51 protein-coding genes and 4 tRNA genes (2 of these 55 running past the window's edge) are annotated in these 56,979 nt (G+C 68.1%); 35 read left to right on the top strand and 20 right to left on the bottom strand.

The genetic code is table 11. The features are described 5' to 3' along the window. Positions 1-16 carry the 5' end (the start) of an ROK family protein gene (locus AC5RVG_RS00810; RefSeq protein ID WP_494012363.1) on the bottom strand. The gene continues 1,205 nt to the left of window position 1, outside the view, so 16 of the gene's 1,221 nt are visible here — the first part of the coding sequence; its start codon is at positions 14-16; its stop codon lies beyond the left edge, outside the window. A 129-nt stretch (positions 17-145) separates the two neighbouring features. On the opposite strand from AC5RVG_RS00810, the gene AC5RVG_RS00805 reads away from it, so the two are divergent. Beyond that, the gene (locus AC5RVG_RS00805; protein ID WP_494012362.1) at positions 146-1,213 is read left to right on the top strand and encodes a Gfo/Idh/MocA family protein; all 1,068 of its coding nucleotides are present in this window, start codon (positions 146-148) and stop codon (positions 1,211-1,213) included. A gap of 106 nt (positions 1,214-1,319) precedes the next feature. Here AC5RVG_RS00805 and AC5RVG_RS00800 read toward each other — a convergent pair. The 5 genes from AC5RVG_RS00800 to AC5RVG_RS00780 form a co-directional block, all read right to left on the bottom strand. Then, positions 1,320-1,392: transfer RNA gene (locus tag AC5RVG_RS00800), tRNA-Lys, on the bottom strand. Positions 1,393-1,503: 111 nt separating this feature from the next. Further along, positions 1,504-2,583: a PQQ-dependent sugar dehydrogenase gene (locus AC5RVG_RS00795; RefSeq protein WP_494012361.1), complete on the bottom strand. Its 1,080-nt coding sequence runs from the start codon at positions 2,581-2,583 to the stop codon at positions 1,504-1,506. Positions 2,584-2,586: 3 nt separating this feature from the next. Beyond that, positions 2,587-3,156, bottom strand: a complete 570-nt coding sequence (locus tag AC5RVG_RS00790) for a hypothetical protein (RefSeq protein WP_494012360.1) — start codon at positions 3,154-3,156, stop codon at positions 2,587-2,589. A gap of 156 nt (positions 3,157-3,312) precedes the next feature. Beyond that, positions 3,313-3,738: a hypothetical protein gene (locus AC5RVG_RS00785; RefSeq protein ID WP_494012359.1), complete on the bottom strand. Its 426-nt coding sequence runs from the start codon at positions 3,736-3,738 to the stop codon at positions 3,313-3,315. Between the two features lie 148 nt (positions 3,739-3,886). Next, entirely contained in the window at positions 3,887-4,042 is a 156-nt protein-coding gene (locus AC5RVG_RS00780) for a hypothetical protein (protein WP_494000036.1), read from the bottom strand. Between the two features lie 72 nt (positions 4,043-4,114). On the opposite strand from AC5RVG_RS00780, the gene AC5RVG_RS00775 reads away from it, so the two are divergent. The 8 genes from AC5RVG_RS00775 (at position 4,115) to AC5RVG_RS00740 (ending at position 16,282) form a co-directional block, all read left to right on the top strand. Continuing rightward, entirely contained in the window at positions 4,115-5,032 is a 918-nt protein-coding gene (locus AC5RVG_RS00775) for a LysR family transcriptional regulator (protein ID WP_494012358.1), read from the top strand. A 141-nt stretch (positions 5,033-5,173) separates the two neighbouring features. Then, on the top strand, positions 5,174-6,877 hold the full coding sequence (ilvD, locus tag AC5RVG_RS00770) for a dihydroxy-acid dehydratase (RefSeq protein WP_494000034.1): 1,704 nt from the start codon (positions 5,174-5,176) through the stop codon (positions 6,875-6,877). Positions 6,878-7,230: 353 nt separating this feature from the next. After that, complete coding sequence (locus AC5RVG_RS00765) at positions 7,231-9,132, top strand: acetolactate synthase large subunit (protein ID WP_494012357.1); 1,902 nt, start codon at positions 7,231-7,233, stop codon at positions 9,130-9,132. A 2-nt stretch (positions 9,133-9,134) separates the two neighbouring features. Continuing rightward, positions 9,135-9,647 carry an acetolactate synthase small subunit gene (ilvN, locus tag AC5RVG_RS00760; RefSeq protein WP_493979937.1) on the top strand — a complete coding sequence of 171 codons (513 nt, stop codon included), beginning with the start codon at positions 9,135-9,137 and terminating at the stop codon, positions 9,645-9,647. 35 nt (positions 9,648-9,682) lie between these two features. Further along, complete coding sequence (gene ilvC / locus AC5RVG_RS00755) at positions 9,683-10,708, top strand: ketol-acid reductoisomerase (protein ID WP_493941723.1); 1,026 nt, start codon at positions 9,683-9,685, stop codon at positions 10,706-10,708. A 307-nt stretch (positions 10,709-11,015) separates the two neighbouring features. After that, positions 11,016-12,605, top strand: a complete 1,590-nt coding sequence (gene serA, locus AC5RVG_RS00750) for a phosphoglycerate dehydrogenase (RefSeq protein WP_494000032.1) — start codon at positions 11,016-11,018, stop codon at positions 12,603-12,605. A 165-nt stretch (positions 12,606-12,770) separates the two neighbouring features. Next, positions 12,771-15,584 (top strand): ABC transporter permease, encoded by a 2,814-nt coding sequence (locus AC5RVG_RS00745; RefSeq protein WP_494012356.1) that lies wholly within the window; start codon positions 12,771-12,773, stop codon positions 15,582-15,584. Beyond that, positions 15,581-16,282, top strand: coding sequence for an ABC transporter ATP-binding protein (locus AC5RVG_RS00740; RefSeq protein ID WP_494000030.1), 702 nt, complete (start codon positions 15,581-15,583; stop codon positions 16,280-16,282). Before AC5RVG_RS00745 ends, AC5RVG_RS00740 begins: the two co-directional genes overlap by 4 nt. Before the next feature lie 171 nt (positions 16,283-16,453). Here the strand turns inward: AC5RVG_RS00740 and AC5RVG_RS00735 are convergent, their stop codons facing one another. Beyond that, the gene (locus AC5RVG_RS00735; RefSeq protein ID WP_494012355.1) at positions 16,454-17,410 is read right to left on the bottom strand and encodes a type IV toxin-antitoxin system AbiEi family antitoxin domain-containing protein; all 957 of its coding nucleotides are present in this window, start codon (positions 17,408-17,410) and stop codon (positions 16,454-16,456) included. A gap of 296 nt (positions 17,411-17,706) precedes the next feature. Here AC5RVG_RS00735 and metG point away from each other — a divergent pair, with 296 nt between their 5' ends. Next, positions 17,707-19,266, top strand: coding sequence for a methionine--tRNA ligase (gene metG, locus AC5RVG_RS00730; RefSeq protein ID WP_494012354.1), 1,560 nt, complete (start codon positions 17,707-17,709; stop codon positions 19,264-19,266). 207 nt (positions 19,267-19,473) lie between these two features. On the opposite strand, the gene AC5RVG_RS00725 is transcribed toward metG, so the two are convergent. After that, positions 19,474-19,992 (bottom strand): hypothetical protein, encoded by a 519-nt coding sequence (locus AC5RVG_RS00725; RefSeq protein ID WP_494012353.1) that lies wholly within the window; start codon positions 19,990-19,992, stop codon positions 19,474-19,476. A gap of 207 nt (positions 19,993-20,199) precedes the next feature. Then, entirely contained in the window at positions 20,200-21,606 is a 1,407-nt protein-coding gene (locus AC5RVG_RS00720) for an APC family permease (protein ID WP_494012352.1), read from the bottom strand. A gap of 184 nt (positions 21,607-21,790) precedes the next feature. On the opposite strand from AC5RVG_RS00720, the gene AC5RVG_RS00715 reads away from it, so the two are divergent. After that, positions 21,791-22,117 (top strand): cupin domain-containing protein, encoded by a 327-nt coding sequence (locus AC5RVG_RS00715; protein WP_494012351.1) that lies wholly within the window; start codon positions 21,791-21,793, stop codon positions 22,115-22,117. Positions 22,118-22,121: 4 nt separating this feature from the next. On the opposite strand, the gene AC5RVG_RS00710 is transcribed toward AC5RVG_RS00715, so the two are convergent. Continuing rightward, on the bottom strand, positions 22,122-24,638 hold the full coding sequence (locus AC5RVG_RS00710; protein WP_494012350.1) for an ABC transporter permease: 2,517 nt from the start codon (positions 24,636-24,638) through the stop codon (positions 22,122-22,124). A 2-nt stretch (positions 24,639-24,640) separates the two neighbouring features. Next, on the bottom strand, positions 24,641-25,414 hold the full coding sequence (locus tag AC5RVG_RS00705; RefSeq protein WP_494012349.1) for an ABC transporter ATP-binding protein: 774 nt from the start codon (positions 25,412-25,414) through the stop codon (positions 24,641-24,643). 181 nt (positions 25,415-25,595) lie between these two features. On the opposite strand from AC5RVG_RS00705, the gene AC5RVG_RS00700 reads away from it, so the two are divergent. Then, entirely contained in the window at positions 25,596-26,717 is a 1,122-nt protein-coding gene (locus tag AC5RVG_RS00700) for an LCP family protein (protein ID WP_494012348.1), read from the top strand. A gap of 116 nt (positions 26,718-26,833) precedes the next feature. Here the strand turns inward: AC5RVG_RS00700 and AC5RVG_RS00695 are convergent, their stop codons facing one another. The 3 genes from AC5RVG_RS00695 to AC5RVG_RS00685 form a co-directional block, all read right to left on the bottom strand. Further along, the gene (locus tag AC5RVG_RS00695; protein WP_494012347.1) at positions 26,834-27,697 is read right to left on the bottom strand and encodes a DUF2382 domain-containing protein; all 864 of its coding nucleotides are present in this window, start codon (positions 27,695-27,697) and stop codon (positions 26,834-26,836) included. Between the two features lie 229 nt (positions 27,698-27,926). After that, positions 27,927-28,628 (bottom strand): response regulator, encoded by a 702-nt coding sequence (locus AC5RVG_RS00690; RefSeq protein WP_494012346.1) that lies wholly within the window; start codon positions 28,626-28,628, stop codon positions 27,927-27,929. Between the two features lie 83 nt (positions 28,629-28,711). Then, a complete protein-coding gene (locus AC5RVG_RS00685) occupies positions 28,712-29,893 on the bottom strand; it encodes a sensor histidine kinase (RefSeq protein ID WP_494012345.1) in 1,182 nt (393 codons plus the stop codon). A 126-nt stretch (positions 29,894-30,019) separates the two neighbouring features. Here AC5RVG_RS00685 and AC5RVG_RS00680 point away from each other — a divergent pair, with 126 nt between their 5' ends. The 3 genes from AC5RVG_RS00680 (at position 30,020) to AC5RVG_RS00670 (ending at position 32,726) form a co-directional block, all read left to right on the top strand. Continuing rightward, positions 30,020-31,084, top strand: a complete 1,065-nt coding sequence (locus tag AC5RVG_RS00680) for a 3-isopropylmalate dehydrogenase (protein ID WP_494012344.1) — start codon at positions 30,020-30,022, stop codon at positions 31,082-31,084. 64 nt (positions 31,085-31,148) lie between these two features. Continuing rightward, positions 31,149-32,252 carry a branched-chain amino acid aminotransferase gene (locus AC5RVG_RS00675; protein ID WP_494012343.1) on the top strand — a complete coding sequence of 368 codons (1,104 nt, stop codon included), beginning with the start codon at positions 31,149-31,151 and terminating at the stop codon, positions 32,250-32,252. A gap of 99 nt (positions 32,253-32,351) precedes the next feature. After that, the gene (locus tag AC5RVG_RS00670; protein ID WP_494000020.1) at positions 32,352-32,726 is read left to right on the top strand and encodes a DUF1304 family protein; all 375 of its coding nucleotides are present in this window, start codon (positions 32,352-32,354) and stop codon (positions 32,724-32,726) included. Positions 32,727-32,831: 105 nt separating this feature from the next. On the opposite strand, the gene AC5RVG_RS00665 is transcribed toward AC5RVG_RS00670, so the two are convergent. Further along, a complete protein-coding gene (locus AC5RVG_RS00665; RefSeq protein WP_494000019.1) occupies positions 32,832-33,452 on the bottom strand; it encodes a hypothetical protein in 621 nt (206 codons plus the stop codon). Between the two features lie 63 nt (positions 33,453-33,515). Further along, the gene (locus AC5RVG_RS00660) at positions 33,516-33,914 is read right to left on the bottom strand and encodes a DUF7793 family protein (protein WP_494000018.1); all 399 of its coding nucleotides are present in this window, start codon (positions 33,912-33,914) and stop codon (positions 33,516-33,518) included. Positions 33,915-34,155: 241 nt separating this feature from the next. Here AC5RVG_RS00660 and AC5RVG_RS00655 point away from each other — a divergent pair, with 241 nt between their 5' ends. From AC5RVG_RS00655 to AC5RVG_RS00610, 10 genes are all read left to right on the top strand, one after another. Beyond that, on the top strand, positions 34,156-34,947 hold the full coding sequence (locus AC5RVG_RS00655; RefSeq protein ID WP_494000017.1) for an MBL fold metallo-hydrolase: 792 nt from the start codon (positions 34,156-34,158) through the stop codon (positions 34,945-34,947). Positions 34,948-35,010: 63 nt separating this feature from the next. Continuing rightward, positions 35,011-35,784 (top strand): fumarylacetoacetate hydrolase family protein, encoded by a 774-nt coding sequence (locus AC5RVG_RS00650; RefSeq protein ID WP_494000016.1) that lies wholly within the window; start codon positions 35,011-35,013, stop codon positions 35,782-35,784. 4 nt (positions 35,785-35,788) lie between these two features. Continuing rightward, positions 35,789-35,989, top strand: a complete 201-nt coding sequence (locus tag AC5RVG_RS00645) for a hypothetical protein (RefSeq protein WP_494000015.1) — start codon at positions 35,789-35,791, stop codon at positions 35,987-35,989. Between the two features lie 56 nt (positions 35,990-36,045). Further along, the gene (gene gltX, locus AC5RVG_RS00640) at positions 36,046-37,545 is read left to right on the top strand and encodes a glutamate--tRNA ligase (protein WP_494012342.1); all 1,500 of its coding nucleotides are present in this window, start codon (positions 36,046-36,048) and stop codon (positions 37,543-37,545) included. Positions 37,546-37,687: 142 nt separating this feature from the next. Next, positions 37,688-37,759 (top strand) — tRNA-Gln (locus AC5RVG_RS00635). A gap of 63 nt (positions 37,760-37,822) precedes the next feature. Next, positions 37,823-37,895: transfer RNA gene (locus AC5RVG_RS00630), tRNA-Glu, on the top strand. A 49-nt stretch (positions 37,896-37,944) separates the two neighbouring features. Next, a tRNA-Glu gene (locus tag AC5RVG_RS00625) sits at positions 37,945-38,020 on the top strand. Between the two features lie 99 nt (positions 38,021-38,119). Then, a complete protein-coding gene (locus AC5RVG_RS00620) occupies positions 38,120-39,910 on the top strand; it encodes a dynamin family protein (RefSeq protein ID WP_494000013.1) in 1,791 nt (596 codons plus the stop codon). Further along, on the top strand, positions 39,907-41,517 hold the full coding sequence (locus tag AC5RVG_RS00615) for a GTPase (RefSeq protein ID WP_494012341.1): 1,611 nt from the start codon (positions 39,907-39,909) through the stop codon (positions 41,515-41,517). Before AC5RVG_RS00620 ends, AC5RVG_RS00615 begins: the two co-directional genes overlap by 4 nt. Before the next feature lie 62 nt (positions 41,518-41,579). Further along, the gene (locus AC5RVG_RS00610; RefSeq protein ID WP_494012340.1) at positions 41,580-42,575 is read left to right on the top strand and encodes a thiamine-phosphate kinase; all 996 of its coding nucleotides are present in this window, start codon (positions 41,580-41,582) and stop codon (positions 42,573-42,575) included. A gap of 6 nt (positions 42,576-42,581) precedes the next feature. Here AC5RVG_RS00610 and AC5RVG_RS00605 read toward each other — a convergent pair whose 3' ends face one another. Then, the gene (locus AC5RVG_RS00605) at positions 42,582-43,301 is read right to left on the bottom strand and encodes an IclR family transcriptional regulator (protein ID WP_494000010.1); all 720 of its coding nucleotides are present in this window, start codon (positions 43,299-43,301) and stop codon (positions 42,582-42,584) included. Positions 43,302-43,449: 148 nt separating this feature from the next. On the opposite strand from AC5RVG_RS00605, the gene leuC reads away from it, so the two are divergent. From leuC to AC5RVG_RS00575, 6 genes are all read left to right on the top strand, one after another. Continuing rightward, the gene (gene leuC / locus AC5RVG_RS00600; RefSeq protein WP_493986902.1) at positions 43,450-44,916 is read left to right on the top strand and encodes a 3-isopropylmalate dehydratase large subunit; all 1,467 of its coding nucleotides are present in this window, start codon (positions 43,450-43,452) and stop codon (positions 44,914-44,916) included. 15 nt (positions 44,917-44,931) lie between these two features. Next, positions 44,932-45,531 carry a 3-isopropylmalate dehydratase small subunit gene (leuD, locus tag AC5RVG_RS00595; RefSeq protein WP_494000009.1) on the top strand — a complete coding sequence of 200 codons (600 nt, stop codon included), beginning with the start codon at positions 44,932-44,934 and terminating at the stop codon, positions 45,529-45,531. 224 nt (positions 45,532-45,755) lie between these two features. Next, positions 45,756-47,072 carry a UDP-N-acetylglucosamine 1-carboxyvinyltransferase gene (murA, locus tag AC5RVG_RS00590; protein ID WP_494000008.1) on the top strand — a complete coding sequence of 439 codons (1,317 nt, stop codon included), beginning with the start codon at positions 45,756-45,758 and terminating at the stop codon, positions 47,070-47,072. Between the two features lie 6 nt (positions 47,073-47,078). Continuing rightward, positions 47,079-47,864: a lysophospholipid acyltransferase family protein gene (locus AC5RVG_RS00585; protein WP_494012339.1), complete on the top strand. Its 786-nt coding sequence runs from the start codon at positions 47,079-47,081 to the stop codon at positions 47,862-47,864. Then, a complete protein-coding gene (locus AC5RVG_RS00580) occupies positions 47,861-48,895 on the top strand; it encodes an NAD(P)H-dependent glycerol-3-phosphate dehydrogenase (RefSeq protein ID WP_494012338.1) in 1,035 nt (344 codons plus the stop codon). Before AC5RVG_RS00585 ends, AC5RVG_RS00580 begins: the two co-directional genes overlap by 4 nt. 11 nt (positions 48,896-48,906) lie before the next feature. Beyond that, a complete protein-coding gene (locus tag AC5RVG_RS00575; protein WP_494012985.1) occupies positions 48,907-50,043 on the top strand; it encodes a D-alanine--D-alanine ligase family protein in 1,137 nt (378 codons plus the stop codon). Between the two features lie 36 nt (positions 50,044-50,079). Here AC5RVG_RS00575 and AC5RVG_RS00570 read toward each other — a convergent pair whose 3' ends face one another. Then, positions 50,080-50,559: a DUF3515 domain-containing protein gene (locus tag AC5RVG_RS00570; protein ID WP_494000005.1), complete on the bottom strand. Its 480-nt coding sequence runs from the start codon at positions 50,557-50,559 to the stop codon at positions 50,080-50,082. A 125-nt stretch (positions 50,560-50,684) separates the two neighbouring features. On the opposite strand from AC5RVG_RS00570, the gene AC5RVG_RS00565 reads away from it, so the two are divergent. The 4 genes from AC5RVG_RS00565 (at position 50,685) to rsmD (ending at position 55,594) form a co-directional block, all read left to right on the top strand. Next, positions 50,685-51,728: an LCP family protein gene (locus AC5RVG_RS00565; RefSeq protein WP_494012337.1), complete on the top strand. Its 1,044-nt coding sequence runs from the start codon at positions 50,685-50,687 to the stop codon at positions 51,726-51,728. A 148-nt stretch (positions 51,729-51,876) separates the two neighbouring features. Beyond that, the gene (locus tag AC5RVG_RS00560; RefSeq protein WP_494012984.1) at positions 51,877-52,815 is read left to right on the top strand and encodes a DAK2 domain-containing protein; all 939 of its coding nucleotides are present in this window, start codon (positions 51,877-51,879) and stop codon (positions 52,813-52,815) included. Then, complete coding sequence (locus AC5RVG_RS00555; RefSeq protein WP_494012336.1) at positions 52,805-55,000, top strand: ATP-dependent DNA helicase RecG; 2,196 nt, start codon at positions 52,805-52,807, stop codon at positions 54,998-55,000. Before AC5RVG_RS00560 ends, AC5RVG_RS00555 begins: the two co-directional genes overlap by 11 nt. Positions 55,001-55,003: 3 nt before the next feature. Further along, positions 55,004-55,594, top strand: a complete 591-nt coding sequence (gene rsmD / locus AC5RVG_RS00550; protein WP_494012335.1) for a 16S rRNA (guanine(966)-N(2))-methyltransferase RsmD — start codon at positions 55,004-55,006, stop codon at positions 55,592-55,594. Here the strand turns inward: rsmD and AC5RVG_RS00545 are convergent. Both AC5RVG_RS00545 and AC5RVG_RS00540 read right to left on the bottom strand, forming a co-directional pair. Then, entirely contained in the window at positions 55,577-56,347 is a 771-nt protein-coding gene (locus tag AC5RVG_RS00545; protein WP_494012334.1) for a spermidine synthase, read from the bottom strand. The genes rsmD and AC5RVG_RS00545 overlap by 18 nt on opposite strands. 3 nt (positions 56,348-56,350) lie before the next feature. Beyond that, positions 56,351-56,979: the 3' portion of an aminotransferase class I/II-fold pyridoxal phosphate-dependent enzyme gene (locus AC5RVG_RS00540; RefSeq protein WP_494012333.1), read on the bottom strand. The gene runs 613 nt beyond the window's last position; 629 of the gene's 1,242 nt are visible here — the last part of the coding sequence; the start codon falls outside the window, past its right edge; it ends in the stop codon at positions 56,351-56,353.

Genomic DNA, 56,979 nt, shown 5'->3' with positions numbered 1-56,979 from the left:
CGTCTGATGAATTCAACCAAGCCTCCCTGGATTGTGGACAAGAAACAACTGCGTAACTTATCGTTCAACCGCAGGCTACTCCATCCCCGTTGCTCTCAATTGTTAATTCCTTGAACAAATTATGGCACAAGAGTAATCTTCCGGTATGTTGAACGCCCAAGGCCCTCCGCGGCCTGTCCGCACCGGGTTGGTGGGCTACGGGCTGGCCGGCAAAGTCTTTCATGGGCCCTTCCTCGGCGCCCTTCCGGAGTTCTCCCTGGACGTCATCGCGACGGCCCACCGGGAACGGAGGCTGCAGGCCGCCAAGGACCATCCCGCTGCAGAGATTGTTGCAGACGCCAACGAAATGCTGGCGGGGGGTCTGGATCTGGAATTGGTGGTGCTAGCCGGCCCTCCCCACACCCATGTGGATCAAGCGCTGGCAGCACTGGACGCGGGCTTGGCGGTGATCGTGGACAAGCCCTTCGTGCCAACGGTCGGCGATGGCGAGCAACTGATAGAACGGGCAGAACGCGTCGGGAAACCCCTGATCGTGTTCCAGAACCGGAGGTGGGACGGGGACTTCCGAACGGTGAGGAAGATGCTGGCCGAGGGGCACCTGGGACGGGTCTATCAGTTTGAATCGAACTTTGAGCACTGGGCGCCCAAAGTCGTTGACCGCTGGCAGGATACGACGCCTCCGCACCTGGCCGGCGGGATCACGTTTGATCTGGGCAGCCACCTCATAGACCAGGCCCTGGTGCTGTTCGGTCCGGTTGAAGAGGTCCGTGCCGACGTGCGCACCGTTCGTGATGGCGGCGGCAACGACGACGTCAGCCTCATTGAGCTATTCCACTCGAACGGCGTGCATTCGCGGCTCTGGATGAGCCGGGTGGCGGCGCAAGCCGGACCCCGCTTCCGCGTTCTGGGGACCGAAAGCGCCTATGTCAGCTATGGTCTGGACGGCCAGGAACCGGCCTTGGCGGCGGGGGCAGTCCCAACTGATCCAGGGTTCGGCGCCGAGCCCGAAAGCACGTGGGGCACGCTCGGCATCCGGGCGCCGGGCCATCCCGCCCCCATTGCGGTGCCGACCGAACGAGGCGACTACCTTGGGTTTTACCGGGCTGCGGCTCTGGCGGTCCGGGGAAGCGGGCCCATCCCGGTTGATCCCCGGGAGGCTTTGGAGGTCGTCCGGGTGATCGAACGAATCCATCAGTTGGCGAAGCCCGGCTAGGGATTCTGCAGGCGCCTGTGTCTTCTCCGGAGACCTTGTCCCGTCGCCGGAACAACAAAAAACCCCGCCTGTCCGGGCTTGCGCCGGTCAGACGGGGTTTTGCTTGTGCACCCCCCGGGACTCGAACCCGGAACCCATTGATTAAGAGTCAATTGCTCTGCCAGTTGAGCTAGAGGTGCAGCTGTCGGTGAGGGGCCGGCGCCGGTTTCCCGGGCGCTTTCTCCCTCGCAACGACATGTAACTCTAGCAGGACTTTTCCGCGAATGTGAAATTGAGGCGGCCTTTGTCGCCTACTTCACAGAAACCGCCAGCATCCGGTCCTCGTCGGTGCCGTTGGTGAGTACCCAGAGCCGGCCGTCCGGGGCAGCGGCCACGTCGCGCAGCCGGCCGTATTCTCCTTCGTAAAAGGCCTTGGGCTCTCCGGCCTCGGTGCCGTCGAGCTCCACCCGCCAGAGCCGCTGGCCGCGCAACGCGGCGATCCACGCCGTCCCGTCCACCAGGGCCATGCCGCTGGGGGAGGCCTCGGCCGTGGACGGCCAGACCACCTTGGCGTCGATGAACCGCTCGTCGCCGGGGGCTCCGGTAACGTCCGGCCAGCCGTAGTTGCCGCCGGGCTCGATCAGGTTCAGTTCGTCGTCCCGGTCGGGGCCGAACTCCGTAATCCAGAGCCTGCCGTCGGCGTCCCACGCCAGCCCCTGCACATTGCGGTGGCCGAAGCTGTAGACCGGGCTGTCGCCGAAGGGGTTGCCGGGGGCAGGGTCGCCGTCGGGCGTGACCCGTAGGATCTTGCCGCCCAGGGAGGAGAGATCCTGGGAGCGGGAGGAATCGGCGGCGTCGCCGGTGGCGATGTACAAGTAGCCGTCCGGGCCGAACTTGAGCCGCCCGCCGTTGTGGATCCCGGCTTTGGGAATGCCCGTGACGATTTCCTGCCCGTCGCTGAGCCGGCCGTCGTCCCAGCGGTAGCTGAGAACCCTGTTGTCCTCCGGCGAGGTGAGGTAGACGTAGAGCCGGGCGTCGGCGTCGAAATCGGGGCTGGGCTCCAGCCCCAGCAGGCCGGCCTCGCCGGTGGTTTCCAGCGCGGAGTCCACGGGCACGGCGGCAACCGTTTCGCCGTCGACCACGTGTTTGATCAGGCCGGTGTCGTTCTCGGAAATGAGGGCACTGCCGTCGGGCAGTACGGCTATGGACCACGGTTCGGCCAGGCCCGAGGCTGCCGCTTCCACGTCCGGGCTGGTAGCGGCGCCGCCGCTACTGTCCGGCCGGCCGCTGCCGCCGACGCTGCAACCGGCCAGGACGGCCGCCAGCGCCACGGCCAGGGCCAAGGGGGCAAACCGAAGCGGCAGGATGCGCCGATCCGCTTGGTCGTCCATCCGTCAGCCTCGTTTCCGGTCCGCTCCGTTCCCATCCTCGGCCTCCACGGACGGTTCGATGACCGCCTCGCCCGCGTAACCGAGCCATTCGGTCTCATCGTAGAGCGGTTTGTCCGTGACCGCCGCCTGCTCCGCTGCCGCGTCCTCGACATCGGCCGGCACCGGCTCGTCCGCGCCGAAGCCGCCGGCAGCCGACGTGCCGGTGTCGCCCGGGGACTCCGGCATGGTCTCCTCCACCATCAGGTCCTCGTCGAATGCCCGCGGCGTGCGGCCGGTCGTTGGGTTCCCGCTGGCAGTGCCGGAGGGGGCGTGCATCAGGTTCGACGGCGTGGGGGCGGCCTCGGAGGGGGCGTGCGCCAGGTTCGACGGCGTGGGGGCGGCCTCGGAGGGCGCGTGCGCCAGGTTCGACGGCGTGGGGGCGGGTCCGGAGGGGGCGTGCGCCGGATTCGCCGGCGCGGGGGCGGCCGGGGATCCGGCCTCCGTGGAGCGGGACTTGCGGCTGAACAACCGGCACAGCAGGGCGGTCGCGATGGTGGCTGCGATGGCGGTCCTGATTCCCCATCTCCGGTCCATGGCCTTCACCTTCGGTTGATGGTTGTGCTGCATCCGGTCCCGACGTTACGTGCGGGACACGGCAGTGTCCATAGCCTCCCGTGGCCGGTTCCGTCTCCGAAAACGTGAGGTGGACCGGCAGGTTGAGGCGATGCTTTGCAGGCCCGGGGCGGGCCGCTAGGCCCGGAAGATCAGCTCCGCCATGAAGCTGTGGAAGTCGGGCTGGTCTTCGGACTGGTCGATCGTGTGGCCCTCGGCGGGCAGCCTGCCTTCGGCCTGGACGCCGAACCGGAACGTCCTGCCGGTGCTGGTGCCCACTTCGTATTCCCCGCCGCCGAGCTGGACTGCGTGGGACATGTTGGTCATGTTGATCGCGACGGGGGTGCCGCCGGCCGTCAGCGCGGAGCCGTCGAACGGCGCGATGACCAGTTCCTGCGGCCGCCAGCGGTAACCGATCACGTAAAAGTCTTCGGTCCCGCCCTGCGTCCGGTGCGCATCGTCCTGGCGGCCGCTGGCGAAGACGAGGTTGTAGTCGCCGTAGTTGGGAATCTGGGAGTCAAAGATGGCGCTAAGCGCGTCCTTGAGTTCGTCGCTGGTGGGCATGTGGCCTTCGGAAGGTGCGTAATCGGGCGGGAGTGCTGGGCGCCTGCGGCGCCGGAAGCGCGGGGCGCTGCCGTCAGCCTAAGGAACCGGACCCACAAAAAAGCGCCTGGCCCATGTGGTGCCCGGCGCTTGATTGTAAAGGTGGAAGTCAGACGGCGTCGACCGCTTTCACCGGCATGGCCGAATGGTCGGTCTCCCACGTGTGGCTGCGGGGAACCGGGCCATGGTCGCGGCGGACAACGACGGCGAGGCGCGCCAAGACGGCCGCCATCCCTACTGCGGTCAGGGCAACTGAGACTGTCATGCCGCTATTGTCAACCGGGGCAACCGTCAAGTTCAAGCTAACGTTACTTACCTCACTATGTAGTATCTCTTTATGGACATGAGGCGGCTGCAGATTCTGCGGGAACTGGGCGACCGCGGATCCGTCGTCGCCACCGCCGCTGCGATGAAGATCACAGCCTCGGCCGTCTCCCAGCAGCTGAAGGCGCTGCAGCGGGAGGTGGGCGTCACGCTGGTGGAGAAAGCCGGCAGGGGAGTGCGGCTGACCGAGGCCGGGCTGGCCATGGCAGCAGCCGCCGCGGACGTCTCCGCGGCGATGGAGCGGGCGCAGGCCACCGTGGACGGCTACCGCAGCGGCTGGCAAAACCAAATCCGTGCCGCGTTCTTTCCCAGTGCGGCGGAAATGTTCCTGCCGGGCCTGATGTACCGGCTGCAGGACATCGAGGGGCTGCACTTCGACCCCTGCCTGGAAGACCCGTCCGTCGAGGGGTTCCTGCCGCTGGCGGCCGACTACGACCTGGTGCTGGCCCACAGCCAGCAGGGCGTCGAGGCCTTCGCCCGCAACGGCATCACCGTGCTGCCGTTGCTGGACGAACCACTGGACGTGGCCATGCCCGCCGGCCATCCGCTGGCGGCACTGGACGTCCTCCGGCCCGAGGACGTGGTGGACCACCCGTGGATCGGCGTCCCGCAGGGCTTTCCCTTCGAGCAGGTGCTGCGCCAGATCGAAGCGCGCACCGGCAGGCTGGCCAAGCGCACCACACGCTACGCCGACCTGCGCGTAATGGAGGCCATGGTGGCCGCCGGGCACGGGCTCGCCGTGGTGCCGCGGTTTACCTCCCGGAAGGCGCAGTCCACGCGCGGCTTCGTGATGCGCCCGCTGGAGGGGATCCGCGCCCGCCGGACCATCGTGGTGCTGGCCCGCAGCGACGTGGCCGAGCGCAGCAGCGTGCACCGCGTGATCGGAATGCTGCAGCAGGAGGCGGCGGCGATCGCCAGCCAGCAGGGCTGAGGGCGGCCGGATCCGGGCAGCCCCGGCGCGCGGCAGTGCGGCCGGATCCGGGCGGCCCGGGCCCGGGGGCGCCGGGCCAGCCGAGGCACCGCCGTCGTAATATGGCCCTGCCACGGCGGCGCGGGTCATAGAATCGATGCCATGAGTGCGGACGCAACCCCAGACATCAAGCCCCGTAGCCGGGTAGTAACCGATGGCATCCACGCCGCTCCGGCGCGCGGCATGCTCCGAGCCGTAGGGATGGGCGACGAGGACTTCGCCAAGCCGCAGATCGGCATCGCGAGCTCCTGGAACGAAATCACCCCTTGCAACCTGTCGCTGAACCGGCTGGCCCAGGGCGCCAAGGAAGGCGTCCACGCCGGCGGCGGTTTCCCGATGCAGTTCGGCACCATCTCCGTCTCCGACGGCATTTCCATGGGGCACGAGGGCATGCACTTCTCGCTGGTCTCCCGCGAGGTCATCGCCGACTCGGTGGAAACGGTCATGATGGCCGAGCGCCTCGACGGTTCCGTGCTGCTGGCCGGCTGCGACAAGTCGCTGCCGGGCATGCTGATGGCCGCCGCCCGCCTGAACCTCTCCTCGGTGTTCCTCTACGCCGGCACGATCATGCCGGGCTTCGCGAAGATGGAGGACGGTTCGGAGAAGGAAGTCACGCTGATCGACGCCTTCGAAGCCGTGGGGGCCTGCGCCGCCGGCAAGATGAGCCGCAAGGACCTGGACTCGATCGAACGCGCCATCTGCCCGGGCGAAGGCGCCTGCGGCGGCATGTACACGGCCAACACCATGGCCTCCATCGGCGAGGCGATGGGCATGTCGCTGCCGGGTTCGGCCGCGCCGCCGTCCGCGGACCGCCGCCGCGACAACTTCGCGCACAAGTCCGGCGAGGCCGTGGTGAACCTGCTGCGCAAGGGCATCCGCGCCCGCGACATCATGACCAAGAAGGCCTTCGAGAACGCCATCGCGGTGACCATGGCCTTCGGCGGCTCCACCAACGCCGTGCTGCACCTGCTGGCGATCGCCCGCGAGGCGGAGGTGGACCTGACGCTGGACGACTTCAACCGGATCGGCGACAAGGTCCCGCACCTGGCCGACATGAAGCCCTTCGGCCGCCACGTGATGTTCGACCTGGACAAGATCGGCGGCGTCCCGGTGGTCATGAAGGCGCTGCTGGATGCGGGCCTGCTGCACGGCGACTGCCTGACCGTGACCGGCAAGACCGTGGCCGAGAACCTGGCGGCCATCAACCCGCCGGACCCGGACGGCAAGATCCTGCGCGCCCTGGACAACCCCATCCACAAGACCGGCGGCGTGACCATCCTGCACGGTTCGCTGGCTCCCGAGGGCGCCGTGGTCAAGTCCGCGGGCTTCGACGCCGACGTCTTCGAGGGCACCGCCCGCGTGTTCGAACGCGAGCAGGGCGCCCTGGACGCGCTGGACAACGGGCAGATCAAGGCCGGCGACGTGGTGGTCATCCGCTACGAGGGCCCCAAGGGCGGCCCGGGCATGCGCGAGATGCTGGCCATCACGGGCGCCATCAAGGGCGCCGGGCTCGGCAAGGACGTGCTGCTGCTCACCGACGGCCGGTTCTCCGGCGGCACCACCGGCCTGTGCATCGGACACGTGGCGCCGGAAGCGGTCGACGGCGGCCCGATCGCGTTCGTGCGCGACGGCGACCTGATCCGCGTGGACATCGCGGCCCGCAGCTTCGACCTGCTGGTCGACGAGGCCGAACTGGAAGCGCGCCGGGTGGGCTGGGAACCGCTGGCGCCGAAGTTCACCACCGGCGTGCTGGCCAAGTACGTCAAGCTCGTGAACTCCGCCTCCACCGGCGCGTACTGCAGCTGAATCACGACGGCGGGCGCTCCCTCCGCGAGGCGGGCGCCCGCCGTCGTGCCCCTCCCCGGGTGAAGGGTCCATCTTATGGACTCAAGTGCCCAAATAATGAGACGGCGATGTCTCAGGTTGACACTGATATCCGCGTGGCACGAGACTGAAGCCATGCAAAGCGTATCCGTGGTCGTCCTTACCAAGCGCGTGGCGTAAACGCCCGTCTGGCACGACCACGTCACGCGCGAAACCCCATCGGAGCCAACCGGCTCGACGGGGTTTTTTTATTTGCAGAAGAGAACAGGGCCGTTCCCCGCTCGCGGAGGACGGCAAGCACATCAGAGAACATCAAGATCCGCAAAGGAAATCCGATGACTAAGGGATCGCCAATCAGCCCCTCGCTGATGGCCAATAAGGCGCCGGCCTCGCCCGACGCTGTCAAAACCAAAGATGTAGCTGCCTCTGTCTCTTCCGTCGTGGACGGCCTCAGCCCGGTAGTCGGGCCGAACAACATCGTGCCGCCCACGGAAATGACCGGCTCACAAGCCGTTGTCCGTTCGCTGGAAGAACTGGGCGTCGATGACGTCTTCGGGTTGCCGGGCGGGGCCATCCTCCCCACCTACGACCCGCTCATGGATTCGGCCAAGATCAACCACGTCTTGGTCCGTCATGAACAGGGTGCAGGCCACGCCGCACAGGGTTATGCCATGGTCACCGGCCGCCCCGGTGTCTGCATTGTCACCTCCGGCCCGGGGGCCACCAACCTGGTCACCGCCATTGCCGACGCGCACATGGACTCGGTGCCGATGGTGGCGATCACCGGGCAGGTCTCCTCGGCCGTGATCGGCTCGGACGCGTTCCAGGAAGCGGACATCGTCGGCATCACCATGCCGATCACCAAGCACTCCTACCTGGTCACCAAGGCGCAGGACATTCCCCGCGCCCTGGCCGAGGCGTTCCATATCGCCACCACCGGCCGCCCCGGCCCGGTGCTGGTGGACATCACCAAGGACGCCCAGCAGTCCACGATGAGCTTTTCGTGGCCGCCGAAGATCGACATCCCCGGCTACCGCACCGTGGTCCGCGGGCACTCCAAGCAGGTCCGCGAGGCCGCCAAGCTGATCGCCGCGGCGGAGCGCCCGGCCTTCTACGTGGGCGGCGGCGTGATCAAGGCCCACGCGTCGCAGGAGCTGCGCGAGCTGGCCGAGCTGGTGGGCGCCCCGGTGGCCACCACGCTGATGGCCCGCGGCGTGTTCCCGGACTCGCACCCGCAGCACGTGGGGATGCCGGGCATGCACGGCTCCGTCTCGGCGGTGACTGCGCTGCAGCAGGCCGACCTGCTGATCACGCTCGGCGCCCGCTTCGACGACCGCGTCACCGGCGTGCTGAGCAGCTTCGCCCCGGGTGCCAAGGTGATCCACGCGGACATCGACCCGGCGGAGATCTCCAAGAACCGCACCGCCGACGTGCCGATCGTCGGTTCGGTCAAGGAGATCATTCCGGAACTGGCCGAGGCCTGCCGCGAGCGGTTCGCCGCCGAGGGAACCCCGGACCTCTCCGCCTGGTGGGCCACGCTGGAGCGGCTGCGCGAGACCTACCCGCTGGGCTTCGCCGAGCCCGACGACGGCCTGATGGCCCCGCAGCAGGTGATCCAGCGGATCGGCGAGCTGACCGGGCCGGAAGGCGTCTACGTCGCCGGGGTGGGCCAGCACCAGATGTGGAGCGCGCAGTTCATCAAGTACGAGCGCCCGCACGCCTGGCTGAACTCCGGCGGCCTGGGCACCATGGGCTACTCGGTGCCGGCCGCCATGGGCGCCAAGGTGGGCAACCCGGACCGCGTGGTCTGGGCCATCGACGGCGACGGCTGCTTCCAGATGACCAACCAGGAACTGGCCACCTGCCGGCTGAACAACATCCCCATCAAGGTCGCGGTGATCAACAACTCCTCGCTGGGCATGGTCCGCCAGTGGCAGACCCTGTTCTACGACGGCCGGTACTCCAACACCGACCTGAACACCGGCCACGACACCGTGCGGGTGCCGGACTTCGTGAAGATGGCCGACGCCTACGACTGCGTGGGCCTGCGCTGCGAACGTCCGGAGGACATCGACGCCACGATCCAGCAGGCGCTGGCGATCAACGACCGCCCCGTGGTGATCGACTTCGTGGTCAGCCCCAACGCCATGGTGTGGCCGATGGTCCCCTCCGGCGTGAGCAACGACCTGATCCAGATTGCCCGCGACATGACCCCCGAGTGGGAAGAGGAGGACTAGGAATGTCCCGCCATACCCTTTCAGTGCTGGTGGAGGACGTCCCGGGTGTGTTGACCCGCGTCGCCAGCCTCTTCGCCCGCCGGGCGTTCAACATCCATTCTCTGGCCGTCGGCCCCACGGAAGCAGACGGGTTCTCCCGCATTACCGTGGTGGTCGAGGCCGAGGGCGACCTGCTGGAGCAGGTCACCAAACAACTGAACAAGCTCATCAACGTCATCAAGATTGTTGAGCTGGTTCCCGAAACTTCCGTGCAACGCGACCACATCCTGGTCAAGGTCCGCGCGGATGCCGCAACACGGCTGCAGGTAACCCAGGCAGCAGACTTGTTCCGCGCCTCCGTGGTCGACGTGTCCACCGACTCGTTGGTCCTGGAGGCCACCGGCACCGCCGATAAGCTCGAGGCCCTGCTTGCAGTGCTGGAGCCGTTTGGCATCCGCGAAATAGTCCAATCCGGAACGCTGGCCATTGGCCGCGGCTCCCGCTCCATGAGCGACCGCGCGCTGCGTTCCGCCTGATTCCTTTCCACGCAATCCCAACAGGAGAAACCTAAGTGACTGAGCTGTATTACGACGACGACGCCGACCTTTCGATCATCCAGGGCCGCAAGGTCGCTGTCATTGGCTACGGCAGCCAGGGCCATGCCCATGCCCTGAGCCTGCGCGACTCCGGCGTCGACGTCCGCGTCGGCCTGGCCGAGGGCTCCAAGTCCCGCGCCAAGGCCGAGGCCGAGGGCCTGAAGGTCCTCTCCGTCGCCGACGCTGCCGCCGAGGCCGACGTCATCATGATCCTGACCCCGGACCAGGTCCAGGCGAAGGTCTACGCCGAGTCCATCGCCGACAAGCTCGAAGAGGGCAACGCCCTGTTCTTCGGCCACGGCTTCAACATCCGCTACGGCTTCATCCAGCCGCCGGCCAACGTCGACGTCGCCCTGGTCGCCCCGAAGGGCCCGGGCCACATCGTGCGCCGCGAGTTCGAGGCCGGCCGCGGTGTCCCGGACCTGATCGCCATCGAGCAGGACTTCACCGGCAACGCCAAGGCCCTGGCGCTCTCCTACGCCAAGGGCATCGGCGGCACCCGCGCCGGCGTCATCGAGACCACCTTCACCGAAGAGACCGAGACCGACCTGTTCGGCGAGCAGGCAGTGCTCTGCGGCGGCGCCTCGCAGCTGGTGCAGTACGGCTTCGAGACCCTGACCGAGGCCGGCTACAAGCCGGAGATCGCCTACTTCGAGGTGCTGCACGAGCTCAAGCTGATCGTTGACCTGATGGTCGAAGGCGGCATCGCCAAGCAGCGCTGGTCGGTCTCCGACACCGCCGAGTTCGGCGACTATGTCTCCGGCCCGCGCGTGATCACCCCGGAGGTGAAGGAGAACATGAAGGCAGTCCTGGCCGACATCCAGAACGGCTCCTTCGCCAAGCGCTTCATGGACGACCAGGCCAACGGCGCCAAGGAGTTCCTGGAGCTGCGCCAGAAGGGCGAAGACCACCCGATCGAGGCCACCGGCCGCGAACTGCGCAAGCTGTTCTCCTGGATCAAGTCCGACGACGACTACACCGAGGGCGTAGCAGCCCGCTAGGTCAGTCCGACGGCCGGCGCCCACTGCGGGCGCCGGCCGTCGCGTTTTCCGGAAGGCCCCGCCGTCGTCGTCACGGCTCCCGAGGCGCGCCGCCGTCGTCGTGGCTCCCGAGGCGCGCCGCCGTCGTCATGTTTCCGTGGCACCCGCCGTCGTCGTCACGATTCCCATGGCCCGCCGTTTCACCGGGCCGGTGCCGGCCGGCCGGTCCCGGTAACAACTGGGGGACAGGGCCGCAGCCGTTCTAGACTGGAGTCACCCCCATCTATACGCACGGCCATCACCATGCTTGCAGCGAAGGAACACCCCTGTGGAAAAACCAGTAGTCCTGCTGGCGGAGGAACTCTCCCCGGCGACCATCGAAGCCCTCGGGCCCGACTTCGAGATCCGGCAGACCGATGGAGCCGACAGGTCCCAGCTGCTGGCCGCGATTGCCGACGTCGACGCCATCCTGGTCCGCTCCGCCACCAAGGTGGACGCCGAGGCCATTGCCGCGGCCAAGAACCTGAAGGTCATCGCCCGCGCCGGCGTGGGCCTGGACAACGTGGACATCAAGGCTGCCACCCAGGCCGGCGTCATGGTCGTGAACGCCCCGACCTCCAACATCGTCTCCGCCGCCGAACTGACCGTCGGCCACATCCTGGCCCTGGCCCGCCACATCCCCGCCGCGAACGCCTCGCTCAAGGGCGGCGAGTGGAAGCGCTCCAAGTACACCGGCACCGAGATCTACGAGAAGAAGATCGGCATCATCGGCCTGGGCCGCATCGGCGCCCTGATCGCCGCGCGCATGCAGGCGTTCGAGACCCAGATCCTGGCCTACGACCCGTACGTGACCAGCGCCCGCGCCGCCCAGCTGGGCGTGCAGCTGGTCAGCCTGGACGAGCTGCTGGAGCAGTCCGACTTCATCACCATCCACATGCCGAAGACCCCGGAGACGGTGGGCATGATCGGTGCCGCCGCCTTCGAAAAGATGAAGCCCACAGCCTGCGTGGTCAACGTGGCCCGCGGCGGCCTGATCGACGAAGCCGCGCTCTACGACGCGCTGAAGGAAGGCAAGATCGCCGGCGCCGCCATCGACGTCTTCGTCACCGAGCCGAGCACCGACCTGCCGTTCTTCGAACTGGAGAACGTGGTGGTCACCCCGCACCTGGGCGCCTCCACCGAGGAAGCGCAGGAGAAGGCCGGCATCTCCGTGGCCAAGTCCGTGCGCCTGGCGCTGGCCGGGGAACTGGTGCCCGACGCCGTGAACGTGGCCGGCGGCGTGATCGCCCCGGACGTCCGCCCGGGCATCCCGCTGATCGAAAAGCTCGGCCGGATCTTCACCGCGCTGACCCACGATTCGGTGACCCAGATCGACGTCGAAGTGGCCGGCGAGATCGCCGAGCTGGACGTGAAGGCGCTGGAACTGGCCGCGCTCAAGGGCGTCTTCCGGGACGTCGTCTCCGAGCAGGTCTCCTACGTCAACGCCCCCGTGCTGGCCGAGCAGCGCGGCATCAACACCCGCCTGATCACCACCACGGAGTCCGAAGAGTACCGCAACGTGCTCACCATCCGCGGCGCCCTGTCGGACGGTTCGCAGATCTCCGTCTCCGGCACGCTGACCGGCCCCAAGCAGATCCAGAAGATCGTGGCCATCAACGGCTACGAGGTGGAAATGCCGATCAGCGAACACGTGATCGTCTTCCTCTACGAGGACCGTCCGGGCGTCATCGGCACCCTGGGCCGGCTGCTGGGCGAGCAGGACATCAACATCGCCGGCATGCAGGTGGCCCGCAACGACGCCAGCAAGCAGGCGTTGGCCGTGCTGACCGTGGACAGCGCCCTGCCGCAGGACCTGCTGGAAAGGCTCAGCGCGGAGATCGGCGCCGTCGTGGCCCGCGAAGTCGACCTGCAGGACTGACTCTCGCCGCGCGGTAAAGCGCGCCCGGTCCCTGCTGTTCCCCCGGGGCCGGGCGGGCTTTACGCAGACCCGCGGGTCGATTCCTCGCCTGCGCTCACCTCGTGAGAACCTTAATGCCGGGTCAATTCGACCTCTGGCCTTTTTGCTGCCGTATGGAGTGATTCTGTGGAAATCCGGTTCAACGCTGCGTCACGCTTCATGCGCAGCCGTTCGCTCGTGGTGACGGTCGCCGTCCTGATCGCGGCAATGGTCCTTTCCATTTTCGTCCAGGGCCGGGCACAGGCATCGCTGACCCGGATCGTCGACGCCAACACCCGCGGTGTGTACGACATCCTGGTCCTGCCCGAGGGCACCTCGGGCGACGAACTGCGCCAGCCGGACTTCCTCAGCGGCAACGGCGGCATCGCCGCGTCGGATCTGGAGCAGGTCCGGGGGATCGACGGCGTCTCCGTCGCGGCCCCGATTTCGCTCGTGTCCAAGGTGGTCCAGGACATCGAGTTCCCGCAGCTGAAGGCCACCGATTATGTCGGCTACAACCCGAACATCGAGCAGTACCTCAAGGGCCAGGGCATCAAGGACGCCGTGCCGAAGGAAGAGTGGCCGGCGCCGGATTCCGTCTTCAACGAAGAACCGACGAACTACCGGATCACCGCCAAGGCCGTCAGCTCCGACGGCCTGACGGACACCGTCCTCTTTGAAACAGCCGCCGAGGGTTCCCTGGGCCAGGCGAAGCTGGAGGAGCTGAAAGTACCCGGTGGCACCAGCCTGCGCACCGTGGCACCCAAGGGCGAAACCGGCATCAAGTTCCCGGACCCGGCCGGCGGCAGCATGCACGGCGATTTCGACACCACCATCGCGCTGCCCATGCTGCCGCAGATCACCGAGACGGTGGTTGCCGTGGACCCGGCGGCCGAATCCGCGCTGCTCGGCGAGGCCGGCGACTTCCTGGCCCCGCTCAAGCAGGCACCGGAACCGACCGACCGCAACGCCCAGGAACTGGGCCAGCACTTCTCCTCGCAGTTCGGCATGGGCATGTTCTCCGAGGGCGGCGAAGGCGCCGCCATCGACGGGCACCCGTTCGAGTTCTGGAGCCCGTTCTTCGTCCAGTACCAGAACGCGGTGGAAGCCGGCACGCTGGACGAGGAATCCCAGGTCATCCCCATGGTGGTCCGCTCCGGCACCGACCTCGACCTGACCTACTCGGTCACCATCGAAGAACTGGACGACGCCGGCAACACCGTTTCGGAGGTCGGCACCGTCAGCAAGGAGCTGGGGGAGGGCTACCTGCCCTTCGCCTCCAGCAAGCCCTTCCAGCTGCGCTGGCCCGGCGGAGAGGACTACAACTACCTGCTGGGCTCCGGCGGCGTCCAGATGGTCGCCGGCCTGCACCAGCCGCCGGTGTGGACCACGGACTTCATGTCCAACCCGGAGTTCACCGCCGGGGACGCCGCCAGCGACGGGAGCGCGGAGCAGACCGCCACGCCGCAGGGTTGGATCCAGGTCAACAAGCTGCCGGAGAAGACCCTCCAGTGGCAGCTGGAACCGGACCAGAGCCAGCGGGAACCGGTGGAAGAGCAGTCCTACCGCAGCACCGTGGATTCCGGCGGCGAATCCGCCACTCCGCTGCCCTTCGTCTACGGCACCTTCGACGCGTCCGCCGTGCGCGAGGCCGCCGGCGACGTGAACTACCTGCCGTTGGGCGGGTACGACCCGACGCCGGTGACCATCACCAAAGACGCCGAGGGCAACAACGTCGACGACACCGTGATGAAGCCGGGCCTCAGCGGCGCCGGCCTGTCCGTGCAGTCCGCGGGCGCGATCACCGACTTCGCGGGACTGGCCGCCGTCCGCGGCACGAGCGCCGAGGAGCCGGTCATCGACGCGGTCCGCGTCCGCGTCGACGCCGCCGGCTCGTGGGCCGACGCCGAAGACCAGATCAACGCCGTGGCCGCCGCGATCGAGGACCTCGGCCTGCAGACCCAGGTGGTGGCCGGCTCGGCCCGCGAAGACGTGTCCATCTACGTGCCGGACTACCACAAGGACGCCTCCGGCACGGTCAGCGACCTCGGCACCGTGCAGCAGTCCTGGGTCCGCCAGGGCGCGGCCGGCGAGGTGCAGGGCGCCCTGAGTGCCTCCAGCGCGGCGCTGCTGGCCCTGACCGTCGGCGGCGCGGCCCTGTTGACCGCCGCCAGCGCCGTCGCCTTCACCCGCTCCCGCCGGACCGAAGCGGTGACGCTGCGGGCGATGGGCTGGAACCGGCGGCGCATCCGCTCCTGGTTCCTGAACGAGCTGCTGGTCGGCGGCGTCGCCGTGCTGGTGGTGGCCGTCGTGGCCAGCGCCATCAGCCGCAGCGCCGTGACGCTGTGGGTGTCGCTGATCGCGCTGGTCGTCTACGGTGCCTCCGCCTTCATCTCCGCCGCCATGCTCAAGCCGCATCCGGCGAAGGACGTCGAACCGTCCGGGGCGGCCGGCGTGCCGTCGGTGAAGACCCCGCTGCAGTTCGCCGCCCGCCAGCTGAGCACCAACCGGTTCAACACCGTGGCCATCGCGTTGGGCGTCGCGGTGCTCGGCGCCGCGGCCGGAGCCCTGATGGCGGTGCTGGCCGACATTCCGCGGGCGGCCGGCAGCACGGCGCTCGGTTCGCTGGCCGCCGCACAGCTGAGCGGCCTGAACATCGCGCTGGCGCTGCTCGGCGTGGTCACGGCGCTGCTGCTGGCGCTGATGACCACCCGGTTCGAGGCGCGCCGCAAGCGCGAACAGTTTGCCATCCTCGGCGCCATGGGCTGGACGCCCACGCTGCTGCTGCAGGCCCGCCGCGGCGAGGCCGGCATCACCGCCGCCGTCGCCCTGCCGCTGGCGGTCATCGGCGCCGTCGTGACCGCCCTGTTTATTGCACCGCATACCGCGGTGTGGGCCGCTGCCGCTGGCATCGCGGCCGTGCTCCTCTGGTTTGTTTTGATGACAAGGACCCGGAAATGATCGAAGAACCCCTGACCCGCGCCGCCACCAAGGAGCGCACCGCCGACCATGCCATGCCGGTGGAGCTGCGGGGCATCACCATCCGGTACGACGGCGGTGCCGAGCCGCTCGTGATTGCCGACGACTTCGACCTCGGCCTGGAAGCCGGCACCATGCACTGTCTGGCCGGCCGCAGCGGCTCCGGCAAGACCAGCATCCTCACCGTGGCCGCCGGACTGCAGCAGCCCACGGCCGGCGAGGTGTTCTGGCAGGGCGACGCCCTCAGCGCCATGGACGACGACGAGATCTCCGACCGCCGCCGGGCCCTGATCGGCTACGTGGACCAGGGCGGCGCGCTGATCGACGGAATGAGCGCGCTGGAGAACGTCCTGCTGCCCGCCGTGCCCGACGGCAAGGTGGAAGAGCGCACCGAGATGGCCAAGGACCTGCTGGACCTGGTCGGGCTGGGCCGCCGCATGCGCCACCGTCCGGGCCAGCTCTCCGGCGGTGAACGCCAGCGGGTGGCCATCGCCCGGGCGCTGATCCTGGGCACCAAGGTCCTGGTCGTGGACGAGCCCACCGCCAACCTGGACCGCGAACAGGCCAACAAGATCATCCACATCCTGAAGGACACCACCAAGGACGGCATTGCCGTGCTCGTGGCGTCCCACGACCAGGAACTCATCAAGGCCGCGGACAGCAGCACCCGGATGAACTAGGCGCCCGGGCAACGTCGCACGGCCCCTGATCTGGAGACGAGGTCAGGGGTCAGCGTCCAGGTCACCGCTCATGGCCCCTGATCTGGAGACGAGGTCAGGGGTCAGCGTCCAGATCACCGGTTATAGCCCCTGATCTGGCAGCCAAAGGGGGATCTGGTGGATGGCGTCCGCTCACGCCGTCAGGCCTGAGGCCTTGCGAAACGCCTCGTTGTACTTCCGGACCAAACGCTGCCTGAGCGCATCATCGTCGTCGAGATGGCTCCATCGGACACGGACGATCGTCCAGCCGTCTTCCATCAAACGAGTCTCCCGCTTCCGCTCGTCCAGAATCACTTGGTCCGTGGGGTGATAGGCGCGGTACTTGCTTTCGCCGTCGAACTCGAAGATGAGCTTCAGTCCCGGCCAAGCGAAGTCAGCGCGGTAAGTGCCCTCCGCCGTCCTGATCTCGTGTTGAAGTACCGGCGGCGGGAAGTTCCAACTGCGCAGTTTCAGCCGCAATCTGGTCTCACCCGCCGATTCGGACCGCCCATCGACGGTGTCGAGCACTTGCCGGACGCGTGTCAGGAAGCGTGATCTGGGGGCGGCGTCTGCCAATTCATGCATCCGTTCGAGGCTCGCACCGAGCTGGAGGGCCGAATCGGCGATGACCACGGCCGGTTCGAATGGCAGCGCCCGCGCGCAGTCCAGTACCGTCCGCTCACGGGATGTTACGCGGATGCCCCCGTCCAGAATCCGCACGTCTCGGTCCGGCACCTGATGGGTGTGCCGCACCACCCCGGTGCCAGCGGACTTCTCGCCACGGCGGCCGCGCTGGATCACATGGATTTCAGGCGGCGCGTTCCAGATGTGCAGGCCCCACAGCCGTGCGGCCGAAGCATGGCTGTAAACAAGGTTGCCGTCGGAAGCCGCGTGGTGGGCTTTAATCATCAGCACCTGCTGGTCCCACGGTTTCTGCGCCCGCCAGTATTCCTCCGAGACGTAGATGCCGCGCCGCAGGCGGCGCAGGATCCTGCGGCGCACGGCGGCAGTGATCTGGCGTTCCTCGATCCCGAGTTCGCGCAGTTCCCGGTAGGTGACGATTCGGTCAATGCGGCATGTCTGCCCGAGACTGCCGATGAGTTCGTCCATCGAACCAACGTGCCCCACGTCCCGTCCGCCGTCGATCCCGCCGGCACATCTGTGGATGAAGCCCGACGTCGGCGCTCCTCGACTGGCGGCACGCCCGTCCCACGCCACGGCCCGTGCTGCCTGCCTGCCGACACCACCGCTCCAGGGCCCCGCCCCGCGCTGCTTGCGTGCTTACGGCACCGCTCCAGGCCAAGGCCGCCTAGCCCCGCGCCTCACCCGCGGCTACCAACCGACCACACGCCACCGAGCGCGTCGCACATTTCGACACCGCCGAACGCAGAGGGTAATTTCATAGGGTGACCGCATCCGAGCCCAAGCCCCCGTTCTACATCACCACGGCCATCACGTACCCCAACGGCGTGCCGCATATCGGCCATGCCTACGAGTACATTGCGACCGACGCGATGGCCCGCTTCAAGCGACTGGACGGCTACGACGTCATGTTTCTGACGGGCACGGACGAGCACGGCATGAAGATCGCCCAGACCGCCGCCAAGGAGGGCATGACCCCGAAGGAATTGGTGGACCGGAACACCGCGGCCTACAAGTCGGCCCATCAGGTCCTGGAGATCTCCTACGACCGGTTCATCCGCACCACCGATGCCGACCACTACGCTGCCTCTCAGGCCATCTGGAAGAAGATGGAAGAGGCCGGGGACATCTACCTGGGCAAGTACGAGGGCTGGTACTCGATCCGCGACGAGGCCTACTACGCCGAGGACGAGACCGAGCTCCGCGAAGACGGCAAGCGCTACTCCGTCCAGACCGACACCGAACTGACCTGGACCGAGGAGGAGAGCTACTTCTTCCGGCTCTCCAACTACCAGGACAAGCTGCTCAAGCTCTACGAAGACCACCCCGATTTCGGCGCCCCGCGCAGCCGCTTCAACGAGGTCATCAGCTTCGTCAAGGGCGGCCTGGAGGACCTGTCAATCTCCCGGACCACCTTCGACTGGGGCGTGCCCGTGCCGGGCAACGACAAGCACGTCATGTACGTCTGGGTCGACGCCCTGACCAACTACCTTACCGGCGTCGGCTACCCGGACACGGAGTCGGAGTCGTTCAAGAAGTTCTGGCCGGCCGACGTCCACGTGATCGGCAAGGACATCTCCCGCTTCCACGCCGTCTACTGGCCCGCCTTCCTGATGTCGGCCGGTCTGGAACTGCCCAAGCGCGTCATGATCCACGGCTTCCTGAACAACAACGGCGTGAAGATGTCCAAGTCGCTGGGCAACGTGGTCGCTCCCGCCGAATGGGTGGCGCAGTACGGCCTGGACCAGGTGCGCTTCTTCCTGCTGCGCGAAGTTCCCTTCGGCGCCGACGGCTCCTACAATCACGACGCCGTGGTCGGCCGGATGAACGCGGACCTGGCCAACAATCTGGGCAACCTCGCCCAACGGTCGCTGTCCATGGTGGCGAAGAACTGCGAGGGCAAGGTCCCGCAGCCCGCGACGCTTGCCGCCGAGGACCACGAACTGCTGGCCCGCGCCGAGCGCCTCCTCGAGAAGTCCCGGGCGGCCTACGAGGTCCAGGATTTCCACGGGTCGCTCGAAGCCATCTGGACCGTGCTCGGCGACACCAACGCGTACTTCGCGGAACAGGCTCCCTGGGTGCTGCGCAAGACGGACGTGGAACGGATGAACACCGTGCTCTACGTGACGCTCGAGGTGCTGCGCATAGTCTCCATCCTGGTCCAGCCGGTCATGCCCGCCGCGGCCGGCAAGCTGCTGGACGTCCTGGGACAGGACGACGGCGGCGCCCGCGACTTCGCTGCCATCGGCACGGCTTTGGTGCCGGGCACCCTGTTGCCGGCGCCCACGCCGATCTTCCCGAAGTACGAAGAACCGGCCGGCTAGCTGATCGTCGTGCGGCAGGAAGCGCCTGCCGGGTAGCCCTGCCCGTGCGGCAGGAAGCGCCTGCCGGGTAGCCCTACCCGCCCGGCAAGAAGCGCCGGCTGTCTGGCCCCCGGCCGGTTGGCCCTACCCGGCCGGCAGGAAGCGCCTGCCGGGTAGCCCTACCCGCGCGGCTGGAAGCGCCGGCGGGATAACCCCGGCTGGTTGGCCCTACCCGCCCGGCTGAAAGCGCCGAGCCGCGGTCGCGGCCATGATCCGCTCCACCCGTCTCTGCTGGTCCGCGGCCTGGGCCTCGAGTTCCTGGAAGCGGGTGGCGTCCAGCCGGCGGTCCCTGGGCGCCAGAACGGTCAGGACCTGCCACATGCACTGCTTGCCGCGCAGGGCGGACATCAGTGATTCGAGTTCCAGTTGGGCGCCCACCCCGCCCGAAGCCCGCGTGGGGTTGAGCGGGTTCACTTTGCTGGCGATGGCGCCGGCCATCGAGCCGAGCTGCTTGAGCTTGTTCCGCCGGTAACCGAAGCTCCGGTGCAGGGCCTTCAATTCCTTGCGCTCTGCGGACACCTCGTCGCGCAGCTTCCGGAACTCGGCCTCCTCCGGGGTTCCCGCCCACGACTGGCGGACGGCGTCGAACAGTTGCACGCCAGCAGCCGAACCCAGCAGATGGTAGTCCAGATAGGCGGCGAGGTTCTCCTGGTCCAGGGTCCCGGTCCGGTGTTTCTTGGCGGCCATGGCCTTCCTTCCTGCTGGCTCTCATTCGCCCGCGGCCGGTCTCAGAAGGCCGCCGGCGTCGTCGTCACGCGGACGGCCTCCGCCGTCGTTGTTTCACTGTCCTTACCCACCCATGCCCCGGGTCAATCGCCCGGGCTCCGTCAATCGGCCGCTTCGGATAATCGCGGGTGCGATCGATTACCCGTTCGCTCCGTACGCCCGGTCCCGTCAACCGCCCAGTTCCTCCGGGCTGCGGAACCTCGTCTTCCTGCCGTACGCGCCGCGGTTCCAGAGCCACGTAAGCAGCCACAGCACCAGGCCGAGGCCGAGCAGCAGGCCGGCAATCTGGTACTCGATCGGATCCTGCGCCCACGGGCCCACCAGGAAGAGGCAGGTGGCCATCCCGAGGTAGGGCAGCACGGTGGGGGTTCGGAAATGTTTGCGGTCGACCGGTTTGCGGCGCAGGACCAGCACAGCCAGGTTCACGATCGTGAAGACGCCCAGCAGCAGCAGGGCAGTGGTGCCGCCCAACGCGGCGACGGTGTCGGTGCCCATCACGTTGGTGACCACGAAGATCAAGACGAACGCAATGAGCGTGGTGAAGATGATGGAGGCCCAGGGGGAGCGGCGGTTGGGGTGGACCTTGCCCAGGAACCGCGGCAGCACGTCCTGGCGGGCCATGCCGTAGAGCAGGCGGCTGGCCATCAGCATGTTGATCAGTGCCGTATTGGCCACGGCGAACATGGACAGGAACGGATAGATGACGTCCACCGGGAACCCCGGCGCGCCGACCGACACGACTTCCAGCAGCGGCGTCGGGCTTTCCGACAGCTGCCCGATCGGCACGATGGCTACCGCGGTGATGGACACCAGCACGTACACGATCACGGTGATGCCCAAGCCAGTGAGCATGACCTTGGGAAAGGTGGTGACCGGGTCCTTGGTCTCTTCGGCCATGTTCACCGAGTCCTCGAAGCCCACGAAGGAGAAGAACGCCAGGGAGGTGGCGGCGGTGATGGCCAGGAAGACGCCCTTGTCCTCCGAGGTTTCGAACACCATGACCCGGCTGAAGTCGACATTGCCCTGGCTCATGGCCCAGAAGCCGATGAAGATCACGATTAGCAGCCCGGTGAACTCCACTACCGTCAGGACCACGTTGAACTTCACCGACTCGCTGACGCCGCGGAAGTTGATTCCCGCCAGGACCGCCATGAAGACGATCGCCACCCAGGTCACGCCGGTCTGGTTCCAGTCCAGGTTGAACCCGGCGATGAAGTTCTCACCCAGGAACTTGGCGGCGGTGGAGGCAGAGGTGATGCCGGAACTGAGCACGGCGAACGTCACCAGGAAGGTGAGGAAATGGACGCCGAAGGCCTTGTGCGTGTACAGCGCGGCCCCGGCGGCCTGCGGGTACTTGGTGACGAGCTCCAGGTAGGAGAACGCGGTGATGGTGGCCACGACGAACGCGAGCAGCAGCGGGGCCCACGCCGCGCCGCCCACCTCGCCGGCCACCTGTCCCGTCAGCGCGTAGACGCCCGTGCCCAGGATGTCACCCACAATGAACAGGAGCAGGAGTTTGGGTCCTATGGCCCGTTTCAGCTCCGGTTGTTTTTCGGTTGTGGTGGAACCGCTCATGCCTTTCCTCCGTCCGCACGGCGCTCTGCACTGGTCTGTCCCGCCAACGTAGCATCAGGCCCTGCCGATGTCTCCGCCGTGGCGGCCGCCGAGGGAAGCGAACGGCTGGATCCTCGTTCCCCTGGGACCGCCGGCGCCGCAGTCGGTAGAGTGTCGGCTACCCGCCCAACGGAAGGCCGCTCCGATGACCTACAAGGCCCTGTCCCTCGCCAGCCTGCGTCCCGCCTCGGGAGCCGCCGTCTTCCGTGGCAGCGAACACGGCGCCCACGCGTCCTTCTTCGTGAACTCGCGCGGTGCCGAACGCCATCGCCATCCCTACGAGGAGATCTTCGTACTGCTCGACGGCGAGATCGACTTCACGATCGACGGCCAGTCCGGCCATGCGGGCGCGGAAACGGTGATCGTCATCCCGGCGTACGCCTGGCACGAGTTCACGGCCACCACCGGGGACGGCGTCAGGAGGGTGAACATCCACCCCGTCGCGGAAATGCAGACCGAATGGGCCAGGTAGGCGGTCAGGCGGTCGCCAGGCCTTCCACGGGGGAGAGGCGGGCTGCCCGGCGGGCCGGCAGCACGGAGGCGAGCAGGCCGGCGACCACGGCCACGGCCAGCACCCCGAGCAGCTGCAGCCACGGCACGTCCGGAACCACGGTGGCGAACGCCCCAAGCGCCGACTGCGCGCCGAGCCAGCCGTAGACCGCGCCGAGCACCGATCCGATCAGCGCGGCGACCCCGGCGATGAGCACGGCCTCCAGCGCCAGCATTGCGCGCAACTGCGACGTGGTCAGCCCGAGCGCCCGCAGCAGCGACGACTCCTGCGTACGCTCCAACACGGAGAGCGAGAGCGTGTTGGCCACACCCACCAGCGCGATCAGCACCGCCACGCCCAACAACCCGGTGACCACCAGCAGCAGCACATCGATCACCTGATTGAACGCGGCACGTTCCACGGCGGCACCGGACACCTGGTACTCGTCCACGTCGAGCCCGGCGGCCAGTTCGGTCCGCAGGTCCAGGAGCGCCCCGGCATCCAGGTCCCGGTCCACGGACACCCACAGCTGCGGCAGGGCTGAGTAGTAGTCCGGGGAGTCGGCGGCGGGCAGCTCCGGCACGCCGATCTCGTCGGCCACCGCGGCGGAGATCAGCGGCGGCAGGGTGCGGCTGTCGGCCTCCACCACGCGCAGTTCCTTGGCCCCCCGGCTGCCGGTCACGGTCAGCTTCTCCAGTCCCGAGCCCTGCGGCATCAGCACCGTGCTCGCGTCCAGCTCCAGCGAGCCGTCCTGCAGCAGGCCCAGCTGCTCCGGCGCCAGCTGGTAGACCCCGGTCCGCTGGCCGTGCAGGTCGGCGAAGCCGCCGTTGGTGACCAGGCCGGCGGCGGCAACGCCGTCGTATGTGACGGCGGTGGCCGCGGCCGAGGCGTCCAGCGGTTCCCCGCCGAGCGTGAGGTGCCCGACCGCCAGGTCCACCGGATACTCCGCGCCCAACTGGGCGTCGAACGCGGTGCGGGCGGTTTGCGCGCCGGTCATCATCATCGCCACCAGCGTGACGCCGATCAGCAAGGCGGTGGCGGTGGCGGAGGTACGCCCCGGGTTGCGCACCGCGTTCACCGCGGCCAGCTTGCCCGGCACTCCCGCGGGCCTCGCGAGCGCGCCGACGGCGGTGACCAGCGGCGGCACGAACAAGGTGGCGCAGAGCAGCAGGCCGATGAAGGAGAGCATGCCGCCGGGCAGGGCGATCAGCAGGTTCGCCGACAGCGCTCCGAGTGCCAGCAGGACGGCGCCGACCGCCGTGAGCGCGCCGCCGATCGCGAGCCGGACCTTGCCTTTGCGGTTGCCGGTGCGCGCCTCGTCGGCCGGGCGCAGGGCGGCCAGCGGTGCCACCCGGGTGGCGGCACGGGCCGGGGCGAGGGCGGCCAGCACGGTCATCAGGATGCCCGCCGCGAGTCCGACGGCGACGGCCGACGGCGGCACGGCCAGGGCGGCGAACTCGGTCTCCGGCTGCCCCTGCAGCACGGCGATCACGCCGGCCATCAGGGCCACCGCCCCTAGCACGCCCAGCACGGAGGCACCGACGCCGACCAGCAGGGCCTCCGCCAACACGGAGTTCCGGATCTGCCCGCGGTCCGCGCCGATGCAGCGCAGCAGCGCCAGCTCGCGGGTCCGCTGGGCGATCAGCACCGAGAAGGTGTTGGTTACCACCAGCGCCGAAACCAGCAGGGCCACCAGCGCGAACGCCAGCAGCACAATGGTCAGCTGGTCGCTGCCGCCGGTGAGGCCGGCCACCACGGCCTTCGTCTGCTCCGCGGCCGTGTTCACGGTGGCGTCGCCGAAGCCTGCCTCCGCCAGTGCCGCGGCCACAGAGTCCTGCACCGTGCCGGCAGCGGCGCCCGGGGCCAGATCCAGCTGGATGTTGTGCAGCTGCGGCCCGGCCTCGCCGGCCAGCTGCCGCACCAGGGTGCCACCGGCGAAGAACTGCGGCTGGCCCATCATGAACGGGTCCTTGGACGGCTTCACGATCCCCGAAACCGTTAGTCCGGTCCCTGCGGCGGCGATGTCCTCGGCGGCCACCTTCCCGGCGGCCGGCGCCAGCTCCAGGGTGTCGCCGACCGCCAGATCCTGCTTCCCGGCAGTTCCGGCGTCCAGCGCCACCTCACCCTCCGCGGGCAGGGCGCCTTCCACCAGCTCCAGGTGGTTCAGTCCGTCGGGGGCGGTGTTCTGCAGAACCGCGTAGCCGGGGTCGGCCCGGGACCGGAACGCGACGGGCGCCGTCTCCTGTGCGTACACCTCGCCGGCGCCCTCGGCGGCGGCCACGGCATCGACGGCCAAGGCGTCCAGCGGCCGGTCCGGAGGGCCGGACACCACCAGGTCGGCGTTCCGGAAACCGGCGCCGATGCTGTTGCCCAGCGAGGCTTCGGTGGATGCGTTGACCATCAGTGTGGCGGTCAGGAACCCCACCGCCATCACCACGGCCAGCCCGACGGCGATGAACCGCCGCGCGTGCTGCCGCACCTGTGCAAGCGCTACCTGCAGCATGTTCAGGCCCCCAGCTTGGCCAGGGCGGCCAGGATCGCGTCGGTGTCGGGCCGGTTCAGTTCGCCCACCAGCGCGCCGTCGTTCATCAGCACCACCCGGTCCGCGTAGGAAGCGGCCACCGGGTCGTGCGTGACCATGATGATGGACTGGCCTATCTCCTGGCAGGACCGGCGCAGCAGCGAGAGCACCTCCGCGCCGGACTTCGAGTCGAGGTTGCCGGTGGGTTCGTCGCCGAAGACGACGTCGGGGCGGGTCAGCAGCGCCCGCGCCACGGCGACGCGCTGCTGCTGGCCGCCGGACAGCTCGTGGGGCCGGTGCGCGAGCCGGTCGGTCAGGCCGAGCGTTGCGGTGACAGAGCGGAACCACTCCCGGTCCACGGAGCCGTCCGCCAGGGAAATCGGCAGCGTAATGTTCTGCTCCGCGGTCAGGGTGGGCACCAGGTTGAAGGCCTGGAACACGAAGCCCACGCGCTCGCGGCGCAGCTTGGTCAACTGGGAGTCGTTCAGCGAGGAGATTTCGGTTCCGCCGATCCAGATGTTGCCCGCATCGGCGGTGTCCAGCCCGGCCAGACAGTGCATCAGCGTGGACTTGCCCGAGCCGGACGGGCCCATGATCGCGGTGAACGTGCCGGCCTCGAAGCTGGCGTCCACCTCTTTCAGGGCGTGCACGCGGGTGTCGCCGGTTCCGTAGGTCTTGTTCAGGCCGCGGGCAGCGGCGGCCGGGGTGGCGCCGCCAGGGGCAGCGCCGGCGCGTAGTTGCTCAGTACTGGTAGTCATACCCTTACGCTATGGAAACGCTGCCTTGTGCGGATCAGCCGCAGGTCTGGTCTCCGCAGCCCGCCGGCTCATACCCAGGGTGGAGAGCGCGGGCCCGACGGGACGGGCTGATCCGGCGGGGACACGGCCGTCATGCGGTGAAACCTTTGCACGGCGGCCGGGTACGCGGGAACATAAAGCCATGAAACTTGCCCGCCTCGCCGCGCTCCCGCTCGTATCCCTTCTCCTGCTGACCGGCTGCGCGCCGAAGGCCGAGCAGCCCCGTCCGCTGCATTCGGCAACTCCCAGCCCCAGCATGGTGGAGACCGGCGAGATGCCCGAACCCCTGGCGGAGTTGGCGACGGCCATCTACGAGGGCGGCGACGTTGCGGCCAACAAGCTGGCTGCCGGAGCGCTCGCCGGCCGGACTCCTGTCGAAGCCAAAACCACGGTCAAGGCCGCGACCGGTAAATGGAACGGGCAGCACATGGCCGTCCTGACCTCCGGCGACGACGTGACCCTTGCCGTAGACAAGGACGGAACGTGGACGGCGGTGGGAGGCTGGTGGCCCTCGCTCGACGTGAACAAGACGGTTCTGGGCGGCAAGCGCCACGTCCTGCTCATAGGCTCGGACGCCCAGAAGAGCAAGGGCGAGAAGGTTCGTGAAGCCCGCGCCGACGCCCTCCAGGTAATCGGTGTGGACGGCAAGGGCGGAGGCGGCATCCTGGGCATTCCGCGGGATCTCTGGGTGGACATGCCAGGCGGCGGCCAGGCGAAGATCAACGCGGCCATGATGCGGGGCGGACCCAAGGCGCAGCAGAAGGTCGTGGCGGACGTGACCGGCCTGAAGGTGGAGGGCTACATCCTCACCGGTTTCAGGCAGTTCGAGGACCTGGTGGATGAAATCGGCGGCGTCACCATTGACGCCCCAATCCCGGTGCTGGACGTCAAGGCGGGAAAGAGCAAGCTCGACGGTGAGACGGCGCTGGACTACGCCCGGGAGCGGAAAACCCTGCGCAATGGAGACTTCGGCCGCTCAACGCACCAGGGGGTACTGTTGCTCGGATTCGCCGCCATGGCCAAGATGAGCGGGCCGGCCGGGCTGGTCGACCTGCTCACCGCCGCCGATCCGCTGGTCGAGACCAACCTGAGCGCGGAGCAGGCGCTGACGCTCGGCGCCTGGGTCTACAAGACAAAGCCGGCGAAGGTCGGGCACCAAGTCCCCGAGCCCGGCTTCGGCTACAGCACGGACGGCCAGTACATGCTGCCCATGGATGCCAAGACCCGCAAGATCTTCAATTCCTTCGCCGACGGCAATTTGTAAGCACTTTATCGAACCGCGGGCACGCCGCGAACGCAGTTTCTCGGACTGTCCGGACGAGCGAAAGGCCGGGGCGGGAGTGCTCCCGCCCCGGCCTTTCGCGTCGGCCTTGCCCCCGGCTAGCGGCGACGGGTGTCGTCGTCGGTGCCGTCGGTCTCGATGCGTTCCTTACGCACCTCTTCGTCGACCCTGACTTCGTCGGTGACCGTGTCCTTTTCCAGCCGGACACGTTCCACGGGGACGGTCTCCTTCTCCACGACGGGCCGTTCCTCGTGGAGCGTGACCTCGTGTTCCTCGTCGCTCAGATCCGGGCCGGACATGGCGTCGCCGCGGTTGGCGTCGGTGATCGGTTCGCGCTCGATGCGGACTTCCTCGCGCTGGACCGGAACGGTCTGGGTAACATTTTCCGTGGTGACGTACTTGCGCAGCCTGGCCCGGCCCGTCGCCTGCTTCTCGGTACCGACATGCAGGCGCTCCTCGGAGCGGGTCATGGCGTCGTCGGTAGTGGGACCGGAGGTGTCCCGGCCTACCGTGCCCGGGGCGTCCTCGGTGTACGTGCCGCGGGCGTCGTCGGTGCCGTACTGCCCGGTAGTGCCGGTGCCCGTGCCGGCAGCGGTGTAGTCGGTATCCCGGCCGGTTGTGGCGTCGGTGTAAGTCCGTCCGCCGCCGCCCAGCTGATAGTGCGCGTAGAGCCGGTCCTCCTCTGCGGGCTCCAGGTAGCCGTCCACGTCAACCCGCGGGGCGTCCTTGATCTGGTCCTTCGTGTAGGGGACCACAATGTCGTCACCCTCCACCCGGGCCGCTTCAAGCGGGACGAAAGTTTCGGAGGAGCCGAACAGGCCGGTCTTGGCCGTCACCCACGTGGGGCGGCCGCTGTCATCATCGGCGTAGACCTGGCCGATGGAGCCGATTTTGTCTCCGTCAGTCGAAACGACATTTCCGCCGCGGCTGAGCAGGTTGTTGAGTTGTTCTTGGGCGAGCATGGTATCTCCTTCTCGATCGATGTCTTTTGGAGGGTACGGACGCCCGTGTTGAGCGTGATCCGTGCGGCCCTTAACGATTTAACCTAAGCATGCTTATTAATCTTTGGCAAGGCCCCCGAAGCGTGCAGCCGCAGGCGGGGCGGGTGCTTTTCCGTGCCGGTTTTGGCGGTGGGCTGCGGCCGGCCCCGCCGCACGGCCCGCAGCTCCGTGCGAGGAGTGCGGGCGAGTCCTACGGGGTCACCACTCCGGTTTCGTAGGCGATCAGCACGGCCTGCACCCGGTCGCGGGCGTTCAGCTTGGCGAGGATGTGCCCCACGTGGGTCTTCACCGTGGCCTCAGACAGGAACAGCCGGGCGGCGATCTCCGGGTTCGACAACCCGCGGGCGATCAGCGTGAACACCTCGCGTTCCCGCGGGGTCAGCGACTCGACCGCCTGATGGTTCCGGCTGAGGGACGGGCCGGGGGTGCGCAGCAGCGGTGCCACGTGGCCCAGCAGCCGCCGCGTGGTCGATGGGGCGATGACGGCGTCTCCCCGGTAGACGGTGCGGATGGCCTCCAGCAGCTCCTCCGGCGGCGCGTCCTTGAGCAAAAACCCGCTGGCCCCGGCCTGAATGGCGGCCAGCGCGTATTCGTCCAGGTCGAACGTGGTCAATACCACCACCTTCAGTTCCGCCCGGTCCGAGCCGTTCGGCTGCGCGGCGGCGGTCTCGAGCAGCCTCGCGGTCGCCTCAATCCCGTCCATGCCCGGCATCCGCACATCCATGAGTACGACGTCGGCGCGCACCTTCGCGAGCGCGCTCACCGCTTCGCGTCCGTCGCCTGCCTCTGCCACCACGTCGAGGTCGGGTTGGGAGTTGATCAGCATTTTGAAGCCGCCGCGGACCAGCTGCTGGTCGTCCACCAGGGCAACGCGGATAGGGGAGTCGGTCATGTGGATCTTTCTGGTTCGGGGGTCCAGCGGACGGCGAAGGTTCCGCCCGCAACGGCGGCCCGCCCCGGCGGACGTGCCGGGGCTCAGGCTTCGGTGTAGGGGATGAAGGCGCGGACGCGGTATCCGCCGCCCGTGAGCGGGGCGGCCTCCACGGTTCCATCGTAGAGCGCCAGCCGTTCGGCCATCCCCGTCAGGCCCTGCCGGCTGCCGGCCGTGGCGGGATCGGCGGCGGCGCCCCGGCCGTCGTCGTCAATCTGCAGGCCAAGTCCGCGGGCGCTCCAGTGCAGGCGGACCCGGGCGGAGGCCTCCGGACCGGCGTGCTTGAGCACGTTGGTCAGGCCCTCCTGCACCACCCGGTAGGCGGTCAGCTCGGCGCCGGCCGGCATCGGGCGCCGTGGCCCGCCTGACTGTTCCAGCTGCACCGTAAGCCCGGAGCGCCGGACGGTTTCCACGAGGGTTTCCACATCGGCCAGCGTCGGCAGCGGCCGGGTAGACGCGACCTCGTCCCCGCGCAGCACACCCAGCAGCCGGCGCATGTCCCGCAGCGAGGTCCGCCCGGTCTCCGCGATGGTCGCCAGGGTATCCGTGGCCACCGCGGGGTTCTGTGCGCTGGCGTACCTGGCGCCGTCGGCCTGCGTGATGATCACCGAGAGCGAGTGCGCCACAATATCGTGCATCTCGCGGGCTATGTGGCTCCGTTCGTCGGCAGCGGCCAGGTCCCGCTCCTGCTGCCGCTCCACCTCCAGCCGGCGGGCCCGGTCCTCGAGCGCCTGCACGGTGAGCCGGCGGTTCCGCACCAGGTCGCCGAAGGTCCAGCAGACCAGCACCACGGCATCAATCGCCACGAGTGCGATCAGGTAAAACGGGGCCGCGCCCGCGTTGAACGGATCGGTGATCAGGTACCGCACCACGTACAGGGCACCGCCCAGCAGCGCCAGCACCAGTCCGCCCAAGCTCGCCCAGCGCGGTCCGTAGGCTGCCAGCGAGTACACCGTCGTCAGGACAAAAATGTGGGCCGGAACCGGCTCGGCCAGCAGCGCGACGTTGAGCAGCGCGGCTACGGCCATGGCCACGCCCGATTGCCACGGGCGGGTCCGGCGCCAGGCGAGGGGGATGACCAGGAGGGCAGAGAGGAAGAACGGCGCCATGCTGCCCATCGCCACGTAGGACAGCGGCAGCACGGCGAACGCCGCCAGCATCAGGATCAGGTCGACCTTGCCGGTGTTGGCCTGGAGCCAGCGGTAGAGGTTGTGGTGCATGCCCATGACGAGAAACTCTAGGCGCTGGCGCCCGCGGTCCGCGTCATGCCCAGGTCTGAGGCTGACGTCCGAAGTGTTCACATTTTGGGACGGTTTGCCCAGAATGTGGAATGGTTTCCTAAACTTGAAGCCATGAGCGCAGCAGCGAAGGCATTCTCCCTGGCAGTCATTCCCGGCGACGGCATCGGCCCCGAGGTCGTGGCGGAGGCGGTGAAGGTCCTCGCGGCGGCCACAGCCGACGGCGGCGCCACCTTCGACCTGACCGAGTACCCGCTGGGCGCCGAGCACTGGCTGGCCACCGGCGAGACCCTGCCCGAGGAGACGCTGGAGCGGCTCCGCAAGCACGACGCGATCCTCTTCGGCGCCGTCGGCGCCGCCCCCGGCGACACCCGGATTCCGTCCGGCGTCATCGAGCGGGAGATGCTGCTCAAGCTGCGCTTCTCCCTCGACCACTACGTGAACCTGCGCCCGGCGAAGCTGCTGCCCGGCGTCCCCAGCCCGCTGGCAAACCCGGGCGAGGTGGACTTCGTCGTCGTCCGCGAAGGAACCGAAGGGCCCTACGTGGGCAACGGCGGCGCGCTGCGCGTGGGCACTCCGCATGAAATCGCCACCGAGGTCTCGGTCAACACCGCCCACGGCGTGGAGCGCGTGGTCCGCGATGCCTTCCGCCGCGCGTCCGGCCGCCGCAAGAAGCTCACCCTGGTGCACAAGCACAACGTGCTGGTCCACGCCGGGCACCTGTGGCGGCGCACCGTGGAGACGGTCGGCGCCGAGTTCCCGGACGTTGCCGTCGACTACCTGCACATCGACGCGGCCACCATCTTCATGGTCACGGACCCGGCCCGCTTCGACGTGATCGTCACCGACAACCTGTTCGGCGACATCATCACCGACCTGGCCGCCGCCATCACCGGCGGCATCGGCCTGGCGGCGTCCGGGAATATCAACATGGACCGCACCGCTCCGTCCATGTTCGAGCCGGTTCACGGCTCCGCGCCGGACATCGCCGGCCAGCAGAAGGCCGACCCCACGGCGGCCATCCTGTCCGTGGCCCTGCTGCTGGAGCACCTGGGCCTCGCCGACGCGGCCGCCCGCGTGCAGCAGGCGGTGGAGCACGACGTCGCAACCCGGGGAAGTGCCTCCCGCACCACTGCGGAAATCGGCGATGCGATCACCGCCGCTTTGGCAGTAGGGTAGTTAACGGTTACTAACCAGAATCATTATTTGACGCACAAGGGCGTGCCCTCACCGCGGAGGAACCATGACTGAACCCCTCGAATTCACCCAGCAGCTCTCGGAGCGTCCGAAGAGCGCCGAGGAGCGCGCCGCCATCTTGGCGAACCCGGGCTTCGGCAAGCACTTCACGGACCACACGGCCGTCGTCGACTACAAGGTCGACGCCGACGGCAAGGGCAGCTGGTCGAATGCGCGGATCGAGCCGTACGGACCCATCATGATGGATCCTGCCGCCGCGGTGCTGCACTACGGCCAGGAGATCTTCGAGGGCCTGAAGGCCTACCAGCACGACGACGGGTCCGTCTGGACCTTCCGGGCCGAGGCCAACGCCGCACGCCTGAACACCTCGGCGCGCCGGCTGGCCCTTCCGGAGCTGCCGGAGGAAACCTTCATCGAGTCCCTGCGCCAGCTGGTCACCACCGACAAGGCGTGGGTGCCCTCCGGCGACGGCGAAGCGCTGTACCTGCGTCCGTTCATGATCGCCACCGAGGCGTTCCTGGGCGTCCGCCCCGCTCACGAGGTGTCCTACCGCGTGATCGCCTCGCCGGCCGGCAACTACTTCGGCGGCGAGCTCAAGCCGGTGTCCATCTGGCTCTCCGAGCGCTACTCCCGCGCGGGCGAGGGCGGTACCGGCGAGGCCAAGTGCGGCGGCAACTACGCCGCGTCCCTGGCCGCGCAGCTGGAAGCCGAAGCCAACGGCTGCCAGCAGGTGCTGTTCCTGGACAAGTTCAACGACAACGCCATCGAAGAACTCGGCGGGATGAACGTGTTCTTCGTGTTCAAGGACGGCAGCCTGGTCACTCCGGAGCTGAACGGCCACATCCTGCACGGCGTCACCCGTTCCTCGGTGATCGAGCTGGCCAAGGACCGCGGCCTGGACGTGCGGGAGCGCAAGATCACCATCGACGAATGGCGCGACGGCGTGGCGGCGGGAGACATCACCGAAGCCTTCGCCTGCGGCACCGCCGCGGTGATCACCCCGATCGGCGAATTGAAGGCCGACGGCTGGAGCATCGCCTCGCCGAGCGCCGGGTCCGGCGACGTGTCCATGTCCATCCGCCAGGAGTTGCTGGGCATCCAGACAGGCGCCGTGGAGGACTCGCGGGGCTGGCTCACCCGCCTGGCCTGACCTGACCGCCTGGCCTGACCTGACCGCCGGCCTGGCCTGACCGCCGGCCTGGCCTGACCGCCGCTTCCGTTCGGGTCCCGGCCGGGCCACACTGGGTCCATGACGGTGGCGGCGTACGTCCTGGCGGCGCTCTTCGGAGTGATGCTGATTGCCGTTGGCGCGGCGGAGGCCTTCTTCTACCGCGACCAGCGCTTCCACCGGTTGTTCCTCATCCGACCGGAGGACGTGGGCGCCGTGCGGCTGTGGACCATTAACGTGGGCTTCTACAACATGGTCTGGGGGCTGGGCGCCCTCGCGGGCGTGATCATCGCCGCCGGCGGCCGCCCGGCCACCGGCGAGACCATCATCGTCTTCACCTGCATCGCCCACGTGATCCTCGGGGCCGTGCTCTGGTTTTCGGAACGCCGCCTGTGGCAGAGTGCGCTGGCCCAGTCGGTCCTGCCGCTGGTGGTCCTGATCCTGTTGTTCCTCTGACGCAGGACCACGACGGCGGGGCACACCTTCGACGCCCGCCCACCTTCCGACGCCCGCCCACCTTCCTTCCGGCGTACCCCCGGGGAGCGCCGGAAGGTGCTGCGGCTAACCCTTCCGGGCGGCTGCCTTGCGCTCTGCGGCCTTTCGAGCCTTCTTGGAGACGGGCTTGAGCGCTTTGCGCTCGGCCTCTTCGGCGGCGATCCGGTTCTTGCGGGCATCCACCAGGTCGTTCCACAGGGCGGTGGCGAAGCTGCCGCCCTCCCGCGCGTAGACCTCGTACGGGAACGAAGCGAAAATGCCGGCCGGCGCCGCCGTCCCCGGGAGTTTCTTCCCGCTCTTCAGCGCGTAGGCGTCGCCGAGGGCCCAGGTCTCCGACAGGAAGCGGGCCAGGTTCTCGCGGATAAACACATTGGCGTCCGGGGCCTCGGCAGCCTGTTCCAGCAGGGCCTGCAGCCGGGAGGACGCCAGGGCCGCTGCGGCTTCGGCGGCATCCGCGCCGCCCGCGGCGGCGGCCTCGAGCTCGGCGGAGAACTCTTGCACGGCGGTTTCCCAGTCGGTCGTCTCGCGGTTTTTCTGCCAGGTGGGGAACCACACGATGTCCCCGTTGGCGTGGTTATGAATGTGCTGCATCCCGCTGTTGCGCTCGGCCACCGCATGGTCGTGCTCGGCCACGTCATACTCGGCCAGCAAATCGGCCAGGGACGTGGTGTTCTGGGTATCCGCCATGGGGTTTTCCTATCCTGCAGTTGCAAATGGTTCCATCAAGGGCAACCCAGCCTCAGCCCGGACTTATTCCGTCTCCACCCCGGCAAGGCGTCCGGCATGCGTCGCCAGCCACTGACGCGCCGCGGCCTCGTCGTCGAAATATCCCGTCGGGAAGTCGTCCTTGGCGAAGATCCGCACGAAGAAGCTGGCGAGCACCCGGTCGACGGCCCCGTTGCCGAGCACCGCGAGGGCGACGCACGGCGTGAAGGTATCTGCGATCAGCCGTGCCTCCGGAGTCACCCAGCGCACGCCGGCCATTTTCAGCAGCACCGCCACCCGCCGGTCCCCGGCGACGTCGAAGAGGTGGTCGACGACGTGCTGCGCGAGCTCGGCACCGACGCTGAGGCCGCGCCGGACAGTCAACACCAGGAGGCCATCCCGGCCCAGCTGCACGTCGTACGGTGAGTGGACTTCCGTCAGCACTGATCCTCCATCCGGCCGGGAAGATGCGCGCATCGCCCAGCCCTCGTCCGGCCGCCGTTGGCGGGACTGCAGGTGCCCAGCGTAGCGAACATGGTCAAGCCACCGGTACGGGCCCGGCAAGTATGACGGATGCCGTCCGGCCCGGGGGATGATGAGGGCCGCGGCAACCTCCCGGGGCGCCGGCCACCAACGGCCGCCTCCCCGGGGCGCCGGCCTGCGGCGCCGGGCGGGGAGTGCGAGGATGAATCCTGTGACCGCTGAACTGAATCCCTCCCTTGTCCGCAGCAGTGAACTGACCCGGTACCGGTTGGCCCCCAACCCGGGGCCGATGAGCCTGGACGGCACCCAGTCCTACCTGATCGCCGCCCCGGGGAACGGGGGAGTGGCAGTTGTCGATCCCGGGCCGCTGGACGAGGAGCACTTGGCTGAGCTGGCGGCAGTGGGGAAGGTGGAACTGGTCCTGATTACCCACCACCACATCGATCACATCGAAGCGAGCGAACGCTTCCACGAACTGACCGGCGCTCCCGTGCGTGCCTTGGACGAAGCACTCTGTTACGCCGCCGAACCGCTGCGGGACGGCGAGGTGGTTCGGGCGGCCGGCGTCGACATCCGCGTGCTGGCCACACCGGGCCACACGGCGGACTCGGTGAGCTTCCATCTTCCCGACGACGGACCCCACGGCTCAGTGCTCACCGGCGACACCATCCTGGGCCGCGGCACCACCATCATCGCCTACCCGGACGGCAGGCTCGGCCCGTACCTGGCTTCGCTGGCCCGGCTGGAACTCCTCGGTCCGGCGAAGGTCTTGCCCGCGCACGGCGGCACGCTTCCGGACCTGTCGGCCATCTGCCGCGAGTACGCCGACCACCGCCGGCTCCGCCTGGACCAGATTCGCGCCGCCCTGGAGCACCTCGGCGCCGACGCGACCGTCGACGCGGTGACCGACCATGTCTACGCCGACGTCGATCCCGCGGTCCGCTTCGCCGCCGAATCCTCCGTCGCCGCTCAGCTCGAATACCTGCGCGGTTGAGAGGTGCAGGTTCGGGCCCGTCCCATTTGAAATCCGCGGGCGGGAAACCAGTAGGCTAAACCCATGCGCATAGCCCGGTTTGTCTTTGAATCCGACCCCCAGTACGGCATCGTCGAAGGCGAGGAGGGGAGTGAGCAGATTACCGTCATCGCCGGCGACCCGTTCTTCAACGGCATCCAGCCCACCGGTGCCCAACACAAGCTCGAGGACGTGCGGTTGCTCGCCCCGATCATTCCGCGCAGCAAGGTGATCGGCATCGGCCGCAACTACGCCGACCACATCCGGGAAATGGGCAACGAGACGCCGGCCGCCCCGCTGATGTTCCTCAAGCCCAACACCTCGGTGATCGGCCCGAACGAGCCGCTGGTCCTGCCTGAGTTCTCTGACGAAGTCTCCTACGAGGCCGAGCTCTGCGTGATCATCGGCCGGATCTGCAAGGACGTCCCGGTGGAGCGCGTGGACGAGGTCATCTTCGGCTACACCTGCGGCAACGACCTGACCGCCCGGGACGCGCAGCGCACCGACAACCAGTGGGCCCGCGCCAAGGGATTCGACGGCTCGGCCCCGCTCGGCCCGTGGATCGAGACCGAACTGGACACCGAAGACCTGGCCATCCGCGGCCGGCTCGACGGCGAGCTGAAGCAGGAGGGCAATACCTCGCAGATGATCTGGGGCGTCAAGGAACTGGTCTCCTACGCCTCCCAGGCCTTCACCCTGCTCCCCGGCGACGTCATCATGACCGGCACCCCCTCCGGCGTCGGCACCATCGAATCCGGCCAGCGCTACGAGGTCGAGATCGAGGGCATCGGCACCCTGTCCAACACCGCCCGCCGCTGATCCCATGCCGGCACGCCGCCGCTCCTTCGGAGTCTTTGCGCTCGGATCGCTGGCCACGTTTTCCGTGGCGGCCCGGGCCACCCACTACTGGGGCGGCCCGGACTGGCTGGCGGGGACGTTCCTGGCGGTCGGCATCCTGCTGGCGCTCTATTACCTCTACCGATACACCGCCGGCTCGCGCCGGAAGAAGCCGCGCAAGAAGTAGCCGGGCCTCCGGCCCGGCCAGCGGCAGTGGCTTGGCAGACTAAACTGGAGCACATCATGACTACTGCTGCTGCCATCCCCACTGTTGACGACGAAACTCCCGTCCGTGTGCGCTTCTGCCCGTCTCCCACGGGCACGCCGCACGTCGGACTGATCCGCACCGCCCTGTTCAACTGGGCCTACGCCCGGCACACGGGCGGCACCATGGTGTTCCGGATCGAGGACACGGACGCCGCCCGCGACAGCGAGGAAAGCTACCAGCAGTTGCTGGAAGCGCTGAAGTGGCTGGGCATCACGTGGGACGAGGGCGTGGAGGTCGGCGGGCCGCATGAGCCGTACCGCCAGTCCCAGCGCGGCGACATCTACCGGGACGTCATCGCGAAGCTGAAGGAGGCCGGCCACCTCTACGAGTCCTATTCCACCCCGGAAGAAGTCGAGGCCCGGCACAAGGCCGCCGGACGCGACGTCAAGCTGGGCTACGACAACTTTGACCGGGACCTGACACAGGACCAGATTGCCGCGTTCAAGGCCGAGGGCCGCGAACCGGTGCTGCGCGTGCGGATGCCGGACGAGGACATCACCTTCACGGACCTGGTGCGCGGGGAGATCACCTTCAAGGCCGGCAGCGTGCCGGACTTCGCCGTCGTCCGCGCCAACGGCAAGCCGCTCTACACCTTGGTCAACCCCGTGGACGACGCACTGATGGGCATCACCCACGTTCTGCGCGGCGAGGACCTGCTGTCCTCGACTCCTCGCCAGATCGCGCTCTACCGGGCCTTGGTGGACATCGGCGTGGCCCGCTACATGCCGTTGTTCGGCCATCTCCCGTACGTGATGGGCCAGGGCAACAAGAAGCTTTCCAAGCGCGATCCCGAGTCCAACCTGTTCCTGCACCGGGAGCGCGGTTTCATCCGGGAGGGCCTGCTCAACTACCTCTCGCTGCTGGGCTGGTCGCTGTCCGCCGACGAGGACATCTTCACCATCGACCAGATGGTGGAGGCCTTCGACATCCACGACGTGCTGGCGAACCCGGCGCGCTTCGACCTGAAGAAGGCCGAGGCCATCAACGGGACCCATGTGCGCCTGCTTGAACCCGGCGACTTCAAGCTCCGGCTGATCCCTTACCTGCAGCATGCCGGCCTGGTCGGGGAGTCGTTGACGGAACGCGAGCAGATGATCCTGGCCGACGCCGCGCCGCTGATCCAGGAGCGCATCACCCTGCTGGGGGAGGCGCCGGAGATGGTGGCATTCCTCTTCAAGAACGACGACGAGATCGAGATCGCCGACGACGCGCGCAAGGGCCTGCCCGAGAACCTGGCGGAAGCCCTGGACGCCGCGCTGGCCGCGCTGGAGCCGCTCGAGGAGTGGACGGCAGAGAACATCCAGGCGGCCCTGCGGTCGGCCCTGGTCGAGGGCCTGGGGCTGAAGCCGCGGCTGGCCTTCGGGCCGGTGCGCACCGCGGTCTCCGGGCGTCGGATTTCGCCGCCGCTTTTCGAGTCCATGGTGATCCTGGGCAAGGACTCCTCCCTGGCGCGGATCAAGGCCTTCCGCGGCTGAGCGCGCCCCGGGCGACGCGCGGCCCGGCTGCCGCGCGTTGCTCGTTTTGCACTTTCGAGCAGGCATCCGGTAAAGTAATTACTCGTGCTGAGGCGCCAGGGAATGGGTAAAAGCCCGTTTCCACCGGCTCCGAAAGTGCCAGTGGGATATGGTGTAATTGGCAACACAACGGTTTCTGGTACCGTCATTCTAGGTTCGAGTCCTGGTATCCCAGCGCTACAGTCTCCGCTCCGGCGGGGACTGGATTGTGTGGAGCGAAAACTCCGCGCAAACCTACGGCCCCATCGTATAGCGGCCTAGTACGCCGCCCTCTCACGGCGGTAACGCGGGTTCGAATCCCGCTGGGGTCACGGTCCGCAAGGACAAGGCAGTGCAGGCCTTCAACTGTGCAAGCTATGCGGCCCCATCGTATAGCGGCCTAGTACGCCGCCCTCTCACGGCGGTAACGCGGGTTCGAATCCCGCTGGGGTCACCAACAGCCGGTCCCGGACATCCCGTCCCGGACCGGCTTTTTGTATGCCCCGAAGAACCAGGCCTACGGCCCGCCGTGGCAGGGTTGGCGGCTCCTGCTGGCATGATAGGAACCGTGACAAGCAGGTTGCCCGAGGGCCAGGACAGGGGAGCGGCGGACGCCGTCGTGCTCCTGGAACAAAGCCGGGGCGCGCTTGAAGCGGTCCAGTTGCCGCTAAACGTTCCCGGTGCCGCCGCAGCCCGCGGAGCCGTCGCTGCCGCCATTGCCCAGTTGAACGACTACATCCTGCCCCGCTACCGCACGCTGGAAGCCCCGCTGCTGGCCGTCGTGGGGGGATCCACCGGCGCCGGGAAATCGACGCTCGTGAACGCGGTGGCGGGCTTTCCGGCCACCCGTGCCGGGGCGATCCGGCCCACCACACGCCAACCCGTCCTGCTGCATCATCCGGGCGACGCGGCATGGTTTTCGGATCGGCGGATCCTGCCCGGCCTCGGCCGAATCACCGGAACGCCGGCGCCGGCCACCGCCGACAGGCAGGCCCACAATCCGGAACCGGCCGGCGAACCTGCCGGAACCTCGCTGGTGTTGCTCGCCCACACCAGCATTCCCGCGGGCATAGCGCTGCTCGATGCACCGGATATCGATTCGATTGCCGACGAGAACCGGCGGCTGGCGGGACAACTGCTGGCCGCCGCCGACCTGTGGATTTTCGTGACCACCGCCAACCGGTACGCCGACGCCGTGCCGTGGGCGCTGCTCCTGGACGCCGCACAGCGGGACATCGAAGTGGCGGTCGTGCTGGACCGGGTGCCGGAAGAAGTTGAGCGTGAAGTCCGCGCCGACCTGGCCGGTCTGCTGCAGCGGCAGGGTCTCGCCGCGGCCCGCCTGTTTGTCATCCTCGAGTCCCGGCTGGACGAACGGGGCATGCTCCCGGCCGGCGCCGTCGATCCCCTCCGGGAGTGGCTCCAGGAACTCGCCGCCGACGCCTCCGGCCGGGCAGACATCGCCCGGCGCACCCTCGGCGGGGCAGTGCGCTCACTGGCCGCGACGGTCGGCTCAGTCGCCGATGCCGCCGATGACCAACATGCCGCCGGCCAGCGACTGCGCACCGTCGTGGAAGACGCCTACGAGGCGGCGACCACGCGGGCTCTCGCGGCCACGGAGGACGGAACGCTCCTCCGGGGCGAGGTGTTGGCGCGCTGGCAGGACTTTGTCGGCACCGGAGAATTCTTCCGGGGTATCGAGAGCGGCATAGGCCTGCTGCGGGACCGGATCGGCGCGTTCTTTTCCGGCAAACCCGCTCCCTCCGTCGAAGTCGAGGAAGCCATCGAGTCCGGGCTGCAGGCCGTCGTCGTCGAGGCGGCGGCCGCCGGCGCGGAGGAGGCCGACGCGCGCTGGCGGACAGACCCGGCCGGGCAGGGCCTGCTCGGACACGAAGACCTGTCGACTCCCAGCGCGGGCTTTGCGGACGAGGTAGCCCGCGAAATCCGGGCGTGGCAGGCAGACCTGCTGGACCTGATCCGCAGCGAGGGTGAGAGCAAGCGCTTCACCGCGCGCATGCTCTCCTTCGGAGTCAACGGCCTAGGGGTAGCGCTGATGGTGGTGATATTCGCGGCCACCGGAGGGCTGACCGGCTTGGAAATCGGCGTGGCGGGCGGAACGGCCGTGGTGGGACAGAAGCTGCTGGAAGCGGTCTTCGGCGAGGACGCCGTACGCAGGCTGGCGCGCAAGGCCCGCGCCGAGCTGCAGGAGCGAACGCGCAGGCTCATGCGCGCCGAAGCGGAGCGCTTCCTGGCGCGGATCCCTGAGGTGGAGGACGCAGCGACCATGCGCGCACTGGAAGGGCGGCTGCACGCGCTGGGGGCAAAGACGGACACGGGAGCCCCGGATTGAGCCGCCACCGGGGCCAGCCCGAGACCTCGCTGCTGCAGACACGGCTGGATGCCTTGAACACGGCCGCCGAGCTCGCCGCCGGGGTGCTGCCGGAAGCGGAACTCGCACCCGTCACCGAAGTCCTGGAACGGGCCAGCACCCGCCGCTCCCTGTCCGCCGAGCACACCGTGGTTGGCTTTTTCGGTGCGACCGGCAGCGGAAAGTCCTCCCTCTTCAACGCCGTATCCGGCACCCGCCACGCCACCGTGGCGGCACGCCGCCCCACCACGTCCGAAGCAATGGCGGGAATTTGGGGAACGGCCGGCAGCGAACCGCTGCTGGACTGGCTGCAGGTAGCCAATCGGCACGTGGTGGACGACGGATCCTTCGCCGGGCACGGCGGCCTGATCCTGCTGGACCTGCCGGACTTTGATTCCACCGCGGTCGAGCATCGCGCCATCGTGCAACGGTTCGCCGGCCAGGTCGACGTACTGGTTTGGGTGCTGGATCCGCAGAAGTACGCCGATGCCGCCGTGCACCAGGGATTTTTGCGCCCGTTGGCCTCGCACGATGCGGTGACGCTGGTGGTGCTGAACCAGGTGGACCGGCTGGCCGAGGGACAGCTGCAACCGGTCCTGGGGTCGCTGAGGGAGATTTTGCTGCGGGACGGGCTCGCCCGGGTGGATGTCTACCCCGTCTCCGCGACGACGGGGACCGGCCTTGCCGAGCTGACGGCAGCCATCACGGCCTTTGCCGACAAGCGGCAGGCCGCGGCCGAGCGGCTGCTCGCCGACGTCAGGAAGGCAGCCCAGGCGCTGGCCGTTGAACCCGGGGCAGAGCCGGCAGGCGTCAGCAAGGCGGCCAGGAACACGTTGGCCGAGCAGTTGGCGCAGGCGGCAGGCGTGGAAGCGATCAGCGACGCCGTGGGGGCCTCCTACCGGCGGCGGGCGCATGCCCGGACCGGATGGCCGGCGGTCCGCTGGCTCGGAAAGCTGCGCCGAGACCCGCTCAAGCGGCTCAAGCTGGACCGCAAGGACGTGAATCCGCTGCTGAACCGCTCGTCCATGCCGGCTCCGGGCCCCGCCCAGCGGGCGCAGGCCGACAAGGCCATCCGTCAGTTCGCCGACCGCGCCGGTGAAGGCGCGGCCGCACCCTGGCGCGCGGCCATCCGCCGGGCGGCACGATCCGCGGAGGAAACGCTTCCGGACGACTTGGACCAGGCCCTGGTGGGCACGGACCTGCGCTCCGACCGTGCGTCGTGGTGGTGGCCGGTTTTCGGCCTGCTCCAGTGGCTCGCCCTCGCAGCCGCCTTGGCCGGAGCGCTCTGGCTCCTTGGCATCGCCGCGCTGGGCTACCTGCAGTTTGCGGTCCCTGAGACACCAACGGTCGAAGGCTTCCCGGTGCCGACCTTGTTGCTGGCCGCCGGGATCCTCGCCGGGGTGGTGCTGGCGCTTGCATCGGGCGTGATCGCGCGGTTCGTGGCCCGTGCCCGGGCCGCAAATGCGCGGCGGCGGCTCCGGGACGCTGTTGCGCGGGTCGCGGAAGAGCGGGTGGTGCGGCCGGTCGAAGAGGCGGTGGCCCGGCACCGGGCATTCAGGCAGGCAGTGCTGAGGGCGTCCGGCGAATGACGTCCCGGGGGAGCCGCGGGGCCAGGGACCCGGCAGACGAGATACAAGGAGAACGCAAAAGATTGGCCGCTGAACTGACTGTCAACGATCTGGACGAAGGCTCGCTTCTGGAAAGGATTTTCCCGCGCCTCGGCCCCGCCCGCGTCCCGGTCGGGCCGGGCGATGACGCTGCCGTGATCGAGGCACCCGATGCCCGCACCGTCATCTCGATCGATACGTTGGTCCAGGATCAGGACTTCCGGCTTGAGTGGCCCTCCGGGTACCGGACGACGGGTTACGACGTCGGATGGAAGTCCGTGGCGCAGAACCTCTCGGACATCAATGCCATGGGAGCCGTGCCGACGTCACTGGTCATCAGCCTGACCCTGCCCGGTGCGACGCCGGTGGCATGGGTCGAGAGCCTGGCCGACGGCGTGGCCGATGCCCTGCGGAAACTGGGGGCGGGCCGGTGCTCCGTCGTGGGCGGTGATCTTGGCCGCGGCGAGTCGATCGTGGTCACGGCTGCCGTTACCGGGGACCTCGAAGGCCGCAGTCCGGTCCTGCGCAGCGGCGCGCGTCCCGGCGACACCGTCGCGGTGGCCGGCACGCTGGGGCGCGCGGCGGCCGGACTGGCGCTGCTCGAAAGCCCGGTTTTCGACGACGAGGCCCCGGCTCCGCTGCAGGAGCTCGCCGGAATCCAGTCCCGGCCGGTGCCTCCGCTGAGCGCCGGCCCCGCTGCGGCCGAAGGTGGCGCGACCGCCATGATGGACATCTCGGATGGCCTGCTCCGTGATGCGGCGCGGTTGGCCCGCGCCAGCAGTGTCGCGGTAAACCTTGCGTCGGCGCAGTTGCGGCACTTTGCCGCACCCTTGGACGAGGCAGCGGCCCTGGTGGGGGCGGAGCCCAGCGACTGGGTCCTCGGCGGCGGCGAAGACCATGGCCTGCTGTGTACTTTCCCCGCAGCACAAACCCTGCCGGCGGGGTTCGCCGCCATCGGAGTGGTCGGCGGCGGGAAGGATACGGTGACCCTCGACGGCGTCCCCGTCCGGGTTCGGGGATGGGACCATTTCAGGGGCTGAAGCGCTCTAGTCCTTGGTCTTTCGCAGGGCTTCGGTCAGTTGGGCGGCCGCGTTGCAGACCACCTCGGCATGCAGCCGGCCGGGTTGCCGCGTGAGCCGCTCGATCGGCCCGGAAATGGAAACCGCGGCGATGACCCGCCCGGACGGACCGCGGACCGGGGCGGAAACCGACGCCACGCCGGGTTCGCGTTCGCCCAGGCTCTGGCCCCAGCCGCGGCGGCGGACGCCGGCGAGGACTGTCGGGGTGAAACGCGCCCCATGGAGTCCTTCGAGCAGCCTCTCGTGGTCTTCCCAGGCCAACAGCACCTGGGCGGCGGAGCCGGCCTTCATCGAGAGCTGTGTCCCCACCGGAATGGTGTCCCGCAATCCGATCGGCCGCTCGGCCGAGGCGACGCATACCCGCGAATCGCCCTGCCGGCGGAAGACTTGGGCGCTCTCACCCGTGGCATCGCGGAGGTTCATGAGCACCGGACCGGCGGCGGCTATGAGCCGGTCTTCGCCGGCGGCCGCGGCTAATTCGACCAGCCTGCTGCCCAGGACAAACCTGCCCTGCATGTCCCGGCTGACCAGCCGGTGGTGGACCAGCGCCAAAGCGAGCCGGTGGACGGTGGGCCGGGCCAGACCGGTGGCGGCTACCAGTTGGGCCAGGGACGTGGGTCCGGCCTCCAGAGTGTCCAGCACCATGGCCGCCTTGTCGATGACGCCGACACCGCTAGGATTGTCCATAAGCTGATATTCTCATCTCAATATATGAGATGCAAGTCGATTGACTGGCGGGCGGGCAGCGGCGCTGGAAGAGTTAAAGCACACACTTGGTGCGGGCCTCCCGGCGGGAGAAAAAGCCTGCGTTGGTATTGATGGAGGAGATCTGGCCATGGCCGGTAACACTGCGGGCAAGACGCTCGCCGAAAAAGTCTGGGATGCACACGTGGTGCGCCACGGCGACGGTGAAGGCGCGGCGCGCCAGCCCGACCTCCTCTACATCGACCTTCACCTGGTACACGAGGTCACGTCGCCGCAGGCCTTCGAGGGCCTGCGCCTGGCGGGGCGCGGGCTGCGCCGCCCGGACCTGACCATCGCGACCGAGGACCACAACACTCCCACGCTGGATATCGACAAGCCGATCGCCGACCCGACCAGCCGCACCCAGATCGAGACGCTGCGCACCAACTGCCGTGAATTCGGGGTCCGGCTGCACTCGCTCGGGGACGCCGAGCAGGGGATCGTGCACGTGGTGGGTCCCCAGTTGGGACTCACCCAGCCCGGCATGACGGTGGTGTGCGGCGACTCGCATACCTCCACCCACGGTGCCTTCGGTGCCCTGGCCTTCGGCATCGGGACCTCGGAAGTTGAGCACGTCATGGCGACCCAGACGCTGTCGCTGAAGCCGTTCAAGACCATGGCCATCAACGTCGAGGGCACGCTGCGCCCGGGGGTCACCGCCAAGGACATCATCCTGGCGGTCATCGCCAAGATCGGCACCGGCGGCGGCCAGGGCTACGTGCTGGAGTACCGTGGCTCCGCCATCCGGGCCCTGAGCATGGAAGCCCGGATGACCATCTGCAACATGTCCATCGAGGCGGGCGCCCGCGCCGGCATGGTCGCGCCGGACCAGACCACCTTCGACTACCTCAAGGGCCGGCCGCACGCCCCGGAGGGCGCCGACTGGGACGCCGCCGTCGAAAATTGGCAGACCCTGCGTACCGACGACGACGCGGTGTTCGACGCCGAGGTCTTCCTGGACGCCGATACGCTGGAGCCGTTCGTCACGTGGGGGACCAACCCCGGACAGGGCGTTTCCCTGTCGGAAGCCGTGCCGTCGCCCGACGACTTCGCCGACGAGAACGCCAAGGCAGCCGCGGAACGTGCGCTGGCCTACATGGGTCTCGAAGCCGGCACCCGCATGAAGGACATCCCGGTCGACACCGTCTTCCTGGGCTCCTGCACCAACAGCCGCATCGAGGACCTGCGCATCGCGGCGGACATCATCCGCGGCCGGGCCAAGGCGCCGAACGTGCGCATGATGGTGGTGCCCGGGTCTGCCCGTGTCCGCCTGGAAGCAGAGGCCGAAGGCCTGGACAAGGTGTTCAAGGAGTTCGGCGCCGAGTGGCGGTTCGCCGGCTGCTCCATGTGCCTGGGCATGAACCCGGACCAGCTGGCCCCGGGCGAGCGCTGCGCGTCCACGTCCAACCGGAACTTCGAGGGCCGGCAGGGCAAGGGCGGGCGGACGCACCTGGTATCGCCGGTAGTGGCGGCCGCCACCGCAGTCAGGGGCACGCTGAGTTCGCCCTCGGACCTGGACCCGGTCAACAACGACGCCGTCTCGCGGCCTGCCGCCTAAGGAGCCTGAAGAATCATGGAGAAGTTCACCACCCATACCGGCATCGGGGTCCCGCTGCGGCAGTCCAACGTGGACACCGACCAGATCATCCCGGCGGTGTACCTCAAGCGGATCACCCGGACAGGCTTCGAAGATGCCCTGTTCGCAGCCTGGCGCAAGCACGAGGACTTTATCCTCAACCAGGAGCCGTTCAGCCGCGGGTCCGTTCTCGTGGCCGGCCCGGATTTCGGGACCGGTTCCTCGCGCGAACACGCGGTCTGGGCGTTGAAGGACTACGGGTTCCGTGTTGTCCTCTCCTCCCGGTTCGCCGACATCTTCCGCGGGAACTCCGGCAAGCAGGGGCTGTTGGCCGCCGAGGTCGCCCAGGATGACATCGAGCTGATCTGGAAGGAACTGGAGAACCACCCGGGCACCGAAATCACGGTGGACCTGGAGTCGAAGACCGTCACCTGCGGAACCATCACCGCGCCGTTCGAGATCGACGACTACACCCGCTGGCGGCTGCTCGAAGGCCTGGACGATATCGGGCTGACCCTGAAGCATGAGGCGGAAATCACCACCTACGAGGCCACCCGCCCGTCCTGGAAGCCGACGACCCTGCCGGCAAAAGTCTGAGGACACGCGCCCTGGCGCGAATCGGCGCCGTCGAGGGAGCCGTTCCGGCTCCGTCGGCGGCGCCGATTTGCACCTGCGACTGCCTCATGCAAGGCACCGGCCGGCGGGACGGAAAGCGCCGGACTCGCTGCCCGTTTATTTCAGAGTGGTCACGGATTGCCAATATGCTTAGCTGAGGCCCTGGCGCAGTTCGGCGCTAAACTAGCTTGAGGAAACAGGTATTCATGGCAAGTGTTTTGACCATTCGTGGTGGCGTTCCGTTGGCGGGGAAGGTATCCGTCCGTGGCGCCAAGAACCTGGTTCCCAAAGCGATGGTCGCGTCCTTGCTCGGCAGCAATGCCTCGGTCCTGCGGAATGTGCCCGAAATCAGGGACGTGGAGATCGTCACGAGCCTGCTCCGCCTGCACGGCGTCGAGGTGTCCAAGGACGCGGTGACGGGTGACCTGACGCTTGACCCCACCAAGGTCAAGACGGCCCACATGAAGGACATCGACGCCCACGCCGGCGATTCCCGCATTCCGATCCTTTTCTGCGGGCCCCTGATCCACGCGATCGGCGAGGCCTTCATCCCCGACCTGGGCGGCTGCCGGATCGGCGACCGGCCCATTGACTACCACCTCGACGTGCTGCGGCAGTTCGGCGCGATCGTGGACAAGCGGCCCGGTGGCATAGCCATCTCCGCACCCAGGGGACTGAAGGGCGCGAAACTCACGCTGCCGTATCCCAGCGTGGGCGCCACCGAGCAGGTTCTCCTGACGGCAACCCGTGCCGAGGGCATCACGGAATTGAGCGGCGCCGCCATCGAGCCGGAGATCATGGACCTGATCGCGGTGCTGCAGAAGATGGGTGCCATCATCACGGTCCAGACCGACCGTGTGATCCGTATCGAGGGCGTCACCGAACTGTCCGGCTTCAACCATCGCGCGCTGCCCGACCGCAACGAGGCCGCGTCCTGGGCATCCGCGGCGCTCGTGACGCAGGGAGACATTTACGTCGAAGGTGCCCATCAGGGCGACCTCACCGCCTTCCTGAACACCTACCGCAAGATCGGCGGGGCGTTCGACATCGACGACGACGGCATCCGCTTCTACCACCCGGGCGGCAGCCTGTCGCCGCTGGTGCTCGAGACCGACGTGCACCCGGGCTTCATGACGGATTGGCAGCAGCCCCTCGTCGTCGCCCTGACGCAGGCCGAAGGCGTCTCGATCGTGCACGAGACCGTGTACGAGAACCGGTTCGGATTCACCGAGGCGCTGATTCGGATGGGTGCGAACATCCAGGTGCACCGCGAATGCCTCGGCAGCATTCCGTGCCGCTTCGGGCAGCGGAATTTCCTGCATTCCGCCGTGATTTCCGGACCCACACAGCTCTCCGGGGCGGAGATAGACATCCCCGACCTCCGCGGCGGCTTCAGCCACCTGATCGCCGCGTTGGCGGCGGCCGGAACCTCCCGCGTGACCGGCATTGAACTCATCAACCGTGGCTACGAACGCTTCCAGTCAAAGCTGGAGGGCCTCGGCGCGGACTTCGACGTCGAGTAGGCGGACATGGGAGCAGACTCCAAAGAGCGGGTGGTCATTGGTGTCCTCGCCGGCGTTGTCCGGCCAGTCCTGAACCTGGTCCTCCGTCGCAACTGGACGGGATCGGAGAATTTCCCCAAGGACCGGGGATTCATCGTCTGTCCGAACCACAACACGGAAATCGATCCGCTCGTGGTCGGCCATTACGTCTACAACCAGGGCGCCCTTCCGCACTTCCTGGCGAAGGCCTCGCTGTTCAAGATCCCGGTGGTCGGGCAACTGTTGACGGCGGCCCGGCAGATACCGGTGGAGCGGAGCAGTTCGGGCGCAAACCGTTCCCTTGACGTCTCACGCGAGGTGCTCGACGAAGGCGGTGCCGTGATCATCTACCCGGAGGGGACGCTGACCCGGGACCCGGCCCTGTGGCCGATGCGCGGGCGCACCGGGGCGGCAAGGCTCGCGCTGCAGACCGGCGCGCCGGTCATTCCGGTGGCGCACTGGGGTGCCAACGAGCTGTTGCCCCGTTATGCGAAAAGGCCCAGCCTTTTTCCGCGCAAGACGGCACACGTCACGGCCGGACCGCCGGTGGACCTGAGCGAATTCAGCGGCTTGCCGATCACCAGGACCGTTCTCGAGGCCGCAACGAATAGGATTATGGACAGCATCACGGCGCTGCTGGCCGAAGTACGCGGCGAGGCAGCGCCCGCCGTCCGCTGGGATCCTTCTGCTCACGGTCAAAGCGCCATGGGCCGGGACTTTGGTTCCGGCGAACCGGTGCATACAGAAGAGCTACCGCCTGAGGAGAAGTTGTGACAGCACGCCCCGACCTGCCTGCCAACATCGCCGTTCTCGGAGCAGGAAGCTGGGGCACTACCTTTGCCAAGGTCGTCGCGGACGCCCACCCCGACGTCGAGGTCAGGCTCTGGGCCCGGCGCGCCGAAGTGGCGGAGGAAATCAATTCCCGGCACCGGAATGTGAAGTACCTCCGGGACATCGCGCTGCCGGAGAACATCGTCGCTTCGGAGGACGTCGCCGAAGTCCTCCGCGGCGCGCCGCTGGTGGTGCTCGCTGTTCCCGCCCAGACCCTCCGGCCGCAGCTGGCGTCCTGGAAGCCGCTGCTCGATCCGGAGGCAGTGGTCGTCTCGCTCATGAAGGGGCTGGAGCGCGGGACCGATGCGCGCATGAGCGAAGTCATCAAGGAAGAGCTCGGCCTGTCCGACTCCCACGTGGCCGTCATTTCCGGTCCCAACCTGGCGCTCGAGATTGCGCGCAAGGAACCGACCGCCTCGGTGGTGGCCTGCACGGACGACGACACCGCGCAGTGGATTGCGCGGTTGTGCACCGCCAGCTATTTCCGTCCGTACACGAACTCGGACGTCACGGGGGTGGAGATCGGCGGCATCGTGAAGAACATCATTGCCCTGTGCGTGGGAATCTGCGACGGCAAGGGCATGGGAGACAACACCAAGGCGACGGTCATCACCCGCGGACTGGCCGAGACCACCAGGCTGACCCTTGCCCTCGGGGGAGAGGTCCAGACGATGGCCGGGCTGGCCGGGCTCGGCGACCTGGTCGCCACCTGCGCGTCGCCGCTGTCGCGCAACCACACAGCCGGACGGCTCTTGGGCGAAGGCCTGACCCTGGACCAGGTGACGGAACGAATGACCCAAACGGCCGAAGGCATCAAGTCCGGCCGCGCCGTGCTGGATCTGGCCACCAAGGTGGGCGTCGACATGCCGATTACCGAGGCAGTGGTTGCCGTCCTGGAGGGGCAGGTTTCCGTAGAGGCGCTGGCGCCACGCCTGTTGACCCGTGAACTCAAATCCGAAGGTGAACTCCAGTGAACGACGAGACCATTCCCGCCGCGAACGCCCCGTCGCCGGGCCGCAAACCCCGCGTTGCCGTCCTTTTCGGCGGGCGGTCCAGCGAACATTCCGTCAGCTGCGTCACCGCGGCCGGGGTTCTCGGGGCCATCGACAAGGACAAGTACGACGTCGTTCCCATCGGAATTGCGCGCAACGGCCAGTGGGTCCAGGTCGCCGAAGATCCGGCCCAGTGGTCGCTCGCCTCGGGGAAAATGCCGGAGATCAGTGCGTCCGCCGAACCCGTCGTGCTGGCCAGCAGGCGGGACACGCCGGAACTCATGGTCGCGCCGGCCGCGCAGGTTCCGCAGAGCCTGGGCAACGTCGACGTGGTGCTGCCGCTGCTGCACGGGCCGTTCGGCGAGGACGGAACGCTTCAGGGGTTGCTGGAGATGGCCGACGTCCGCTACGTCGGCGCCGGCGTACTGGCCTCTGCCGTCGGCATGGACAAGCACTATATGAAGGTGGTCTTCGAATCGGCCGGCCTCCACGTCGGTCCCTACCAGGTCATCACCGACCGTCAGTGGCAGCAGGACCCGGACGCGGTGCTCGAACGTCTGGGCACGCTCCAGTTCCCGGTCTTCGTCAAGCCGGCCCGGGCGGGTTCTTCCATGGGAATCACCCGGGTGGCCGAGCCGGGCGGCCTGCGCGCCGCCGTGGAGGCCGCCCGCGAACACGATCCCAAGGTGGTTGTCGAAGCCGGCATCATCGGCCGCGAGATTGAAGTAGCGGTGCTGCAAGGCAGGGGAACAGAACCGACGCGCACCAGTCTGCCCGGGGAAATCGCCGTCCAGCCCGGCGAGCATCAGTTTTACGATTTCGAAGCGAAATACCTGGACGGTACGGCCGCCGCCCTCAGCTGCCCGGCGGATTTGCCCGCCGGCGCCACGGAAAGAGTGCGCGAACTCGCCGCACAGGCGTTCGACGCGCTCGGGGGAGAGGGACTCTCCCGGGTCGACTTCTTCTACACGCCGGACGGCGAGCTCATTATCAATGAGATCAACACCATGCCCGGGTTTACGCCGATCAGCATGTATCCGCAGATGTGGGCGAAATCCGGACTGCCTTACACCGAGTTGATCGACGAGCTGCTGTACCTGGCCCTCAACCGCAAGACCGGCCTCCGCTGACCATGCCGGCCGGCGCGGTGTCGCCGGCCGTGCCGCCTACAGGACGTCGGAAATGCTCAGGCATTCGCGTTCCTGCGGAATCTCCGACGCCGCCGCCGAGATGTCCATCAACACGGAGCTCTCTGCCACGTCATCGGGCTTGAACAGCAGTTCCGTGGCCGGGGTGCGCCCGTAGGTCGTGGCCGTCCAGTAGCCGTTCTCGCCTTCGCGCAGTACCCAGTCGACGCCGTCGACCGAGACGCATTGGTCCGTCGTCGGGCCGGGAACCGGCACACCGCACCGCAGGATGACCTGGGAAGGGTCCCCCCACGCGGCGGTCGCCTGGCTGCTCGTTTCACGGCGCGGGAAATCGGCGACGTACTGGGGGAGGATGACCATCATCGGGGCGCATCCGGGGTTTGCCGCGTCCGGAGCGGCGTCAACGTCGACAACAGGCGAACACGCCGTGAGGCTGCCCAGGGCTCCTAGCGACAAAAGGACGGCAAAACGGCGGCGTCGGGGGAAGGCGCGGGTCATACAGCCAGCGTATCCCGACCATCGCGGCCCGCCGGAGCGACAGTGACCGCAGCCACGCCAGACCGGCCCTGCGGTAAGGAGACGGCCGCGGGGTTTATCCTTTTAGGTAGCCTCACCCCTAGGAAGTGACCCCATTGACTGCTGACCACGACAACGAATACCGCCCGCGGCGGCAGCGCCGCCAGCGGAAGAAAGATCCCATCCGCACCATCTTCTTCACCCTCGTGGGCATCGTTGTCGTCGCTGCAATCGTCGGAGGTGGCTACTTGTTCAACTTGGCCAACTCCTTCAACAGCAAGTCCCAAACGATCGAATCGGCCTTCCCGGACAATCGGGCCGAGAAGGACCCGAACGACAAGACGGTCAACATTCTTCTGATGGGCTCCGACAGCCGCGCCACGGGTACGCAGAATCTGACCGAGGTCTCGGACGGCAGCCGCTCCGACACCATGATGCTGATGCACATCCCGGAGAATCGGGAGAACGTCTACGTCATGTCGATCATGCGCGACACCTGGGTGGACATACCGGGCCAGGGCGAGCACAAGATCAACGCCGCCATGGCGTTCGGCGGGGTACCGCTTGTCGTCGAAACCATCGAAGGGCTGTTTGAGACCCGCGTCGACCACGTCGCCATCATCGACTTCTCGGGGTTCAAGGAACTGACCGACGCCTTGGGCGGGGTGGAGATCAATAATCCGGCGGCCTTCTCGGCAACCGGGTCGACCGGCGAGTTCTTCCCGGCGGGCACCCAGACTCTGGACGGCGAGTCTGCCCTGTCCTTCGTGCGGGAGCGCAAGGCCTTCAGCGACGGCGACTATCAGCGCGTGCGCAACCAACAGCTCTTCGTCAAGGCTCTGATGTCCGAGTTCCTGACGGCCGAGACACTGACAAACCCCGTGCGCATTAACGAGGTAGTCGACGAATTTTCCCCGTTCGTGAGCGTTGACAGCGAATTCGACGCCATAACGGCAGGCTCCCTGGGCGTCTCGCTTCGGGATGTACGGTCCAGCGACGTTCAGATGTTCACCCTTCCGACCCTGGGCACCGGCACTTCCGCGGACGGCCAGTCGATCGTCGTGCCGGACGAGGCGGCCATCGCCGAGATAGCCGACGCGCTGCAGAACGACAGCCTCGGCGAATATCTGAGTACTGCGGACCTCGAGTGAGCCGCGACGCGGCCGTATGCCGGTGAGCGGAGCCGGCTGCGGTAGGCTCAGGTAACGCCGGAGGACTGAGATCGATCGTTGGCGGGCATCGCCGGCGCATGCAGATGGGACCCCTTTGCAGACGAAAATTGCTGCCAATGCCGAAGCGCTGCGCCGCTGGCTGTCCAAGGCCGAGGTCGTCCTCGGCAACCACAGCGACCGCCTGAACGCCATCAACATCTTCCCGGTGGCCGACGGCGACACGGGGACCAACCTCTATCTGACCGTCCGGGCGGCGGCGAAGTCGGCCGCCGAAAACCGGACGGCGGACATCGGCGAACTCCTGGCCGGAGCAGGCCAGGCGGCGATGGAAGAAGCGCGCGGGAACTCGGGCACCCTGCTGTCCGTTTTCCTGGCCGCCCTGGCCGAACCCTTGCGGGGCACGACCCGGTTGACGGGGCCGCTGCTGGCCGCGGCCCTCCAGCGTGCCGAAATCAGGTGCTGGTCCGCGCTGAGCGAGCCCGTTGAGGGAACCATGCTCTCCGTCATCGCGTCGGTCTCGCGGGCGGCGTCGGCTGTACATGCGGCGAAGAACGGCGACGACAGCAACCACGGCCTGGCGGCAACGCTGGAATCGGTCGTGGAAGAGGCGGTGGCCGCGGTGGTCAGGACCGAGACCCAGCTCGGGGCACTCGAATCGGCGCACATCGTCGACGCCGGCGCCGTCGGGTTCCTGCTCATCATGGACACCCTGCGGGCCAGCGCCCTGGGCGTGGAACTGCAGCCGGAACTGCTGGACGGCCTGCACGGCTACAACGTGCAGGATCCGCACCTGCATCTGGACCACGTGCACGAAGGTGTCGAGGTCATGTGCACCGTCAACCTCAGCCCCCTCGACGCCGCGACGCTGCGCCTGAAACTGGACGAACTGGGCGACTCGGTCATCATGAGCGCCGTGACTGAAATCGAGGGCGGGTACCGCTGGCGCGTCCACGCGCACGTGCCGGAGGGCGACGCGGCACTGGAGGTTATCCGGGAGCTGGGTGAACCGATGAACGTCAGCATGACGGAGCTGGCCGGCCCGCCGGAGCAGAACCATGGCGGTTGACCCTGCTGACGAGCTGAGCGTCCCGCTGGAGCGGCGGCTGGGCAAGCGCTCGGCCTCGGCACTCGAAAAGCACCTGGGCATGACGGTGACCGGGGAACTGCTCAACTACTTCCCGCGGCGATACATGAAGCGCGGAGAACTGACCATGATCGCCGAGCTGCCGATCGACCAGGACGCAACCCTGGTGGCCCGGGTGCTGAGCTCCAGTTCACGCAAGATGCGGGCCCGCCGCGGTTCGCTGACCGAGGTCGTCGTGACCGACAATTCCTCGGACATCAGCCTCACCTTCTTCAACGGCTATCAGGCTGAACGGGAACTGCGGCCGGGGACCATCGCCATGTTCTCCGGCAAGGTGACGTCCTACCGCGGAAACCTTACCTTGACCAACCCCGACTACCAGTTGCTCGAAGACGCCTTCGACTTCGACGCCGAGGAGGCCCTGCGCCCGGTGCCCATGTATTCGGCGACGGCAAAACTGGGCAGCTGGCGCATCAAGGCGGCCGTTGACCTGTTGCTCGATGCCGTGGACTTCGGGCGCCTGGGGGACCCCATCCCGACCGACATCGCCGTACGGGACGGAATGCTCTCACTGGCTGAGGCCTACGAACAGATCCACCGGCCCTCGACGATGGAAGCCGCCAGCGCGGCCCGCGACCGCTTCCGCTATCAGGAAGCGCTGGTCCTGCAGGCGGCCCTCGGGCGGAAGCGGGCCATCGCCGCGGCCGAACAGGCGACCGCACGCCCGGGCCGGAAGGGCGGTATTGCCGACAAGTTCGACGCCCGCCTGCCCTTCGACCTGACCGCGGGACAGCGCGAGGTCGGCGCGACGATCGCGGCGGAGCTGGCCGGAGATTCACCCATGAACCGGTTGCTGCAGGGGGAAGTCGGGTCGGGGAAGACCCTGGTTGCCCTTCGGGCCATGCTGCAAGTGGTCGACTCGGGCGGCCAGGCCGTCCTGCTCGCGCCGACCGAGGTCCTGGCGGGCCAGCATTTCGCATCGATCACCCGGACGCTTGGCCCGTTGGCGCAGGGCGGCATGTTGGGCGGCGACCCCGACGGCACTAAAGTCGTGCTGCTGACCGGCTCGATGACCGGAACGGCCAAACGCAGGGCCTTGCTCGATGTGGCGGCAGGCGAGGCGGGCATCGTCGTCGGCACGCATGCCCTGCTGTCCGACACGGTGCAGTTTTTTGACCTCGGCCTCGTGGTGGTGGACGAACAGCACCGCTTCGGCGTGGAACAGCGCGATCGCCTCCGGAGCCGCTCGGCCACGCCACCGCACCTGCTGGTCATGACTGCCACGCCCATTCCCCGGACGGTGGCGATGACCGTCTTCGGGGACCTGGAAACGTCCGTGCTGACGGAGCTGCCCGCGGGCCGCGCTCCGATCACCACCCACGTGGTGGCCCTCCAGGAACATCCTGCCTGGGAGGACCGGATCTGGGAACGGGCCCGGGAGGAGGTCGCCGCCGGCCGGCAGGTCTACGTCGTGTGCCCCAAGATCGGGGATGACGAGCTCGAAGAGGCCGATCCGCCGGACGAGCTGTCAGGGCAGCCGGAGCAACAGCGGCCCATGGCATCGGTGGCCGCCCTGGTCGAGTACCTGGGCGGGCTGCCGGTCCTGGACGGAATCCGGATCGGCATGCTGCACGGCCGGATGGAGCCGGAGCAGAAGGCCGCTGCCATGGCGGCGTTCAACGACGGAACGTTGGACATCCTGGTGTCCACCACGGTCATCGAGGTCGGCGTCGACGTGCACAACGCCACCATGATGGTGATCCTGGACGCCGACCGCTTCGGCATTTCGCAGCTCCACCAGCTCCGCGGACGGGTGGGCCGCGGCGGGCTCCCCGGCACCTGTCTGCTGGTCACGCAGCTGGAGCCCGGGCACCCCAGCCGCGAGCGGCTGCAGGCCGTAGCCGCGACCACCGACGGGTTTGAACTCTCGCAGGCAGACCTCCAGCTGCGTCGCGAAGGCGACATCCTCGGGGCGTCCCAGTCCGGCGGCAAATCCACCCTGAGGCTGCTGCGCGTGATCAAGGACGAGGCCGTTATCGCCCGTGCCCGGGAAGACGCCACGGCCATCCTGCAGCGGGACTCTACCCTGGCCCGGTATCCCGAGCTGGCGGCCGCCATCGAGCTGTACCTGAACCCCGAGCGGGAGGCCTTCCTTGAGCGCGGGTAACCGGTGAGCCGCATCGTGGCCGGCGTGGCCGGGGGACTGGCCCTGGCCAGCGTGCCCGGGGAGAACACCCGGCCGACGACGGACCGGGTCAAGGAGGCGTTGTTTTCCCGGCTGGAGTCCTACGATGTCGTGGCCGGCGCCCGGGTACTCGACCTTTTCGCCGGCTCCGGGGCTCTGGGAGTCGAGACCGCCAGCCGCGGCGCCGCCACGGTGGACCTGGTCGAAGCGGCCGACAAAGCCGCGGGGGTCTGCCGCCGCAACGCCGAGCTGGTTAACGGCAAACTGGGCCGGAAGACGGCCACGGTGCACCGGATGAAGGCGGAACGGTTCCTCAAGGACCTTCCGCCGGGACACCATTGGGACCTGGTGCTGATGGACCCGCCGTACCCGCTGGCCGAGGACGCGCTCGCCGGCATCCTCGCCTCCTTGTCCGGATTCCTCGCCGACGGCGCCGTCGTCGTCGTCGAACGCTCTTCGCGGTCACCCGAACCGGAATGGCCCGAAGGCCTCGTCCGGTTCGCCGTCCGGAAGTACGGCGAGACGCGTCTCTGGTTCGCCGAACCCGCCGTGGACCAGTCAGCTGCGGGCGAATGAATCGAGCTCCGGGCCGCTGAGGACCGCCGCCGGGTGCGGGCCCGCCGCCAGCAGGGCGGCCGACCATTCCGGCGGCCACAAACCGCCGCGGGCGGCCAGGACGATGTTGCCCGCCCTCCGGCTGCCGAACATGCCGGCCTCGCCCAACGCCGCCACCGAACCGGCGACGGACGCGAGCTCGGCGATCTGCCGCTTGGCGAACGCCAGCGGCGGGTCGTCTCCGACGTTGACCAGCAGCACCCCGTCCGGTTCCAAAGCCTCCAGCATCTCCGCGTAGAAGTCCGCCGTGGTCAGGTGCTCCGGGGCGTCGTCGCCGGCGAAAACATCCAGCACGATCACATCGAAGGTGCCCTCGATGTCCCCGAAGGCCAGTTCATGCCGGGCATCGCCGAAGTGGACCGTCAGGTCCGTGCCGTCGGGCATGGGAAGGTGCTCGAGGACGAAGTCCAGCAGCTCCCGCTCCAGCTCGACGGCGACCTGCCGGGAACCGGGCCGGGTGGCCTGCACGTACCGGGCCAGCGTCAGGGCGCCGGCGCCCAGGTGGAGGCAACGCAGCGGGACCCCTGCCGGGCCCGCCAGGTCGACGACGTTGGCGATCCGGCGCAGGTATTCGTAGAACACGTCGCCGGGATGACGCAGGTTGACGTGCGATTGCTCGGCGCCGCCAATGCTCAGGACGTAGGATCCCGGTACCCGGTCGTCCTTGTCGATGCCGGCGTGGAGGCCGGTGCCGCGCAGGTAGCGTTCGGCCACGGCTCAGATCCTGTCCGGCAGGGAGGCGAGGCGTTGCGCGGCGTCCTGCAGGACCTCGGTCCGCTTGCAGAACGCGAAGCGCAGCAGCGAGCGGGTCCGCTCGGCGCCGTCGGGGTGGCAGAAGACCGGCACCGGGATGGCGGCCACGCCGATCAGCCCGGGCATCCGGCGGGCCAGGTCGAGTGCGTCGGTGATACCCAGCGGTGCCGTGTCCACGTTGACGAAGTAGGTGCCCTGCGGCGTGAAGACATCGAAGCCGGCCTGCCGCAATCCGTCGCTGAGCAGGTCCCGCTTGGCCTTCAGGCCGGCGGCGATCCCGCCGTAGAACGAGTCCGGCAGCCCCAGCCCCGCCGCCACCGCATCCTGGAACGGTGCGCCCGAGCTGTACGTGAGGAATTGCTTGACCGTGCGGACGGCTGCTACGAGGTCCGCCGGGCCGGAGAGCCAGCCGACCTTCCAACCGGTGAACGAAAACGTCTTGCCGGCCGACGAAATGGTGAGCGTCCGCTCGGCGGCTCCCGGCAGGGTGGCGATGGGGATGTGGGGTGCATCGAAGGTCAGATGCTCGTAGACCTCGTCGGTGACGATCAGCGCGTCGTAGCGCTCAGCCAGCTCGACGATGCGCAACAGGG

The sequence above is a fragment of the Arthrobacter senegalensis genome (assembly GCF_059091765.1).
This window is presented reverse-complemented; position numbering and strand designations above follow the sequence as displayed.

Excerpts from the sequence above, each read along its gene's own strand:
- AC5RVG_RS00780 (WP_494000036.1), bottom strand. The coding sequence starts at position 4,042 with ATGACAGTCTCAGTTGCCCTGACCGCAGTAGGGATGGCGGCCGTCTTG.
- AC5RVG_RS00585 (WP_494012339.1), top strand. The coding sequence starts at position 47,079 with ATGGGAGCAGACTCCAAAGAGCGGGTGGTCATTGGTGTCCTCGCCGGC.
- AC5RVG_RS00775 (WP_494012358.1), top strand. The coding sequence starts at position 4,115 with ATGGACATGAGGCGGCTGCAGATTCTGCGGGAACTGGGCGACCGCGGA.
- AC5RVG_RS00650 (WP_494000016.1), top strand. The coding sequence starts at position 35,011 with ATGCGCATAGCCCGGTTTGTCTTTGAATCCGACCCCCAGTACGGCATC.
- AC5RVG_RS00690 (WP_494012346.1), bottom strand. The coding sequence starts at position 28,628 with ATGACCGACTCCCCTATCCGCGTTGCCCTGGTGGACGACCAGCAGCTG.
- AC5RVG_RS00695 (WP_494012347.1), bottom strand. The coding sequence starts at position 27,697 with ATGCTCGCCCAAGAACAACTCAACAACCTGCTCAGCCGCGGCGGAAAT.
- AC5RVG_RS00735 (WP_494012355.1), bottom strand. The coding sequence starts at position 17,410 with ATGGACGAACTCATCGGCAGTCTCGGGCAGACATGCCGCATTGACCGA.
- AC5RVG_RS00740 (WP_494000030.1), top strand. The coding sequence starts at position 15,581 with ATGATCGAAGAACCCCTGACCCGCGCCGCCACCAAGGAGCGCACCGCC.
- AC5RVG_RS00705 (WP_494012349.1), bottom strand. The coding sequence starts at position 25,414 with ATGACTACCAGTACTGAGCAACTACGCGCCGGCGCTGCCCCTGGCGGC.
- AC5RVG_RS00665 (WP_494000019.1), bottom strand. The coding sequence starts at position 33,452 with ATGGCGGATACCCAGAACACCACGTCCCTGGCCGATTTGCTGGCCGAG.
- AC5RVG_RS00620 (WP_494000013.1), top strand. The coding sequence starts at position 38,120 with ATGATAGGAACCGTGACAAGCAGGTTGCCCGAGGGCCAGGACAGGGGA.
- AC5RVG_RS00685 (WP_494012345.1), bottom strand. The coding sequence starts at position 29,893 with ATGGGCATGCACCACAACCTCTACCGCTGGCTCCAGGCCAACACCGGC.
- AC5RVG_RS00795 (WP_494012361.1), bottom strand. The coding sequence starts at position 2,583 with ATGGACGACCAAGCGGATCGGCGCATCCTGCCGCTTCGGTTTGCCCCC.
- AC5RVG_RS00605 (WP_494000010.1), bottom strand. The coding sequence starts at position 43,301 with ATGGACAATCCTAGCGGTGTCGGCGTCATCGACAAGGCGGCCATGGTG.
- AC5RVG_RS00765 (WP_494012357.1), top strand. The coding sequence starts at position 7,231 with ATGACTAAGGGATCGCCAATCAGCCCCTCGCTGATGGCCAATAAGGCG.
- AC5RVG_RS00555 (WP_494012336.1), top strand. The coding sequence starts at position 52,805 with ATGGCGGTTGACCCTGCTGACGAGCTGAGCGTCCCGCTGGAGCGGCGG.
- leuC (WP_493986902.1), top strand. The coding sequence starts at position 43,450 with ATGGCCGGTAACACTGCGGGCAAGACGCTCGCCGAAAAAGTCTGGGAT.
- AC5RVG_RS00570 (WP_494000005.1), bottom strand. The coding sequence starts at position 50,559 with ATGACCCGCGCCTTCCCCCGACGCCGCCGTTTTGCCGTCCTTTTGTCG.
- AC5RVG_RS00700 (WP_494012348.1), top strand. The coding sequence starts at position 25,596 with ATGAAACTTGCCCGCCTCGCCGCGCTCCCGCTCGTATCCCTTCTCCTG.
- AC5RVG_RS00680 (WP_494012344.1), top strand. The coding sequence starts at position 30,020 with ATGAGCGCAGCAGCGAAGGCATTCTCCCTGGCAGTCATTCCCGGCGAC.
- AC5RVG_RS00655 (WP_494000017.1), top strand. The coding sequence starts at position 34,156 with ATGAATCCTGTGACCGCTGAACTGAATCCCTCCCTTGTCCGCAGCAGT.
- murA (WP_494000008.1), top strand. The coding sequence starts at position 45,756 with ATGGCAAGTGTTTTGACCATTCGTGGTGGCGTTCCGTTGGCGGGGAAG.
- ilvD (WP_494000034.1), top strand. The coding sequence starts at position 5,174 with ATGAGTGCGGACGCAACCCCAGACATCAAGCCCCGTAGCCGGGTAGTA.
- AC5RVG_RS00645 (WP_494000015.1), top strand. The coding sequence starts at position 35,789 with ATGCCGGCACGCCGCCGCTCCTTCGGAGTCTTTGCGCTCGGATCGCTG.
- AC5RVG_RS00670 (WP_494000020.1), top strand. The coding sequence starts at position 32,352 with ATGACGGTGGCGGCGTACGTCCTGGCGGCGCTCTTCGGAGTGATGCTG.
- AC5RVG_RS00710 (WP_494012350.1), bottom strand. The coding sequence starts at position 24,638 with ATGCTGCAGGTAGCGCTTGCACAGGTGCGGCAGCACGCGCGGCGGTTC.
- AC5RVG_RS00675 (WP_494012343.1), top strand. The coding sequence starts at position 31,149 with ATGACTGAACCCCTCGAATTCACCCAGCAGCTCTCGGAGCGTCCGAAG.
- AC5RVG_RS00805 (WP_494012362.1), top strand. The coding sequence starts at position 146 with ATGTTGAACGCCCAAGGCCCTCCGCGGCCTGTCCGCACCGGGTTGGTG.
- AC5RVG_RS00785 (WP_494012359.1), bottom strand. The coding sequence starts at position 3,738 with ATGCCCACCAGCGACGAACTCAAGGACGCGCTTAGCGCCATCTTTGAC.
- leuD (WP_494000009.1), top strand. The coding sequence starts at position 44,932 with ATGGAGAAGTTCACCACCCATACCGGCATCGGGGTCCCGCTGCGGCAG.
- ilvN (WP_493979937.1), top strand. The coding sequence starts at position 9,135 with ATGTCCCGCCATACCCTTTCAGTGCTGGTGGAGGACGTCCCGGGTGTG.
- AC5RVG_RS00725 (WP_494012353.1), bottom strand. The coding sequence starts at position 19,992 with ATGGCCGCCAAGAAACACCGGACCGGGACCCTGGACCAGGAGAACCTC.
- AC5RVG_RS00715 (WP_494012351.1), top strand. The coding sequence starts at position 21,791 with ATGACCTACAAGGCCCTGTCCCTCGCCAGCCTGCGTCCCGCCTCGGGA.
- AC5RVG_RS00790 (WP_494012360.1), bottom strand. The coding sequence starts at position 3,156 with ATGGACCGGAGATGGGGAATCAGGACCGCCATCGCAGCCACCATCGCG.
- gltX (WP_494012342.1), top strand. The coding sequence starts at position 36,046 with ATGACTACTGCTGCTGCCATCCCCACTGTTGACGACGAAACTCCCGTC.
- AC5RVG_RS00720 (WP_494012352.1), bottom strand. The coding sequence starts at position 21,606 with ATGAGCGGTTCCACCACAACCGAAAAACAACCGGAGCTGAAACGGGCC.